Here is a 54,399-nt window from a genome sequence, read left to right on the forward strand (position 1 = left end):
GCCGGCACGTGGTGGATCAGGTTGCCTTCGAACCACCACAGCGGCTTGTGCACGGCCAGGTCGTTGACCTGGGTCGGGCTTTCGCGGGTGTCGATCGGGCCGCCCATCATCACCAGCGAACGCGGCGTGGCTTCGCCGCGCGCGGCCATCAGCGACACCGCCGCCAGCACCGGCACGGTCGGCTGGCAGACGCTGATGACGTGCAGGTTTTCGGCGCCGATCAGGCGGATGAATTCCTGGATGTAGGCGACGTAGTCGTCGAGCGTGAAAGCGCCTTCGCTCACCGGCACCATGCGCGCATCGATCCAGTCGGTGATGTAGACCTTGTGGTCGCGCAGCAGGGTTTTGACGGTATCGCGCAGCAGGGTGCTGTGGTGGCCCGACAGCGGCGCGACCACCAGCACCGGCGGATCGTCCTTGAGCTCGGCGATGTTGTCGGCGTCGTCGGCGTAGCGCTTGAAGCGCAGCAGGCGGCAGAACGGCTTGCGCTTCATCTCGCGCTCGATCACCGGGTAGGTGTCGCCGTCGATCTCCAGCGAGTGGATGCCGAACTCGGGTTTCTCGTAGTCCTTGCCGATCCGGTACAGCAGTTCGTAGCCGGCGGCGACGCGCGAGGCGCCGGGCACGGTCGACAGCCAACTGCCGGGAGCGGCGAACATCTTGGAGCCGGCATCGGCCCAGTAGGTCATCGGCGCCAGCCAGGCGCGGCCGAGTTCGTGCATCTGGTAAAGCAGCATCGGGCGGATCCCAAGGAACGACGGTTGGCTAACGACGGTTTGCTGCGGCGCAGCATAGCCGATAGCGCGAGCGCCGGCGTTAAGCCGGCATGGATGTTCAGCCTGGGGTTTCCAGCGCCGCGGTGCCCTCGCTCAGGGCCGGCGCCAGCCACAGGTGCGAGCCGAGCGGGGCGAAGCCGGCGGCGGCGAAGCGCTCGCGGTAGAACCGCGCCGGGCGGCGCTTGAAACCGACGGTGTCGCCGTCGACGCCGTCCTCGCGGGTGAAGGTCTCCAGGAACGCGACCCCGCCGCAGAGCTCGGCCAGTCCGGGCAGGCCGCGTTCGAGCTCGCGGGTGTCGAGGTAGTGCAGCACGTCGCTGCAGATCAGCAGGTCGACCGGCGGGCACGGCCGCAGCGCTTCGAAATCGCCGAAGCGGGCGTAGTGCAGGTTGCGGCGCGCGCCGTGGCGGGCGACGGCATACTCGCTGCTGTCGAAGCCCAGATAGCGCAGCTTGGGCCGCAGTTTCAGCAGCGGCGCACGCCAGGCGGCTTCGCCGGCGCCGACGTCGAGCACGCTGCGAATCGGGCGCTCCAGGTGGTATTCGGCGCTGGCCACGGCCAGCGCGACCTTGCGCTGCAGGCGCGCGCGGCCGCCGATCTCGGGGTCGCGGTACCAGCGCTGGAAGTAGTCGCGGTCGTACTGTTTGCTCATCGTGTCCTGCATGCGGTCGTCGGCATCGGCCGCGGGCGGCGGCGTGGCATCCTAGCGCGGCCGCGCCCCCGGCCCGCAACCGCCACCCACAGGAAGCCTGCGATGAATGCCTATCTCTGGACCAAGACCGCCCATGTCGTATTCGTGATGGCGTGGATGGGAGGGGTGTTCTACCTGCCCCGGATCCTGGTCAATCTGGCGGAGGCGGGCGATGAGCCGGCGGTGCGCGCGCGGCTGGTGCTGATGGGCCGGCGGCTGTACCGCTTCGGCCACATCATGTTCGGCCTGGCGGCCTTGGCGGGCCTGACTTTGTGGCTGCATTTCGGCATCAGCGGGGAGTGGTTGCACGCGAAGCTGACCCTGGTGGTGGTGATGCTGGGCTATTACATCGTGTCTGGGCGGTGGCTCAAGGGTGTGGAGAAGGGGCGGGCGTTGCCCAGCTCCAAGGCCTTGCGCTGGTTCAATGAGCTGCCGGTGTTGCTGTTGGTCGGGGTGGTGTATTTGGTGTTGGCCAAGCCGTTCTGAGTCGGTTTGCGCAGGCTTTCCTGCGCGTCCTGCATGAATTTCTTCGAACGCCGGACGCAGGCCCGGCGCACGTCGCTGCCAGGCAAGCGCCTCGCTCGCCGAAGTCATCCCCCTCCGATCTCGTCATGTTCCCTCTCCCGCTTGCGGGAGAGGGTTAGGGGATGCAGCGCCAAAGGCGCAAATGCTGTTGCTTTGCCTCCAGTCCGTCATCCCCCGAACGCTCGGGCGCTCGGCGTCCTGGCTGAGGCGCAGTGATTTCAGCGCCATCCCGCATGCGGGTTTTTTAAAGGTTTTTGACTTCGGCGCGAAGGTCGAAGGCTTCCGCCCGCTGCGCATGCGGGTCACTTTCTCTTGCCACTCGCCTTGGGGTAGGAGCGGCGTGAGCCGCGACCGCGACCTTCGTCTTCCGACGGACCGCCTTCCGCCTTTTGCTTTCTGTGGGAGCGGCGTAAGCCGCGATTGCGAATTCAGTTTGCTGCGTTGGTTTCGTTCTTAAGCAACAGCTTCCGCCCGCTGCGCATGCGAGTCACGTTCTCTTGCCACCCGCTTTGGGGTAGGAGCGGCGTGAGCCGCGACCGCGAACTTCGTCTTCCGATGGAGGTTTCGCTATGGCTTCCGCCTTTTGCTTTCTGTGGGAGCGGCGTGAGCCGCGATTGCGAATTCCATTTGCTGCGTTGGTTCCACTACTTAAGTCAACGGCTTCCGCCCGCTGCGCATGCGGGTCACTTTCTCTTGCCACTCGCCTTGGGGTAGGAGCGGCGTGAGCCGCGACCGCGACCTTCGTCTTCCGACGGAGGAGCGGCGTGAGCCGCGACCGCGACCTTCGTCTTCCGACGGAGGTTTCGCTATGGCTCCGCCTTCCGCCTTTTGCTTTCTGTGGGAGCGGCGTRAGCCGCGATTGCGAATCCCAGCTACATTCGTCGGTTTCGTTCTTAAGCAAGAGCTTCCGCCTGCTGCGCATGCGTGTCACTTTCTCTTGCCACTCGCCTTGGGGTAGGAGCGGCGTAAGCCGCGATTGCGAACTCCGAGGTTCGGCGAAGGTTTCGATTCTCAAGTCAAAGGCTTCCGCCTGCTGCGCATGCGGGTCACTTTCTCTTGCTGGCCCAAGAGAAAGTAACCAAAGAGAAGGGCCTGCCTTGACAACCCTCCCGTGCGAGTTCGGAGCTGGCGCGGGGATTTTTCGAAGGAACATCCTGTTCCTCGAAAAACGGCGCGCGTCCTGCGCGCCGCCCTTCGGGTCTACGGTTGTTCGTCGCACTCCACGCATCGCAGCGCAGCGCATCGCTGCGCTGCGCAACTGCGATGTGTGGGGTGGCGTTGGGATCGCTCTGGTTTTGGCGGCGCGGCCGGTCGCCATCGCCGCATCGAAGCGGTGGACTCCGATGCGGCGGTGACCTAACTCAGCGGTTCTTGAAATCGTCCGGCTTCGGCAAGGTCACCGGGACCTGCTGGGCGTCGCAATCGCCCTTGGCGCAAAGCGCGCCGCGCAGTTTCGGCATGGCCTGCAGCATGAAATGGAAGATCGTGTTCTGTTCGACGCTGCCGCGGACGGCGTCGCTGCCGGGGCCGCGCGCCCAGATGCCGACGTCGTCGCCGCCGTGGGATTCGTTGCTGGTCGGGACCAGCGACTCCTGCAGGTAGTCGGGTTGCTCGGTGTCCACCTTGGTCAGGTCCGGACGGCCGTGCTCGGCCTGTTGGGTGCTGCTGGCGGTATGCAGGAAACGTTTCGGGCCTTCCGGCTGCTGGGCGCTGGCGCCGACGTAGCCGGGACCGTTGCTGTAATTGAGCGTGGTGTAGGGCATGCCGAGCGAATCGCGTGCGTAGTCGGCGGCGTCGCCGTCTTCGCCGCTGGTGCCGCGGACCTTGCCCAGGATCGGGTTGCCGCGCACCGGGTAGCCGACGAAGCTGAGCGTATGCGAATGGTCGGCGGTGACCAGGATCAAGGTGTCGTCGGCCGAGGTCGCTTCGCTGGCCGCGCGCACCGCGTCGCTGAGGGCGACGGTTTCGGTCAGGGCACGGTAGGCATTGCCGTAGTGGTGGGCGTGGTCGATGCGGCCGCCTTCGACCAGCAGCACCCAGCCGTTGCCGCCCTTGTCGGCGCTGAGGCGGTTCAGGCGCGCGATCGCGGCGCGGGTCATCTCGGCCAGGGTCGGTTCGCCGGCGCCGTCCTGGGGACGGTCGTGGTCGAACTGCATGTGGTCGGGTTCGAACAAGCCCAGCAAGGGCTTGTCCGCCGGTGCGGCCGCGAACTGCTTGGCGTTCCAGACGTAGGCGCCGCCGGGGTGGCGCTGCTTCCAGGTCGCGATCAGGTCGCGGCCGTCGAGGCGCTGGCCGACCTTGTCGTCGTATTCGGGGTCGCGCTGTTCGACCGTCATGAAGCTGCCGCGACCGCCGCCCATCAGCACGTCGGGACCGGTGCCGTAGGGCGATTCGATCATCTGCCGGGCGATGTCCTGGCAGCCGGCGGCCTTGGCGTCCTCGGGCAGGTCGGCGTCGTTCTCCCAGTTGCGGTCGGCCGAATGACTGAAGGTCGCCCCGGGGGTGGCGTGGGTCACGCGGGTGGTGGTGACCACGCCGGTGGCCAGGCCGCTGCCCGCGGCGAGTTCCCACAGGCTCAGGATCGGCGCGGCCAGGGCGCCGGCGCAGCTGCCGCGCGCGGCCTGCTGGCCGATGCTGAGCACGCCGGCGCGGGTCTTCACGCCGGTGGCCATGGCGCTCATGGTGCCGGCCGAGTCCGGCGTCTGCGAATCGGTGTTGTAGGTCTTGCTGAGCGCGGTCGAGGGGAAGCGCTCCCAGCTCAGGCGGTTCTCCTCGCCCGGGCCGCCTTTCTTCTGGCCCTCGAAGATGCGCGCGGCGGCGACCGTGGTCAGGCTCATGCCGTCGCCGACGAACAGGATCACGTTCCTGGCCTTGCCGGCCATCGCGCCGCGCTGCGCGGCCTGGGCGGCGCCGTCGCGGAACCACCACTGCGGGGTTTCGTCCTGCGGGTGGCGGATCGGGGGCACGTCCACCACGAGGGCCGCGGCGCCCACCACGGCGGGCCCGGCGGAGGCGTGCGGGGGCGACGAACTGGCGCAGGCGCTGAGGGACAGGGTGACGGCGAGGGCGAGGCAGGCGGTGCGCGTACGGGACATCTCGGGGACCGGTGGCGGACGAAACCGCGATTATGCCGTGTGGTTGTTGCTGGAATGGGATACCGGTGTTGCACCGGCGGGGGTCGCCGCGGTCGGGCGCCTCGGCTAAGGTGCCCACTCGTAGCCGCGAGGTATCCGCATGAAGCTGGTGTCGGCCTGGTTCAAGATCCCGTTCTGGCAACGGGTGCTGGGCGGCTTCGTGCTCGGCGCGCTCGCCGGTTGGCTGATGGGCCCGGCGGCCGAGACCTGGTTCGGGCCGCTGGGCAAGCTCTACGTGACCCTGATCAAGATGATCGCGGTGCCGCTGGTGCTGTTCGCGGTGATCAACGCGGTCGCGTCCCTGCATGGGCAGAAATCGGTGGCCGCGCTCGGCGGGCGCACCTTCGCCTGGTTCGCGTTCACCGCGGTGCTGGCGGTTGGCGTCGGCCTGACGGTCGCGCACCTGGTCGCGCCGGGCCAGGGCGTGGGCACGCTGCAGATCGCCGGCGACTACCAGCCCAAGGACGTGCCGCCGCCGATCGACGTACTGCTGGGCGTGGTGCCGGCCAATCCCTTCCAGGCGATGGCCGAGGGCAAGGTGCTGCAGGTGATCTTCTTCGCCGGGCTGGTCGGCTTCGCGCTGGTCAAGCTCGGCGACCGCGTCGCCGGCCTGCGCAAGCTCGCCGGCGAAGCCAGCGACACCATGATCCAGATCACCCGCTTCGTGCTGGAGTTCACCCCGCTGGGCACCTTCGGCCTGATCGCGGCGCTGATCGGCGGCTACGGTTTCGAAAAACTGCTGCCGCTGGGCAAGTTCGTGATCGCCCTGTACCTGGCCTGCGGCCTGCACATCGCCGTGGTCTACAGCGCGCTGCTGCTGGCGCATGGGCTGAACCCGCTGAAGTTCTTCCGTGGCGCGTTCCCGGGCATGCAGGTCGCGTTCGTGGCCTCGTCCAGCTTCGCCGCGCTGCCGGCTTCGCTGCGCAGCGTCACCCACAACCTGGGCGTGGACAAGAACTACGCCGGGTTCGCGTTGCCGCTGGGCGCGACCATCAAGATGGACGGCTGCGGCGCGATCTATCCGGCGATGGCGGCGGTGTTCATCGCCCAGTACGCCGACCTCGACCTGTCGCTGGCGCAGTACCTGGTGATCATGCTGGCCTCGGTGCTGGGCAGCTTCGGCACCGCCGGCGTTCCGGGTACGGCGGTGGTGATGGCGACGGTGGTGCTCAGCGCCGCCGGCCTGCCGCTGGAAACCATCGGCTATCTGTACGCGATCGACCGCGTGCTCGACATGATGCGCACCATGACCAACGTCACCGGCCAGATGCTGGTGCCGGTGCTGGTGGCGAAGGAAACCGGCCTGCTCGATCGCGCCGTGTACGAGGCCGCGCCGACCAACGTCGGCCTGGAGTCCGCCGAGGCGATCGCCAAGGATCCGGGCTGAGATGAGCGCGGCTTCCGGGACGGGTGCGGCGGGTGCGGCCGGCGACACGATCGAGCTGCTCGAACGCTTCCCCGGAGTCGACGACTACTGCCGCCTGCGCGCCGTCGCCGGCATGTCGCCGCGCACGCGCGAGGCCGCGCGCCTGGGCCTGCCGAACACGCTGTACGGCGTCAGTCTGCTGCGCGACGGCGCGGTGGTCGGCATGGGCCGGATCATCGGCGACGGCGGCTGCTTCTACAGCGTGGTCGACATCGCGGTCGTGCCGGAATGGCAGGGCCGCGGCCTGGGCAAGCGCATCCTCGACGCGCTCGACGCCTGGCTGCATGCGCACGCGCAGCCGTCGGCGTTCGTGACCCTGGTCGCCGACGGCGACGCCAAACATCTTTACGCCAAGTACGGGTTCGCCGAGAGCGCCCCGCACGCGGTCAACATGGAATACGTCGTGGGCGAAACCCGCGACGCCTGATTCGTCCGTCGTGCGCCGCGCGACGTCACGCCACGTAGAACGTCCACGGAGACCGCACCATGCCCGAAGCCTCGAACCTGATCGCCTTCGCCCTGATCGCGCTGGGCATGGTGCTCACGCCCGGGCCGAACATGGTCTATCTGATTTCGCGCTCGATCTGCCAGGGGCCCAAGGCGGGCTTGATCTCGCTGGGCGGCGTCGCGCTCGGCTTCGTGTTCTACATGCTGTGCGCGGCGCTGGGCATCACTGCGCTGGTGATGGCGGTGCCGTACGCGTACGACGCACTACGCCTGTGCGGCGCGCTCTATCTGGCTTATCTGGCCTGGCAGGCCCTGAAGCCGGGCGGGCGTTCGCCGTTCCAGGTCCGCGAGCTGCCGCAGGACAGCCCGCGCCGGCTGTTCGCGATGGGGCTGATGACCAATCTGCTGAACCCCAAGGCGGCGGTGCTGTACCTGTCGTTGCTGCCGCAATTCATCGACCCGTCCAAGGGTCAGGTACTCGGCCAGTCGCTGGCGCTGGGCAGCACCCAGATCGCGATCAGCCTGATGGTCAATGCGCTGATCGCGATCAGTGCCGGTTCGCTGGCCGCGTTCCTCGGTCGCCGCCCGACCTGGCTGGCGGTGCAGCGCTGGCTGATGGGTACGGTGCTGGCCGCGCTGGCGGTGCGGATGGCGACCGAAGCGCGACGCTGAGACCCCGGCGTGCACGCTTCAAGCGAGCACGCTTCAAGCGCGGGCGTAGCGCCAGGACTGCATGCGACCGTCGCGATAGGGCATCACGCCGTGGAACGGGCGCGGGTCGGCGTCGAACACCAGCGGCAGGAACTCGCGGTCGCCTTCCCACATCGGCAGGTCGTGCAAACGCTCCAGCGGCACCCATTCCAGGGTGCCCTCGGGATTGCTCGCGTACGGCGTGCCGCTGTAGCGGGTGATGGTGAAGATGAAACCCAGCCAGTCCTCGCCGTGCTTGCCGAAGCCGGGCCAGCTGATGGTGCCGCGCAGGTGCAGCTCGTCGCAATCGATGCCGGCCTCCTCGAGGATCTCGCGGCGCATGCCGGCGACCACGTCCTCGTCGCGCTCGAGTTTGCCGCCCAGGCCGTTGTACTTGCCGAGTTGGTGATCGTCCGGGCGCGCGTTGCGATGGACCATCAGCACTTCGCGGCCGTCGGGCGAGAGTACGTAGCCCAAGGTGGCCACGATCGGGGTGTAAGGCATCAGCGCTTTTCCTGCGGCGCCGCTTTGGCGCGTTGCTCGGCGAGGGTCTTGTCGAACGCGGCTTCGGCCTTGTCGGCATAGGCGCGACAGCTCAGCGGGTTCTTGTGCGGGGCGGCGGTGTCGGCCGGGTTCCAGCCGCTGGCGTCGGGGTGCGGCGTCAGCAGCAGGTCGCAGGGCAGGGCGCGCACCGTGGCGAAGCCACGCCGGAAGTCGTCGACGATATGCGGATAGCGCGGGTTGTCGATCAACTGGTAGCCGGGCGCGCTGAGACTGTCGGCGTAGGCGATGTGCGCGGTCTTGCCGTCGACGCGGTCGTCCCAGGTCCAGCTGGTGCTGCCGGGCGTATGCGCGGGAGTGAAATGCGCGGTGAAGCGCATGCCGCCCAGTTCGACGGTCTCGCCGTCCATGACGATGCGTTGGACTTGCACCGGCGGGAACAACATATCGCTGAAATGAATATCGTCGCTGCCGCCGCGCGCCAGCAGCACGGCGGCTTCGGCGTTGCCGACCACCTGCGCGCCGGTCGCGCGCTGGATCTGCGCCAGCGCGCCGATGTGGTCGATATGAGCATGGCTGTGCAGGATCAGCTTGAGCTGCGAGGGCTCGACGCCGAGCGCGCGCATCCGCTGCAGCAGCATGTCGCCGGCCTGCGGCAGACCGGTGTCGATCAGCACCGCGCCGGCGTCGGTCTTGACCAGGATCGCGCTCAGGCCGGCGGTGCCGATGTACCAGCTGCGTTCGCCGATGCGGAACGGCGCCACCGGTTGGCGCCAGGCGTCCTGGCTCGAATAGGCGCGGGCTTCGGGCAGCAGGGGCTCGGCGGCGGTGGCGCTGCTGGCGGCGATCAGGGACAGGGCGAGGGCGAGCAGGGCGGGGCGCAGTGAAGGCATGGGCGGCGATGGAGGGGATTGGGGGCCTGCAAGTGTCGGCGATTCGGGCCAGCGCAGCCAGGGCCGGCGGCGCCGGCAACGAGTCGGATTTGCGAGGCGACGACCGCGGTCCCGCGCATCGGCGCACCGGTTCGCATCAAGCCTTGCGGCGAATGCTGGCTTGCCGTTGTCGGCGACCGCCGCGGCAGCCAGAATGCGCGGGCATTCGCACATAACCGCAACAGGGGGAAGGATGAAATTTTTCGCAAGCATGCTGCTGTGCGCCGCGGCGCTGGTCGCCGCGCCGGTTTCGGCCCAGGAGGCCGCTGTCGCATCGCCTTCGGCGACGGGCACCTTGATCGTCGATATCAAGCCCTTCACCAGCGAGAAGGAACTGCCGAAGAAGGTCGACAAGCAATTGCGCAGCGGCGGTCTGGAGTGGGGCATCCGCGACCGGCAGTTGGTGTTCACGATGGTCGGCAAGCAGTTCGTGGACTTCCCGATCAGCCACATGACCCGCTACGGCCAGAGCGAAACCCTGGTACTGCCCGCGGGCGAATACCGCATCACCGGCATCGGTCTGGAAATGACCGCCGGCTTCAGCGTGCAGAAGATCCTCGACCGCGGCGCTTTCGTGAACGACGACGTGGTCGTGTTCCAGGTCGAGCCGGGCAAGACCTCCACCTTGCACATCAACCCGGTCATCAAGCGCGACGGGGCCTTCGTGGTCGATTTCTGGATGCCGACGATGATGGCCAGCGTCACCACCGAGGCCGGCACCAGCGCGGAGAAGGCGCTGAACGTACGCGGCGACGCCTCGATCGCCTGGCCGAACTACAAGGGTCCCTTGAAGTTCGTCGCCAAGTGATGCCCGGCGCGCGGCCGGCCCTGCGGCCGCGCGCTACGCCCGATCGCGCCCTCACGTGACTTCTGGCCGGTATGCCGGCGCCGGCCCAAGGTTAGGGTGGGTCTCTATCTGGAAAATGGAGACTTCCATGCGCTTGCGCCACATCGCGCTGCTGCTGGCCGGGCTGACGACGACCTCGGCCGCGCTCGCGGCCGACGCCGATCGCTGGACCTTGCCGGTCGCGGTCAAGAAACTCGACAACGGCCTGACCGTGGTCGTGTCCGAAGACCATACCTCGCCGACCGTCGGCGTCAGCGTGGTCTATCACGTGGGCATGCGCCTGGAGCCGAAGAACCGTACCGGTTTCGCGCACCTGTTCGAACACCTGATGTTCGAAGGCACGCCGAACGCGAAGGAAGGCGTGTTCGACCGCGTGATCACCGGCGGCGGCGGCCGCAACAACGGTTCCACCCGCGCCGATTTCACCAACTACATCGAAGTCGCGCCGGCGTCGGCGCTGGAGCCGATCCTCTGGCTCGAAGCCGACCGCATGAAGACCCTGGACTTCAACCCGACCACGCTCAAGAACCAGCAGGATGTGGTCAAGGAAGAGATCCGGGTCAACGTGAAGAACCAGCCCTACGGCGGCTTCATGTGGATCGACATCGGCCAGCAGGCGTTCCAGAAGTGGGAGAACAACCACGACGGCTACGGCAGTTTCCAGGATCTGGAGAACGCCAGCCTGGAGGACGTGGCCGCGTTCCACCGCGACTACTACGGCCCCAACAACGCCGTGCTCGGCCTGGCCGGCGACATCACGCCCGAGCAGGGCTTCGCGCTGGCGCAGAAGTACTTCGGCGGGATCCCGGCGCGCAAGGCCCCGGCCGCGCCCGATTACCGCGAAGGCCTGAACACGAAGGAAAAACGCATCGTCCAGTCCGACGCGCTGGCCCAGGTGCCGGCGATCGCGGTCGGTTGGAAGATGCCCGACCGCGGCAGCCCGGACCAGGCGCCGATGGCGGTGCTGGGCGCCTTGCTCGCCGACGGCGACGCGTCGCGCTTCTACCAGGGCACGGTCAAGGGCCGCGAGCTCGCGCTCAACATGGAGCTGCTGTACGGCCTGACCAGCGAATGGGAATACGACGGCCCGACTCTGTTCGTGGTCAATGCGCTGTACAAGCCCACGTCCAGCGCCGACGAATTGCTCAAGGCCTTCGACGAGGAGATCGCCAAGGTCGCCGAGCAAGGCGTGGACGAGGCCACGCTCAAGCGGGTCAAGACACAGCTGTTGGCCAATTGGTACAACGGCCTGGAGACCTTCATCGACCGCGCCGACGCGCTGGCCAAGCTGCAGACCCTGTGGGGCGATGCCGCCGTGGTCAACAAGATTCCCGGCTGGATCGACGGCGTGACGTCCGCCGATGTCCAGCGTGCGGCCAAGACCTATCTGACCCCCGCCAACCGCACCGTGATCGACCGCAAGCCCGCAGCGATGCTGGCTCCGGCCGCCGCGCCCGCCGCCGCCAAGAACTGAGGAGACGACGATGAAGACGCATCCGAACCTGATCGCCGTCGCGATCTCGTTGACGCTCGCCGTCGCCGGCGCCGCCCACGCCGGTCCCAAGGCCGCGCTGCCCGCGCAATTGCCGCCGTACGCGCCCGACAAGCCGTTGCCGGTACCGAATATCGTCAAGAAGACCCTGTCCAACGGCCTGGAAGTGTGGGTGCTGCCGCGCGACGGCATGCCGCGCGTCGACTACGTGCTGGCGGTGCGCAACGCCGGCTACGCCGCCGATGCCGCCGATGCCTCCGGCTTCGCCGCGCAGTTGGCGAGCTTGCTCAACGAAGGCACTGCGCAGCGCGATTCCAAGGCGATCGCCGAAGCCGCGCAGGGCTATGGCGGCAGCGTCGGCGCCTCGGCCAACAACGACGGCATCAACCTCTACGGCGACGCGCTGGTGTCCAACGCCGCGCCGATGCTGGCCCTGCTGGCCGAGATCGCGCGCACGCCGTCGTTCCCGGACGGCGAGGTCAAGCTGGCCCAGGCCAACGCGCAGCAGGCTTTGAAGGCGGCCGAGGCGCAGCCTTCGTTCAAGGCCTCGCGCGCGCTGCTGGCGGCGAGCTACGGCGATCATCCGTACGCGCGCACCCAGCCGACCGAGGGCATGATCGCGGCGATCACGCCGCAGAAGCTGCGCGCCGAGCACGCGCGCCGCTTCCGCCCCGACCGCGCGCTGCTGGTCATCACCGGCCGGGTTTCGCCCGAGGACGGTTTCAAGCTCGCCGAGCGTTCCTTCGGCGACTGGAAGGCCAGCGGCGAGCCGATCGCCGACACCGCACCCGCGCGTCGCGAGGCCAAGCCGAGCTTCGTGCTGATCCAGCGCGACGGCAGCGTGCAGTCGACCCTGCGCCTGGGGCGTCCGGCAATTCCGATCACCGACCCCGACTACGTGCCGATGCAGTTGGCCAGCACCGTGCTCGGCGGCGGCTTCAGCAGCCGCGTCAACCAGAACTTGCGCGAGGACAAGGGCTACACCTACGGCGCCAGCGCGGGCCTGCAGACCGGACGCGTCGGCGGCCGGGTCCAGGGCGGCGCCGACGTGCGCAACGACGTCACCGGCGCGGCGCTCAAGGAGTTCTTCCACGAGTTCGAGCGGCTGGGCAAGGAACCGGTGCCGGCGCAGGAACTGGAAGACACCAAGCGCTACATCGCCGGCGGCTACATGATAGGCAACCAGCAACAGGGTTCGGTCGCCGCGACGCTGGCAAACCAATGGCTGATGGGCCTGCCCTCGGATTTCCTCGGCCAGTACGTGCCGCGAATCCGTGCGGTCGATGCCGCGCAGGTGCAGGCGATTGCGAAGAAATACTTCGTGCCCGCGGATCAGTCGATTGTGGTGGTCGGCGACGGCAAGGCGGTGGCCGAGCAGTTGAAGGCTTACGGAGAGTTCGTGGCGCCGGCGAAGTAGGGCGGCGCGGTGGTGGTTTGGGTTCGCCGCGCCTGCTTTTTCCTCCCTCCTTTGGAAAGGAGGGGGGGATTGCTTCCGCTTTCTGTGGGAGCGGCGTAAGCCGCGATCGCTTGGCCTGTCCGCCCCGCTCCGCCAGGCGGTGGCCGCGCCTGTTCCGCTCTGGCCTCGGGGTAGGAGCGGCGTGAGCCGCGACCGCGACCTTCGGCTGCTGCGTAAGTTTCGATACGGATCGGCTTCGCTTTCTGCTTTCTGTGGGAGCGGCGTGAGCCGCGATCGCCAGTGCGGCGGCCGCGCCTGTTCCGCTCTCGCCTTGGGGTAGGAGCGGCGTAAGCCGCGACCGCGACCTTCGGCTAGCGCGCTGGCTTCGATTCGGATTGGCTTCGCATTCTGTGGGAGCGGCGTGAGCCGCGATTGCGAATTCCGTTTGCTGCGTTGGCTTCGTTCTTAAGTAACAGCTTCCGCCCGCTGCGCGTGCGGGTCACTTTCTCTTGCCACTCGCTTTGGGGTAGGAGCGGCGTAAGCCGCGACCGCGACCTTCGGCTACCGCGCTGGCTTCGATTCGGATTGGCTTCGCCTTCTGTGGGAGCGGCGTAAGCCGCGATTGCGAATTCCGTTTGCTGCGTTGGCTTCGTTCTTAAGCAACAGCTTCCGCCCGCTGCGCGTGCGGGTCACTTTCTCTTGCTAGCCCAAGAGAAAGTAACCAAAGAGAAGGGCTGTTTCTTGACAACCCTCCCGTGCGGATTCGGTGCTTGCGCGGGGATTTTTCGAAGGAACATCCTGTTCCTCGAAAAACGGCGCGCGTCCTGCGCGCCGCCCTTCGGGTCTGAGTGGGATGAGGCGAGTGCAGCGCATTGGGTTTCAATGCCGCAGCAACAGCAACAGCAACAGCAACAGCAACAGCAACCGCAACCGCAACCGCAACCGCAACACGTGCGTGCTGAGATTCGATCTAGATGACCGATCTCAGCCCACTTCCAGCGCGTACTTCAGCAGAATCTTCGCCGCCACCGCGCCCAGCACCAAGCCGACCCCGCCGTACAGCAGCGCGCTGAGGAAAAACCCCAGCCCGCCATCGACGAAGCCGACACCGGCGCCGGTGAGCAGGGCGAACAGCGCATACGAAGGAATGAACAGCAGGTAGGCGATCCAATCGTGGCGATCGCCGTCCTTGCGAATATCCAGCGGCTTGCCGGTGGTCGCCCAGCGCGCCGCCATCTTCGCGAGCACGAACGGCGCGGCCAGCATCGCCGCCGCCTCCAGCACTTTCAGGCCGACCACCAGGCCGACCGCGAGCAGACCGCCGCTGATCCACCGGGCGGCCTCGTGGCCGGGCGCGGCGTAGCCGGCGAGCCAGGCGCCGATCGCGAACGCCGACGCGAACAAGCCGAGGGTGTAGAGGATGGCCTTGCCCGAGTTGTGCGGATCGCCGCGGCTCATGCGGCGCCCTTGCGGGGGCTACCGACCAGACGTGCGGCCAGCCAGGCGGCCGGGATCGGCAGCAGCACGCCGGCCACGGTCATCCACAGCGGGTGCGGGATCATCAGGTTGTTGGCGATCACGCCCAACACCACCAGGACGCCGATGGTCAGCGCGGCGCCGTTTTTGTGCCGGCGCGAAATCAGCGCCGCGACCAGGCCGCCGTCGAAGGCGCCCGCGACCCAGCCCAGCAGCACCAGCAGCATCGCGCTCGGCGGCGCGGCGCCGATGAAGGCGGCCAGCGTCTGCGGATCGGCCAGGTTGGTGCCCGGCGGCGGTGGGTGCAGCGCCACGCCGCCGAATTCGCACAGCGTGATCGTGATCCAGGCGACCACCAGGCCGGCCAGTACGGCGAGTATCGTGCGTCCCATGTCGTCTCTCCGCAGGCAATCGCGGGGAGCATCGCGCGCCGTGCGCATCGCCGCAAGCACAGCGCTGTGCGCATAATCGGCGCCCCGACCCACGGAGCCAGCGCATGCCTGCCAGCCCCTCCGATCCGCGCTCGCCCGAAGCCGATCGCTACATCGCCACCCCGCCGCCTCGGCCGCGCCTGCTCGCCTTCGCCGGCAGCCTGCGCCAGGGTTCCTACAACCGCCGCCTGATCCCGCTGCTGGCCGAAGGCGCGCGCGCGGCCGGCGCGGATGTCGAACTGATCGAATTGCGCGACTATCCGCTGCCGGTCTACGACGGCGACATCGAAGCCGCCGGCATGCCCGACAACGTGCGCCGTCTACAAAGCCTGATGGCCGCTTGCGACGGCCTGCTGATCAGCACGCCCGAGTACAACGGCTCGATGCCGGCGCTGGTCAAGAACACCCTGGACTGGATGTCGCGGGCGACCGCCGACGGCAAGTCCGGCACTTTGCTGTTCCAGGACAAGATGGCCGGCATCGTCTCGGCCTCGCCCGGCCCGCTCGGCGGGATCCGCTCGCTGATCGTGCTGCGCGACGCTCTGTCGAAACTCGGCCTGCTGGTGGTGCCGCAGCAGGTCGCGGTCGGCAACGCTGCCGAGCGCCTGCCCGACACCGGCGTGCTCGTCGACGAACGCCTGCACCGCGCCGTGCTCGGCGTCGGCGCCGCCGTGGTCCGTCATCTGTGCAAGGGAGTCGTGGCATGAAAGGCCAGCAGCGCGAACTGAACCTGCGTTTCCTCGCCCAGCCCACCGACGTCAACTACGGCGGCAAGGTCCACGGCGGCATGGTGATGAAGTGGATCGACCAGGCCGGCTACGCCGCCGCGGTCGGCTGGAGCGGTAAGTACAGCGTCACCGTCGCGGTCGGCGGCATCCGCTTCGTGGCGCCGATCCGGATCAGCGATCTGGTCACCGTGCACACCAAATTGATCCATACCGGCACCACCAGCATGCATTTCGCGGTGGACGTGAAAGCGCGCGACCCGGGCCTGGACGACGGCGAGTCGGAAGAGCGGCTGTGCACGCATTGCGTGATCGTGTTCGTGGCCATGGACCAGGTCGAGGGCAAGCCGACCCCGGTGCCGCCATGGACCCCGACCAGCGAGGACGACAAGCGCCTGGCCGAGTACGCCTTGAAGGTGATGGAGCTGAGCAAGGGCATCGAGGCTACGGTCGAGCGCTACGTGCGCGACAACGACTGAGCTGCCGGCGGTCGATTCCGCTGCGCGCCGCGCGGGCCGCTATGGCCTGCGCGGGATGGCGCGCGCTTCGCATCCTTGAGCGCGGAGGCCGTGCACGGCCCCTGAAACGCAGAAGGCCGCCCGGAGGCGGCCTTCTTTCATTCGACGCGGGCGCGGCGGCTCAGATGCCTTCGACCCGGCGCGCTTCCATGAACTTGCCGCTCCAGTAGCCGGTGTCCAGGCTGGACACGGTCACGTCCTTGCCGGTGCGCGGGGCGTGGACGAAGCGGCCTTCGCCCAGATAGATGCCGACGTGGTCGACCCGGCCTTTGCGGCCGAAGAACACCAGATCGCCTTCGCTGAGGTCGTTGCGGTCGCTGATCAGTTCGCCGGTCTTGGCCATCTCGCGCGAGACGCGCGGCAGTTCGATGCCCAGGGCATTGCGGAACACGTAGCCGACCAGGCCGCTGCAGTCGAAACCCTTGTCCGGGGAGCTGCCGCCCCAGCGATAGGGCGTGCCCAGCAGGGCCAGGGCGCGCTGGAGCATGCCCTTGATGCGGCCTTCGCCGGCCGGTGCGGCGGCGGTGGCGTTCTTGCTGTCGCCGGCGGCGTTGGAATAGGCCAGCAGACGGTTGAGATCGGTCGCCAGCAGCAGGGCGCGATCCGGCAGGGTCATCGCGTCGGGCAGCATGTGGCGGGTGGCGGGCGCCGGGCCATCGGCCGAGTCGCCGCTCATGGACGAACCGCCGGCCAGCGAGGCCACGGCGGAAGGCTGTTCCTGCGCGAACGCCGGCAGCGCCGAAGCGGCCAGGGCGAGGGTCAGGGAAATACGGAGCGCTGCCCGCGCGAGGCGGGGCGAGGTGGTGGCAGCTGGGCGGCCTTGGCGGAAATGCTGGGTCGTCACGCGGTCATCACTGAATCAAGACCGACCGATGATGCCTGCCAAAACGCAGCAGTAGGTTCAAATTTCGTTAGCCACTCGTTAACAAGCCTGTGATTTTGCTCACATTTTAGCTGCCGGCTACTTCAGGACCCGTTTCGCCCCGCTGTAATGGTCGCGCCAATAGGGCCCGTCCAGGTGATCCAGGCGGACCGTGCCGCCGGTGCTAGGGGCGTGCACGAAACGGCCCTCGCCGACGTAGATGCCGACATGGCTGACGTTGCCGGAACTGCCGAAAAACACCAGGTCGGCGGCAGCCAGGCGTTCGGGGGCGATCCTCGGGCCCTGGAAGCCGGCCAGGTCGCGTGAGGTCCGCGGCAGGTTCACCGCCAGCATGTCGCGGTAGACGTAGTTGACCAGCCCGGAGCAGTCGAAGCCGCCTTCCGGGGTGTTGCCGCCGTAGCGGTAAGGGGTGCCGACCAGGCTGATCGCGCGCATCAGCACCGAGTTGGCCGAGGCCGGGTCGGCGGGTGCGACCACCGGCCAGACCCGCGGCATCGGCGACGGGGTGGGGCGGCGTACGGTTTCGCGGCCGCCGCCGCAGGCCGCGAGCAGGGCGCAAACCGCGCCGATCAGCAGCCGGCGCGCGCCGGCGAGCGGCAAGGGGCGGGTACTGCGTGCTGGCGCGAGGGCGGTGTTGCCGGGATAATGCGCGGCCTTCTTCATGCCGCGTAGCTTGGCCGCTGGCGCCGGTGGCGACAAGCCTCCGCCGCGCCGGTCCCGCTGCAGCGGCCGCCGTCTTACCCATCCGCGCCGCTCCGTCGGCCGCCAGTCGAGCCCCAGAATGAAAATCGAGAAAGATCGCGTCGTCCTTTTCCATTACACCGTCTCCGAAGCCGGCCAGGAGCCGCTGGAGAGCTCGGAAGGCCGCGGTCCGCTGGCGATCCTGATCGGCCACGGCAACATCATTCCGGGCCTGGAAAACGCGATGGAAGGCCGCGAGGCCGGTGAGAAGTTCGAAGTCGACGTCGCCGCGGCCGACGCCTACGGCGTGCGCCAGGACGGCCTGACCCAGCGCGTGCCGAAGAAGTACTTCAAGGACGCGCGCCTGGAACCGGGCATGCAGGCCGTGCTGCCGACCAACTTCGGCCCGCGCGCCGTGACCATCCTGAAGGTCGGCATGAGCGTGGTCGACGTCGATCTGAACCATCCGATGGCGGGCAAGGATCTGCACTTCGCGGTCGAGATCGTGGAAGTGCGCGAAGCCAGCGCCGAGGAAGTCGAGCACGGCCACGTGCACGGCGATGGCGGCCACCAGCACTGAGCCGCGCTACGACGCAGCAAGGAAAACGGCCCGCGCGATGCGGGCCGTTTTCGTTTGCGGATGAGGGCCGTCGCCCAAGGTCCGGCGCGTCGGTAGGCGCGTGCGCGGCGGGTAGAGTGTCCGCATGATCCCGAACCACGCTGCGCCCGTCGCCGCCCTGGGCCCCTTGCCGCTGGGCGAGCGCATCGACGCGCTCGATGCCCTGCGCGGTATCGCCCTGCTCGGCATCGCGCTGATGAATGTCGAGTCCTTCACCTCCTCGATGCTCGACGCCGGCACCGGCATCGATCCGCGCCAGGCCGGGCCGGACCGGTTCGCCGACGGCTTCGTCTACATCTTCGTGCAGGGCAAGTTCTGGACCCTGTTCGCGCTGTTGTTCGGCATGGGGTTCGCGACTATGAGCGAACGCGCGCGCGCGGCCGGCGCCGACTTCGCGCCGGTCTACCTGCGCCGCAGCTGCGGGTTGCTGGCGATCGGGCTGGCGCACTCGCTGCTGCTGTGGTCCGGCGACATCCTGTTCTGCTACGCGCTGGCTTCGTTCGCCTTGCTGGGCTTGCGCAACGCGCCGCGGGGCGCGTTGTGGCCGATCGGCGGCCTGCTGCATCTGACCATCGTCGCGACGTTGTTGACGGCGACCGCAGAGATCGCCGTGGCCGGCAATGCCGGCGGCGGCGCCGGCGACACGGCCGCCGAAAACGCGCTGCGCAGCGCCGAGGCCGCCGCCTATGCCCACGGCAGCTACGCCGAAGCGGTGGCGCTGCGCTGGCGCTATTTCCTCGAACAGAACCTGAGCACCCTGTGGGTGTACGTGCCGATGGCGCTGGGCATGTTCGCGATAGGCGCCTGGTTCGTGCGCAGCGGCGCCATCGTCGATCCGGCGCGTCACCACCGGCTCTACGCCGGCTTGCGGTGGGGCGCGGGCCTGCTGGGTCTGGCGATCACCCTGGGCGGCCTGGCGATCGACAGCGAGCCGGTGCTGGTCGGGGGCCGCTTGAGCGCGGCCGACATGCTCTCGGCGACGATGGAGCTCGCGGCCGCGCCGCTGATGTCGCTGGCCTACCTGGCCTGGCTGGTACGCACGCTGCAACGCGGCGCGCGCTGGCCGCTGCTGTTCGCGCCGGCCGGACGCATGGCCCTCACCCTGTACTTGATGCAATCGCTGGCCGGCACCCTGGTGTTCTACGGCTACGGCCTGGGCCTGTGGGGACAGGTTTCACGCGCGCCGCAGGTGCTCGGCGCCTGCGTGCTCTTCGTCCTGCAGCTGGCGTTCGCGCAAGCCTGGTTTGCGCGCTTCCGCTACGGACCGATGGAATGGCTATGGCGCTGGTTCACCTACGCCCGGCGGCCGGCGTTGCGGCGCGCGGCAGTGCCGACCTCGCCCTGAGCGGAAAGAACGGCCCGCCGCGAAAGATGGTTGGTGGAAAACGTCCACATCCGTTACTGTTTCGTTCCACAACTCATGCGATCGATCGCCTTGGGCCTGCGTTCCTTCGCCGAGTTCTTCAACCGTAAGTGCCGCTACGGCGCGTTTTCGAAATGCGGAAACAGCGAATAGCGCCCGCCGTCGGATTGCGATCACACTTCCGGATCTTCGTTCGAGCCGAGCACTGCCTTGTCGAGTGAATCCCTGCAAACCGCGCCCAGCGACGCACCGCGCGATACCGACATCGCGGTGGTCGGCGGCGGCGTGATCGGTCTGGCCACGGCGCTGGCCTTGCTGAACGACGGTCGCCGCGTCTGCGTGCTGGAAGCGAACACGCTCGGCAGCGGCAGTTCGCACGGAAACTGTGGAACGATTACGCCCAGCCACGCGACCCCGCTGGCGGCGCCCGGCGTGATCACCCAGGCGCTGCGCTGGATGCTCACGCCCGACGCGCCGCTGTACGTGCACCCGCGCCTGGACCCGCGCCTGTGGAGCTGGCTGCTGCGCTTCGCCCTGCGCTGCAATGCGCGCGACTGGCGCCAGAGCGCGCTGGCGAAATCCGCGCTGCTCAGCGACTCGCGCGAACGCCTGCAGGATTGGGTGCGCGACTACGGCCTGCAGTGCGAGTTCGAACAGACCGGCGTCGACTACGTGTTCCGCGACGCGCGCGCCTTCGCCGCCGGCCAGATCGAACTGGACCTGCTGCGCGAACTCGGCATCCGCATCGAACTGATCGACGGCCGCGCTTACGAAGCGCGCGATCCCGCGTTCAAGCCCGGCGTCGCCGGCGCGATCTGTTTCGATCACGACGCGGTGCTGCGACCGGACCGCTACGTCGATGCGCTGGCCAACGCGGTGCGCGAACGCGGCGGCGTGATCGTCGAAGGCTGCGCCTTGCGCGGCCTCGACAGCGGCGCCGGCGGCGTTGCGCTCGACACCGCCCAGGGCCCGCTGCGCGCGCGCGAAGTCGTGCTCGCGCTCGGCGCCTGGTCGCCGAAGCTGTCCGATGCGATCGGCCTGCCGTCGCTGCGGCGCACGATCCAGCCGGGCAAGGGCTATTCGATCACCTACGACCGCCCGGCCCTGGTGCCGCGGCGCCCGGTGGTGCTGCGCGAGCGCAAGGTCTGCGTGACCGCCTGGGGCAGCGGCTACCGCCTGGGCAGCACCATGGAATTTTCCGGTTACGACGACAGCCTCAACCCGCGCCGCCTGGCGGCGCTGGAACGCGGCGCCGCCGAATACCTGCACCAGCCGGTCGGTCCGGTCGAGCGCGAGCGCTGGTACGGCTGGCGCCCGATGAGCAGCGACGACGTCCCGCTGATCGGCCGCGTGCCCGGCCGCGACCGCCTGTGGCTGGCCACCGGCCACGGCATGATGGGCGTGAGCATGAGCGCCGGTACCGGCCAGCTCGTCGCCGACCTGATCGCCGGCCGCGCGCCCGCGATCGATCCCACGCCTTATCGCCCGGAGCGTTTCGCATGAGCGACGACAAGCGTGCCCCTGAAAAGCCTGCCCTTGAAAAGCCTGCCCTCGAAAAGCGCGACCCCGAAAAGCGCGACTTCGACCTGATCGTGATCGGCGGCGGCTCCGGCGGCCTGGCCGGCGCCTTCCGCGCCGCCGAACACGGCGCCCGCGTCGCTCTGCTGGAACCGGATCTGCTCGGCGGCACCTGCGTCAACGTCGGCTGCGTGCCGAAGAAGGCGATGTGGCTGGCGGCCGACGTCGCCGGCCGGCTGCGCATGGCCCGCGACCTGGGCTTCGACGTGGCCGAGTCGTCGAGCCTGGACTGGCCGACCTTCGTCGCCCACCGTCAGCGCTACATCGCCAACATCCACGACAGCTACCGCCGCCGGCTCGACGCCGCCGGCATCGTGGTCGCGCCGATGCGCGCGCGCTTCATCGACGCGCGCACCATTGAATGCATGGACGGCGTGCGCTTGAGCGCGGGCAATATCCTGATCGCCACCGGCGGCCATCCGCTGCGGCCGCAGTTGCCGGGCGCCGAACTCGGCGGCGTCTCCGACGATTTTTTCCAATGGACTGCCGCACCCGAGCGCGTGGCCATCGTCGGCGGCGGCTACATCGCGGTCGAGCTGGCTGGCCTGCTGCAGGCCTTGGGCAGCCGCGTCGATCTGCTGGTGCGCGGCAAGCTGTTGGACGGCTTCGACGTCGAGCTGGTCGAGCAGTTGATCGAGGACTACCGCCACGCTGGCGTGCGCCTGCAGTTCGGGCATCGCCTGGCCGCGGTCGAGCGCGACGGCGAAGGCGTGCGCCTGCGCGACGCCGACGGCAGCCTCAGCGATCGCTACGACCGCCTGCTGTTCGCGACCGGCCGCCGCGCCAATACCGCCTCGCTGGATCTGGCCGCGGCCGGCGTCGCCGTCGATGCGCGAGGCTACGTGCAGGTCGATGCGCGCCACGCCACCAACGTGGCCGGTATCCACGCGGTCGGCGACGTCACCGCCGATCCCGCCCTGACCCCGGTCGCGATCGCCGCCGCGCGCCGGCTGATGGACCGTCTCTATGGCGGTGCCGACGCGGTGCTGGACCAGCGCGACATTCCATCGGTGGTGTTCTCGCATCCGCCGATCGGCAGGGTCGGCCTGACCGAGGCGCAGGCGAGAGAGCGCCTCGGCGACCAGGTGTACGTCTATCGGGCCGGGTTCCGGCCGATGTTGCATGCTTTGGCGAATTCTCCGCAGCGCAGTCTGTTCAAACTGGTCTGCATCGGCGAGGAGCGTCGGGTGGTCGGTATCCACCTGATGGGCGAGGCCGCCGACGAGATCCTGCAGGGCTTCGCGGTCGCGCTCAAATGCGGAATCACCCTCGACCATTTGCGCGACACGGTCGCGATCCATCCCACCAGCGCCGAGGAAGTGGTGCTGATGCGTTGAGTCGCCGCCGCCGGAGTGTGGGACCGAATACGCAGATCCATCCATCAGGGAGCGAAACGCATGAAGCAGCGGTGGCAGGTTTGGATGCTGGTGGGCGCGCTGATCGCCGCGCCAGCCGCGCAAGGCATGGAGATCGCCGACCTGCTCTCCGCACCGCAGCCGGAAGCGCCGGTGGCCGCGGCCAAGGCGCCGGTCATCGCCTGGGCGGCGAACGAGCGCGGCGTGCGCAACCTCTGGGTCGCGCGCGCGCCGGAATTCGTGCCGCGCCAGCTCACCGCCTACGACCGAGACGACGGCCAGCTGCTGAGCTCGCTCGCGCTCAGCGCCGACGGCCGCACTCTGGCCTATGTACGCGGCGGCGGGCCCGATGCGGCCGGCAATGCCAGCAATCCCACCGGCGATCCCGACGGCGCCGAACAGGCGGTGTGGGCCGTGCCCACCGACGGTTCCAGCGCGCCCCAGCGCGTGGCCGCGGGCCGTAGCGTGACCTTCGTACCCGGTGGCGACGCCCTGATCGTGCAGGGCAAGGGCGTGGGCTGCTATCCGCATGCCTACGCCAAGGCGCCGGCCTGGTGCGTGGAAGGGCTGCTGAAGACGCGCGGCGCCAACAGCGTGGCCGCGTTCTCGCCCGATGGCGGGCGTCTGCTGTTCGTGAGCAATCGCGGCGATCACAGCTTCGTCGGCGTGCTCGATCTGGCCGCGCGCTCGGTGCGCTGGATCGCCCCGGACTACAACAACGACAGCGCGCCGGTGTGGTCGCCGGACGGCAAGCGCATCGCCTTCCTGCGCACCGCTGGCACGCGCCCGGGCCAGGCATTCGACCTGACCGCGGCCAACCCGTTCGAGATCTGGGTCGCGGACGCCGACAACGGCCTGGCGCGGCGCCTGTACCGCTCCGGCGCCAACGCTGGCGGTTATGCGCAGTTCGCGGTGCCCGAGCCGTTGCGCTGGAGCCGCGACGGGCGCCTCTCGTTCAGTTCGGAAGAGAGCGGCTGGCTGCACTGGTACGCACTGGCGCCCGACGGCGGCGCGCCGGTCGCGATCAGCCGCGGCGAATGCGAAGTCGAGACCGCGAGCCTGAGCGACACCGGCATCCTGGTCTACAGCGCCAACTGCGACGACATCGAACGCCGCCAACTGTACGCGGCCTCCGCCGGTGCCGCGCCGAAGCGGCTGAGCGGCGACGGCCAGATCGCCACCGACCCGCTGCCGCTGTCCGACGCGCAGTGGATCGCGTTCCGCCACGCCGACGCGCACCGTCCGACCGCGATCGCGGTGATGCCGGCCGGCGGCGGCGAGCCGCGCCGGATCTTCCCGGCGCAGCTGCCGGCCGCGTTCCCGGCCGCTGCCCTGGTCGAGCCCAAGCCCGTGACCCTGCGCGCCGCCGACGGCGTGATTTCGCACGCGACGGTGTTCATGCCGCCGGCCAGCTACAAGGGCAAACGCCCGGCCCTGGTCTACGTGCACGGCGGTCCGATCCGGCAGATGCTGCCCGGCTGGCACTACAGCAGCTACTACTACAACGACTACGCCGGCAACCAATGGCTGGCCAGCCGCGGTTTCGTGGTGCTGGCGCTGAATTACCGCGCCGGCACCGGCTACGGCCAGGCCTTCCGGCGCGCGGCCAAGCAGGGCCCGCGCGGCGCCAGCGAGTACCAGGACGTGCTGGCCGCGCGCGCCCATCTGGCCGGGCTGGCCGACGTCGACGCGAGCCGCATCGGCATCTACGGCGGCTCCTACGGCGGTTATCTGACCGCGCAGGCCTTGTCGCGCAATTCCGACCTGTTCGCGGCCGGCGTCGACCGCCACGGTGTGCACGACTGGCGCGAGAGCGCCAAGGGCGGCGACAACAGCGGCCTGTGGGGGCTCAAGCCCGACGAGCTCGAAGTCGCCGGCGCGTCCTCGCCGGTCGCGCGCATCGACGGCTGGCGCTCGCCGGCGCTGTTCGTGCACGGCGACGACGACCGCGCGGTCAAGTTCAGCCAGAGCGTCGACCTGGTCGAGCGCTTGCGTGCGCGCGGCGCGCCGGTGGAAACCCTGGTCATCCCGGACGAGGACCACTTCTTCCTGCGCTACGCGACCTGGATGCAGGTGCACCGCAGTACCATGGACTTCTTCGAGCGCCAGCTGAAACCCTGAGCCGACATGAGCACCGTCCCCGCGCCGACCGAACCGGTCTTCGAACTCCATCGCGGCAGCGCGCCGCTGCTGATCAGCCTGCCGCACGACGGCAGCGCGATCCCGGCGGCGCTGGCCGAGCGCATGCAGCCCTCGGCGCGGCGCGCACCCGACACCGACTGGCACGTGTCGCGGCTGTACGCGTTCGCGCGCGAGCTCGGCGCCTCGATCCTGGTGCCGCGCTATTCGCGCTACGTGGTCGATCTCAACCGTCCGCCCGACGACACCTCGCTGTACCCGGGCCAGAACACCACCGGCCTGTGTCCGGCCGTGCAATTCACCGGCGAGCCGGTCTACCTCGACGGCCAGGCGCCGTCGCCGCAAGAAGTCGCCGAGCGCGTCGCGAAGTATTGGCGCCCGTACCACGAGAACCTCGACGCCGAGCTCGCGCGCCTGCGCGGCGAGCACGGCCGCGTGGTGCTGTGGGAAGGCCATTCGATCAAGGGCAGCGAGCTTCCGTTCCTGTTCGAAGGCCGTCTGCCGGATCTCAACCTGGGCACTTCGGGCGGCGCCAGTTGCTCGCCGCAGCTGCAGGCGCGGCTGGAAGCGGTGCTGGCCGGGCAGGGCGGCTACGACTGGATCGTCAACGGCCGCTTCAAGGGCGGTTACATCACCCGCCATTACGCCTCGCCCGACACCGGCGTGCAGGCGGTGCAGCTGGAGCTGAGCCAGCGCAACTACATGGACGAAGCCAGCTTCGCCTACGACGAAGCCAAGGCCGCGAAGTTGCAGCCGTTGCTGGCCGAACTGCTGCGCACCTGCCTGGCCGGATGAACGTTACGGCCGCAGTGCCCGCGCTGAGTGTGTCGCAGGCGCGCGCGCTGCACTTGAGCGCGCAGGGCCTGCTCGCGCGTCCGCGCCGGCGCGCGCGCAAGGCCGATTTGCTGGACACGATCGCGCGCATGCAGCTGCTGCAGATCGACACCATCCACATCGTCGCGCGCAGCCCCTACCTGGTGCTGTACTCGCGGTTGGGCGCCTATCCGCAGAGCTGGCTGGAAGACTTGCTGGCGCAGCGCGAGATCTTCGAGCTGTGGGCCCACGAAGCCTGCTTCGCGCCGATGAGCGACTACCTGCTGCATCGCAGCGCCCATTCGCAGCGCGCCCACCATTGGGCGATCCGCAACGCCGAGCAGCATCACCAGGCCAGCGGCGCCAAGATCGACCGTTTGCTCGCGCACATCCGCGAACTCGGCCCGGTCAAATCGTCGGACTTCGAACGCGAGCAGGCGGGCGGCGGCGGTTGGTGGGGCTGGAAGGACGAGAAGCGCTGGCTGGAGTCCGCGTTCGCGCTGGGCGAGCTGATGGTCGCGCGTCGCGAGAACTTTCACCGGGTCTACGACCTGGCCGAACGCGTGGCCGGCGCGGTCGTGCCCGACTGGAACACGGCCCGGCTCGACGCCGCCGCGGTGCGGCGCGAGACCATCCTCAAATCGGTGCGCGCACTCGGCCTGACCCAGGCGCGTTGGATCGCCGACTACTACCGCACCAAGCCGCGCCTGCGCGACGCTGATCTCGACGCGCTGGTCGCCGAAGGCGCGTTACTGCGCGTGCCGGTCAAGGGCTGGGACGCGCCCGGCTACGTCCATGCCGATCACGCCCAGTCGCTGGCGCTGGCCGGCGCAGGCCGCCTGCGTGCGACCCATGCGACCCTGCTGTCGCCGTTCGACCCGGTGGTCTGGGATCGCGAACGCGCGAGCGAGTTCTTCGGCTTCGACTACACCCTGGAGTGCTACACGCCCGAGCCCAAGCGCCGCTACGGCTACTTCGTGCTGCCGATCCTCGCGCGCGGCCGCCTGGTCGGCCGCCTGGACGCCAAGGCGCACCGCCGCGAAGGCGTGTTCGAGGTCAAGGCCCTATACCTGGAAGAAGATGTCGCCCCCGACGAGGCGCTGATCGCCGACATCGCCCGCGCCATCGACGATTGCGCGCGCTGGCACGCCACGCCCAAGGTCGACCTGGTCCGCTGCCGCCCCGCGGCCCTGCGCACGCCGCTGCGCGCCGCGTTGCGCGCTCTCCGATCCGCCTGATCTGAGGGTTTGAGGCGGGAGCGGCGCAAGCAGCGACCGCGTCACGACGCATGCGGCGCGGGATTCTGGGAGTGTTTCGATCCAGCGAGCCGCGTTGCGCCGTAATTTGCCTTGGCCCGGTCGCGGCTTACGCCGCTCCTACCCCGGAGCGAGGGCTGCTTAGCGCCCCGGCACTCGGCAGCATAAGGTCTTGGCGCGGAACCGCAGTCCCGATTGCGTGGGGTTGTCGGCATCGCAGCCGTAACCGCCCTGGTCGTTGTTGTGGCCGACGATTTGGCCGTACTGGATCAACTGCAGGTCGACGAAGTCCCAGTTGCAGCCGCCGCTGACCATGGCGTAATCGCCGGTCGCGGGGCAGGCGGCCGTCGCCGATGCCTGCGTGCCGGCCGGGACGCTGACCCAGTCGCCGTAGGTGGTGACGCACTGCGGCTTGGTTGCGACCGGCGGCGCGAAGTAACCGGCGATGTCGATCACCAGATGCACGCCGTGCAGGGAATACACCGAGAAGTCGTACTCCGCGGCGGCCGTGGTCCTGACCACCACCTCATTGGCGATGATCTCGCCGGCTCCGTAATTGAGGCTGGAGACATAAGGCCGCGGCGTACCGTAAGCGTGGGCGGTCAGATAGCCGGGCCCGTCGGCCTGCACCGCCACGATGTTGAGCACCACCGCCGGCGCGTCGGCGAGTACGCCGCAGTTGCCGTCGATGCCGCCCTGGTCGACGAAGCTGGCCGCCGCGGCGTTGTAGTTTCGCGTTTCGCCGGCCTGCAGGCGACCGCCGGCCAGGCGCGTATCGACGATCCGGCAAGGCGCCCCGCGGTTGTAGACCAGATCGCTGTCGGGCGTGCTCAGGCTGAGCGCGGCCTGCGCGAGTTGCGCGGCGTCCAGAGGCGCGGCAGTCGGCAGCGCAACCTGTGAGGATGCGATCGAAGCGGGAAGCGTCGTCGTCGCCATCGGCGCGCGCGCGGATGCCGGCGCGCGCTGCGCGCCCATCTGCGTTTCCGCTTTAATCGTGGTGCGCAACAACAGAGCCGCTGGCGCAGCCAGGGCGACGCCGACGATCAGGGCCAGATGGATGCGTCGCATCGTGATCTCCAGCGCGCCGCTCAGCGGCCCGGAACGCGGCAGCAGATGCCTTCGGCAACCGCCTGCGAGGGCTCGGTGCCGGTATCGTTCACGTGCTGCGCATGGCACTGGTAGCTGTCGGTGAACGAGGCCGGCGACTTGCCGAAGCTGAGGAAGTACAGGCCGCGCGCCGCCTGCGGATCCACGGCGCGGCAACCGCCGCCGGTCAGGCTGTAGCCGACCGGGCAATTCGGCGTCGAGAATTCGATATAGGGCACGATGTTGCGGGGAATCGAGACAGGATCCGAGCGCACCTGTACGCAATCCAGCGCGGTCGTGCGCGGCGCCATGAAGTAGCCGACCACGTCGATCACCAGGTCCGCGGCGGCGTAGGTGTAGACCGAGAAGTCCTGCGGCTGGCCCAGGCTCTGCCCGGCGATGATCTCGTTGGCCGCGACGCGCCCGGCGTGGTAGTTGAGGCTGGCGGCGTTCGGACGGTTGAAGCCGTACGGGTACACGGTCATGTAGCCGTCGGTATCGGGCGTCACGGCAACGGCGTTCAACACCACCGCCGAAGCGTCGGCCGGCATTGCGCAATCAGAATCCGCGCCGCCTTGCGCTACGAAGCTCGCGCCGGACGAACTGAAGGATCGGGTTTCGCCCGCGGCCATGCGGCCGCCGGCATTGCGGGTGTCGACGATCCGGCACGGCGTCACCATGGTGTAGACCAGATCGCGTGCCGGGTTGCCCACCGCCATCACTTCGGCGCGCGTGCCCTGGGAGCGGGCCAGGCCGTCGATGGCCAGCGCATCGGACGTACGCTGACCCAGCAGCGTGCCCATCATGCCCTCGTAGGTGCGCATGCCGGCCGCTTTCTTCAGATTGGCCAGGTCGGCCTGGGCGAAGCTCTCGCGCATCGCCCGCGCCCACTGCATCGGCGCGACGCCGTAGACCTTGTGCACATGGCCCGACCACTGCCGCACGATGGCGCTGGCGGCTTGTCCACGTGCGGTGTGCGGCACATAACGATCCTGCGCGACGGCAGGCAGCAACGAGGCGGCCAACAAGGCCCCCAGCCAGATCGACTTAGTGCAGATCGACTTCACCCAGATCGACTTCATGTCTTCCCCAAGACAGCCGTATGCGTACGGTGCGGGGCAGGCTACAGGCAAGCCGCCGATGCGGCAATAGGTAGCGGCGTCGGACGACGGCGTCCCGATCCATGCGATCGGAGCGTCGCGGCCGGGCCCGGTTCGGGCACGACACGCGACGCCGCAAGATCGATCAGACTTCCAGCGTCGCCAGGTCGCCCTTGGTTTCCAGCCACTGCTTGCGGTCGCCCGCGCGCTTCTTGGCCAGCAGCATGTCCATCAGCGAATGGGTTTCGGTGCCGTCGTCGACGGTCAGCTGGACCAGGCGGCGGGTGTCGGGGTGGATGGTCGACTCGCGCAGCTGCGAGGCGTTCATTTCGCCCAGGCCTTTGAAGCGGGTGACGTTGATCGCGCCGCGGATCTTCTCGCGTTCGATCTTCTCCAGCAGGATGCGCTTCTCCTCCTCGTCCAGGGCGTAGAACACCTGTTTGCCCACGTCGACGCGGAACAGCGGCGGCATCGCCACGAAGATATGGCCGGACGCGACCAGGGCCGGGAAGTGGCGCAGGAACAGCGCGCTGAGCAGGGTCGCGATATGCAGGCCGTCGGAGTCGGCGTCGGCGAGGATGATGACCTTGCCGTAACGCAGTCCGCTGATGTCGTCCTTGCCCGGATCGCAACCGATCGCCACCGCCAGATCGTGCACTTCCTGCGAGCCCAGCACGCTGCCGGACGCGACTTCCCAGGTGTTGAGGATCTTGCCGCGCAGCGGCAGGATCGCCTGGAAATCCTTGTCGCGCGCCTGGCGCGCGCTGCCGCCGGCCGAATCGCCTTCGACCAGGAACAGCTCGGTGCGCGACAGGTCCTGCGAGGTGCAGTCGGCGAGCTTGCCGGGCAGGGCCGGGCCCTGGGTGATCTTCTTGCGGACGATCTGCTTTTCGGTTTTCAGGCGCGCCGCGGCGCGTTCGATCGCGAGTTGCGCGATTTTCTCGCCCAGTTCGGTATGCTGGTTGAGCCACAGCGAGAACGCGTCGTGCGCGGCGCCTTCGACGAAGCCGGCGGCCTGGCGCGACGACAGCCGCTCCTTGGTCTGGCCGCTGAACTGCGGGTCGGTCATCTTGACGCTGAGCACGAACGCGACCCGGTCCCAGACGTCTTCCGGCGCCAGCTTGACGCCGCGCGGCAGCAGGTTGCGGAAGTCGCAGAACTCGCGCAGCGCGTCGGTGAAACCGGTGCGCAGGCCGTTGACGTGGGTGCCGTGCTGCGCGGTCGGGATCAGGTTGACGTAGCTTTCCTGCACCAGTTCGCCGTCCGGCACCCAGGCCACCGCCCAGTCGGCGACTTCGGTGTCCTTCTTGAGCTGGCCGACGAACAGCTCCGGCGGCAGCAGCTCGCGGCCTTCGAGTTCGCCGCGCAGGTAGTCGCGCAGGCCGTCCTCGTAGTACCACTGCGCGGTTTCGCCGCTGGCGACATCGAGCAGCTTCACCGTCAGGCCGGGGCAGAGCACGGCCTTGGCGCGCAGCAGGTGCTTGAGCGAGCGCAGGTTGAACTTGGGCGTGTCGAAGTACTTGGGGTCGGGCCAGAAACGCACCCGGGTGCCGGTGTTCTTCTTGCCGACCGTGCCGACGACTTCCAGCGGCGTGGCGCGATCGCCGTCCTTGAAGGTCATGCGGTATTCGTTGGCGTCGCGCTTGATATGCACTTCGACCAGGGTCGACAGCGCGTTGACCACGCTGACGCCGACGCCGTGCAGGCCGCCGGAGAAGGTGTAGTTCTTGTTGCTGAATTTACCGCCCGCGTGCAGCCGGGTCAGGATCAGCTCGACGCCGGGGATCTTCTCCTCGGGGTGGATGTCCACCGGCATGCCGCGGCCGTCGTCGGAGACCTCGCAACTGCCATCGGCGTGCAGGGTCACCTCGATGCTGCGTGCGTGCCCGGCCAGGGCTTCGTCGACCGCGTTGTCGATCACCTCCTGCGCCAGATGGTTCGGCCGGGTGGTGTCGGTATACATGCCCGGACGGCGTTTGACCGGGTCCAGGCCGGAAAGGACTTCGATGTCTGCGGCGTTGTAGCGACTGCTCATGAAACCTGCATGGGTAGTGAGACGGTTAACGCCCCCGGGTCGGCGAGCTGCGAGGCCGCGCCGGTGTAGGGGGTGTAGCGGTAGTCGCCGGGGAAGGCCTCGCCGTTGGCGGGGTCCCGCCGCGGCGGCAGGCTGCCCAGGGGCCAGCGGAAGCCGAACTCGCTCCGGTCCAGCCGGCCACGCATCTTGCCATCACCAGGCGGGTCGGCGAAGGCTTTGCCGTTCGCGATGCGGCCCCGGAACACATATTCCGTGGTCGTGACCGTGCCCCGGCGGGCCAGCGTCAGCCACGGGCGTTAACATTCACCCGTTCAGTCGCTGGCAGGGAAGCAACCGCTACGGTCGCGCCGTCGCTGAGGGGAGCGGCTGAGGCGTCCCGCCTTTCCCTGTTGGCCCCACGACACCGGAGGACCGCACCATGACCACCCGCAAGTATTGGATTCCGAGCCTGATCGCCGCCGCGCTGGTGGCACCGCTGGCGATGGCGCAGGACGCCGCCCAGAACCCGACCGCCGAGCAGGCCGCCGCCCAGGCCCAGAAGAAGGCCGAAGAGGCCGAGAAGGCCAAGGCCGATCAGGCCGCCAAGGACAAGAAGAAAGACAAGAAGAAGGACAAGGCAGCCGACCCGACCGTCGAGCCCGAGGAAGAGGACGGCAAGCGCTGAGTTCCACCGATCGGGCGCGTCCGCGAGGGCGCGCCCGTTTTGCTGACGCGGCGGGTCCGATTTCATCCGGCGTCTTTTGTCCGGCGCCTTTCGTCCGATGCCGCAGCGCCATCGCCAGGATGCCTAATGAGCCCGGAGTCCGCCCCGTTCCAGCAAGTGCTGAGTGCTTACCGGTCGGCGGTGCGCGCCAAGGACGTCGAGGCCTTCCTGGCGATCTACGCCGACGACGTGCAGGTGTTCGACATGTGGGGCGCCTGGTCCCTGCGCGGCATCGAGACCTGGCGCTCGATGGCGACGGAGTGGTTCGCGTCGCTGGGCGACGAATACGTAGTGGTCGAGGCCGACGAGGTCGAGGCCACCGTGGCCGGCGACCTGGCCGTCGGCCACGCCTTCCTGCGCTACACCGGTTACTCCGCCCAGGGCCAGCGGCTGCGCTCGCTCGACAACCGCATCACCGTGGCGATGCGCCGGACCGAGGGAGCGTGGAAGATCTTCCACGAGCACACCTCGGCGCCGATCGATCATGCGACGACCAAGGCCGTACTGCAGCGCGATGGCGGCTGATATGGCCGTATCTTATTGAGTCATCGAAAGGAGTCGGGGAATGTTGAGTCTGCTGGAGGTCGTTTCCGATATCGCCGAACTTTTTCTGTCCTGGCGGTTGTACGTAGGCTTTGCCGTCACCGCGGGCTTGTGCTGGCTGCTCATATCGCTCGTGCCCAATGAGACGGCGCAATGGGTGATCTGCGTCCCGCCCGGCCTGATCGGCATCTTCCTCAGCTTTCGCTGGCAGATTCGCGCCGACAGCCTTTAACGAGGCGATAAGCCGGTCGCTTCGCTCGCGCTGGCGTCGACGCGCGGCAGTGCCGCGCTAGGATTGGACGGCATGAAAACAGGCCTCCTGCTCGTGTTGATCGCATTCTCCAGCCTCGCCCAGGCGCGCGAGCCGCGCTTTACCGTCGTGCGCGTAGACACGCGTACGCAGGACTTGCGCTTGTTCCTGGGCGACGAGCAGGGCGTGCCCTTCCATCGTTTCGCGAAACTCGAGGCCTGGTTGAAGCCGCAGGGCATGCGGCTGCGGTTCGCGATGAACGCAGGCATGTACGAGCCGGACTATTCGCCGGTCGGACTGTTCGTGGCCGACGGCAAGGCGATGACGCCGCTGAATCTGGCCGACGGCAAGGGCAATTTCTATCTCAAGCCGAACGGCGTGTTCCTGGTGACGGATGCCGGTCCGCGAGTCGTCGAGTCGACGCAGTATCCGACCGTGGCGCGCGACGTGCGCCTGGCGACCCAGTCCGGCCCGCTGCTGCTGCGCGACGGGGCGATCCATCCCGGTTTCGATCGCGCCTCGACCTCGCGGCACATCCGCAACGCGGTCGGGGTGAACGGCGATACCGCGTACTTCGTCATCAGCGACGAGCCGGTGACGTTCTACGAGTTGGCGCTGTACTTCCGCGACACCCTGCATTGCGCGAACGCGCTCTACCTGGACGGCGCCATTTCCAGTCTGTACGCCCCCGACCTGGGCCGGCGCGATGCGAAGTCGCGGCTCGGGCCTATCATCGGGGTGGTCGAGTAGTCGCCGGGCGAACCGTCGGGCGACACGGAGGAGGGCACATGGCCGTACGCATCGTCAGGCTGGGCAGCCCGCGCGCCAAGGGCGAGGGCACCCGCATCGGCACGGTGCGGCGGCCGCCGCGCGGCGTGCCCAAGGCCGAGTTCGCCAGCCAGGATTGGTACGACGTCTGGTTCCCGACCCTCGCGCCCAGCGCCGAGATCGTCAAACAGGCCCAGGACGCGCAGACCCCGGCGCAATGGAACGCGTTCGTGCGCAAGTACAAGGTCGAGATGGCCGCGCCGGACGCCAGCCACGCCCTGCAACTGCTGGCGACCCTGTCCCGGCACAGCGACTTCTCGGTCGGCTGCTATTGCGAGGACGAGTCGCATTGTCACCGCTCGGTGCTACGCGAGTTACTGGCCGACAAGGGCGCCAAGCTGGCCTGACGGGCCCGGGAGGGCCGTGGGGTAGGAGCGGCGTAAGCCGCGACCCTCGCCGCCGGCCCGAGTTTCGTGGTCGCGGCTTACGCCGCTCCTACCCCAAAGCTGGGCCGGCGGGCCGGGCCCAGGTCGCTGGAAAGGCCGTCAGGACAGGTTTTGCTCCCGGTTGAGACGGTCCGTACCGCTGTCAAGCAGTCGCGGCCCGGCCGCCTTGCCGGTAAACTACGGCTTTCCAGCGGCAGTAAAACCATGACTCCCCTGATTTTCGTCACCGGCGGCGTGGTGTCCTCGCTAGGCAAGGGCATTGCGGCAGCCTCGCTGGCGGCCATCCTCGAAGCACGCGGCCAGCGCGTGACGATGATGAAGCTCGACCCCTACATCAACGTCGATCCGGGCACGATGAGCCCGTTCCAGCACGGCGAGGTCTACGTCACCGACGACGGCGCCGAGACCGACCTGGACCTGGGCCATTACGAGCGCTACCTGCGCACCCGGCTCAGCCGCAAGAACTCGATCACCACCGGCCGGATCTACGAGAACGTGATCCGCAAGGAGCGCCGCGGCGACTACCTCGGCGGCACCGTGCAGGTGATCCCGCACATCACCGACGAGATCAAGCGCTGCATCGTCGAGGCCACCGAAGGCTTCGACGTGGCCCTGGTCGAGGTCGGCGGCACGGTCGGCGACATCGAGTCGCTGCCGTTCCTGGAGGCGATCCGCCAGCTGCGCACCGAGCGCGGCCCCGAGTACGCGCTGTTCATGCACCTGACCCTGGTGCCGTTCATCGCCGCCGCCGGCGAGCTCAAGACCAAACCGACCCAGCATTCGGTCAAGGAACTGCGCTCGATCGGTATCCAGCCCGACGTGCTGCTGTGCCGCAGCGAACAGCCGCTGCCCGCCAGCGATCGCCGCAAGATCGCGCTGTTCACCAACGTGCCGGAAAAGGCCGTGATTTCGGCGGTCGACCTGGACAACATCTACAAGCTGCCGCAGTGGTTCCACGAGCAGGGCCTGGACGCGATCGTGCTCGACCGCCTGCGCATCGACGCCGGTCCGGCCGACCTGCGCGAATGGCACGAGGTGGTCGACGCCAGCGAGCATCCGGTCGACGAGGTCTCGATCGCGGTGGTCGGCAAGTACATCGACCACCAGGACGCCTACAAGTCGCTGGCCGAGGCGCTCAAGCACGGCGGCCTGCGCCAGCGCACCAAGGTCAAGCTGAAGTGGCTGGAATCCAGCGAGATCGAACGCGATGGCGTGGCGTCGCTGGAGGGCGTCGACGGCATCCTGGTGCCCGGCGGCTTCGGCGACCGCGGTTTCGAGGGCAAGGTCGCGACCGCCAGGTACGCGCGCGAGAACGGCGTTCCCTACTTCGGCATCTGCTACGGCATGCAGGCGGCGGTGGTCGATTACGCCCGCCACGTCGCCGGCCTGGACGGCGCCAACAGCACCGAGAACGACAAGGCCAGCGCGCATCCGGTGATCGGCCTGATCACCGAGTGGCGCACCGCCACCGGCGAAGTCGAGCGCCGCAGCGAGGACAGCGACCTGGGCGGCACCATGCGCCTGGGCCTGCAGGATCAGCGCCTCAAGCCCGGCACCCTGGCGCGCGAGCTGTACGGCAAGGACGTGGTCGGCGAGCGGCACCGCCACCGTTACGAGTTCAACAACCGCTACCGCACCCAGCTCGAGGACGCCGGCCTGGTGATCGCGGCCAAGTCGATGGACGATCTGCTGGTCGAAATGGTCGAACTGCCGAAGTCGCAGCACCCGTGGTTCCTGGCCTGCCAGGCGCACCCGGAGTTCCTGTCGACGCCGCGCGACGGCCACCCGCTGTTCATCGGTTTCGTGCGCGCGGCGCGCGAGGCCAAGGCCGGCGGCCGCCTGCTCAAGGAAGCCAGCGCATGACTCTGACGTTCGTAGGCACGACCCTCAACGGAGCAGCCCGATGAATTTGTGCGGATTCGAAGTCGGCCTGGACCGGCCGTTCTTCCTGATCGCCGGCCCCTGCGTGATCGAATCGATGCAGTTGCAGCTCGACGTCGCCGGCCAGCTCAAGGAGATCACCGGCGAACTCGGCATCCCCTTCATCTTCAAGTCCAGCTTCGACAAGGCCAACCGCACCTCGGCGACGAGCTTCCGCGGCCCGGGCATGGAAGAAGGCTTGAAGGTGCTGTCCGAGGTCAAGCGCCAGCTCAACGTGCCGGTGCTGACCGACGTGCACGAATACACCCCGATGGCCGAGGTCGCCTCGGTGGTCGATGTGCTGCAGACGCCGGCCTTCCTGTGCCGCCAAACCGACTTCATCCAGAACGTGGCGCGCGCCGGCAAGCCGGTCAACATCAAGAAGGGCCAGTTCCTCTCGCCCTGGGAGATGAAGCACGTCACCGCCAAGGCCAAGGCCGTCGGCAACGAGCAGATCATGGCCTGCGAACGCGGCGCCAGCTTCGGCTACAACAACCTGGTCAGCGACATGCGCTCGCTGTCGGTCATGCGCGACACCGGTTGCCCGGTGGTGTTCGACGCGACCCACTCGGTGCAGCTGCCCGGCGGCATGGACGGCAAGTCCGGCGGCCAGCGCGAGTTCGTGCCGGTGCTGGCGCGCGCGGCGATGGCGGTGGGTATTTCCGGCATCTTCATGGAGACCCATCCGCGACCCGAGGAGGCCTTGTCCGACGGCCCCAACGCGGTGCCGCTGCCCAAGATGCGCGCGCTGCTGGAGACGCTGGTCGAGCTGGACCGCATCACCAAGAAGAACGGTTTCCTCGAGAGTTCGTTCTGATGGGACCCGGCGGCGGCAGGCGTCGCAGTGTCCGGATCCCGGCGATCGCGGCCGCCACGCTGGCGCTCGCGTTCGCGGCGTCCGCTCCGGCCGCTCCGCCGCCGCCTCCTGCGCCGCCCGCCGAGGCCGCCAAGGCGCCGACCGCCGACGAAAGCCTGTACCAGTCGCTGGCCGACCTCGCCGGCAAGCTGTACGAGTGCGTAGGCCCCTACATGCAGGAAGTCGGCGGCCCGAAGGTGGCGGCGAAGATCCACGCCGCCGGCCGCTATCCGGCCCTGGTGGTGAGCGCGTCCAGCGTGCTCGGCACCGGCCATCTGAGCGTGCTGTCGGCACGCGACAACCCCGCCGGCAGCGCCGGCCAGACCCAGTCGCTGATCGTCGCCCTGGGCGTGTTCGGCAGCGGCGACGGCGGCTCGATCCGACAGAACATACTGCGTGCCAAGGCCGTGGCGATTGTCGCCAGCGAGATCGCCGGCGTCAGCGAAGGCCGCTGCGCGGTCCCGCCCGAGCTGAGCACCGCGATGGCGCGCGTCCCGCCCGAGCTTTGACCCCGAACTTGCGCCGCCCCCGCGAATTTCATTCCATACCCCTCAATCTCCGGTCCCTCTACCGCCCATGACCACGATCACCAAGATCCACGCCCGCGAAATCCTCGACAGCCGCGGCAACCCCACGCTCGAGGCCGAGGTCACCCTGGCCGACGGCAGCTTCGGCCGCGCGATGGTGCCCTCGGGCGCCTCCACCGGCAGCAAAGAGGCGGTGGAACTGCGCGACGGCGACAAGACCCGCTATCTGGGCAAGGGCGTGCGCAAGGCGGTCGAGAACGTCAACATCGCCGTCGCCCAGGCCCTGACCGGCTTCGACGCCGCCGACCAGGCCGGCCTGGACCAGCGCCTGATCGACCTGGACGGCACCGAGAACAAGGGCCGCCTGGGCGCGAACGCGCTGCTCGGCGTGTCGATGGCCAACGCCCACGCGGTCGCCGCCTCGCGCAAGCTGCCGCTGTGGCAGTACCTGGCTGACGGCCGTGCCCCGGTGCTGCCGGTGCCGATGATGAACATCATCAACGGCGGCGCCCACGCCGATAACAACGTCGACCTGCAGGAATTCATGATCCTGCCGGTGGGCGTGCCCAACTTCGCCGAGGCGCTGCGCGCCGGCGCCGAGGTGTTCCATGCGCTCAAGTCCGTGCTCAAGGGCCGCGGCCTGAGCACCGCGGTCGGCGACGAGGGCGGATTCGCGCCCGACCTGCGCAGCAACGAAGAAGCCCTGGAGACCATCCTCGAGGCGATCGGCAAGGCCGGCTACAAGGCCGGCGAGGACATCCTGCTGGGCCTGGACGTGGCGTCCACCGAGTTCTACGACAACGGCAAGTACCACCTGGTGGGCGAGGGCAAGCGCCTGACCAGCGAGCAGTTCGTCGATTTCCTCGCCAACTGGGCCGCGCAGTACCCGATCGTGACCATCGAAGACGGCATGGCCGAGGACGATTGGGCCGGCTGGAAACTGCTCACCGAGAAGATCGGCAGCAAGATCCAGCTGGTCGGCGACGATCTGTTCGTGACCAATCCCAAGATCTTCAAGGAAGGCATCGACCAGCACGTCGCCAACGCCATCCTGATCAAGGTCAACCAGATCGGCACCCTGACCGAGACCCTGGAAGCGATCGCCATGGCCGACGCCGCGCGTTACGCCGCGGTGGTCTCGCACCGCTCCGGCGAGACCGAGGACACCACCATCGCCGACATCGCCGTGGCCACCAGCGCGACCCAGATCAAGACCGGCTCGCTGTGCCGCAGCGACCGCGTCGCCAAGTACAACCAGCTGCTGCGCATCGAAGAACAGCTCGGTGCCGCCGCCCGCTACGCCGGCCGCGACGCGTTCGTGTCCTTGAAGCGCTGAGCGGACCGGGGAGGGCGGGCATGCGCTGGCTGAGAGTGCTGGTGGTGGTCCTGGCGGGCCTGCTCGCCTTCCTGCAGTACCGTCTGTGGGTGGGGCAGGGCGGCACGCGTTCGGTGGCCGCGCTGCAACAGCAGGTGCAGCAGCAGACCCGCGACAACGGCGGGCTGCGGCAACGCAACGCCGCGCTCGCGGCCGAAGTCGAGGACCTCAAGTCCGGCGAGGCCGCGGTCGAGGAACGCGCACGCAGCGAGCTGGGCATGATCAAGCCCGGCGAGACCTTCTACCGCGTGGTCGAACCCGAAAGCCCGAGCAGCGCCCAGGCCGCACCGGCCGACGCGGACGCCGTCAAACCGTGACCGCGGGGTCGTGCCTACGCGCCGCTTGCCGCAGTACGGCCGCGGAGCCGCGCCGATGAGCGCGCCAATGAGTGCACCGGTCTGGGCGGTGATGCCCGCCGCGGGGCGCGGCACCCGTTTCGGCGGCGGGACTCCCAAGCAATACCTGCTCGCGGCCGGCAAGCCGCTGATCGCGCATGCGCTGGACGCCTTGCTCGCGCATCCGCGCGTGGCCGGCGCGATGGTCGCGCTGGCCGCGGACGATGCGCTCTGGCCGGGCTGGAGCGAACGCCAGGGCAAGCCGGTGCTGCGCTGCGTCGGCGGCGGCGAACGCGCCGATTCGGTGCTCGCCGCCCTGCGCGCGCTGCCGGACACGGTCGGCGACGAGGCCCTGGTGCTGGTGCACGACGCTGCCCGGCCGAACCTGCGCCGCGAAGACCTCGACGCCCTGATCGCGGCGGCCGAAGCCGAGCCCGACGGCGCCATCCTCGGCGCGCCGCTGCGCGACACCCTCAAACGCGCCGACGACCGCCGCATCCTGGTCACCGAACCGCGCGACGGCCTGTGGCGCGCGTTCACCCCGCAGGCGTTCCGGCGCGGCGCCCTGACCGCCGCGCTGCGCGACGCCGCGGCCGCCGGCCTGGTCGCGACCGACGAGGCCGCGGCGATGGAACACGCCGGCCGGCACCCGCGATTGGTGGAAGGCCGCGAGGACAACCTCAAGGTGACGACGCCGGCCGATCTGGCGTTGGCGGAATATCTGCTGGGCAAGGCTTAACGGCAGGGCCGGGCATCGGCCTGTGGCGGTCGCTCCCGCCGCGCGGGTACAAACGCGCGCGACCACAGCAAGCGCGAACGAATTCAATTCAGGAACAGTTATGAGAATCGGCCAAGGCTACGACGTCCACGCATTCGGCGACGGCGACCACATCATGCTCGGCGGCGTGCGCGTGCCGCACGATCGCGGCGTGCTCGCCCACTCCGACGGCGACGTGGTCCTGCATGCGCTGTGCGACGCCATGCTCGGCGCGCTGGCGCTGGGCGACATCGGTCGCCACTTCCCGCCCAGCGACGAGCGTTGGCGCGGCGCCGACAGCCGCCGCTTCCTGCGTCACTGCAACGAACTGATCGGGCAGCGCGGCTACCGGGTCGGCAACGCCGACGTCACTGTGATCTGCGAACGGCCCAAGGTCGGCCCGCATGCGCAGGCCATGCGCGAGGCGATCGCGGCGGACCTGGGCATCGCGGTCGACGCGGTCAGCGTCAAGGCCACCACCACCGAAAAGCTGGGCTTCAGCGGACGCGGCGAAGGCATCGCCGCGACCGCGATCTGCCTGCTGGTGCCGGCATGAGCGCAGAACCTGGCCTGGCGCGCGCCCACGGCGCGCCCGCGCTGCGCGCGCGCATCCGCAGCGTGGCCGAGGATTTCCAGGTCGAGGAACTGCCCGGGTTCGAGCCCAGCGGCAGCGGCGAGCATCTGCTGCTGACGATCGAGAAGCGCGGCATGAACACGGCCTTCGCGGCCAAGCGGATCGCCGCTTGGGCCGGCGTCGGCGAGCTGGCGATCGGCTACGCCGGTCTCAAGGACCGCCATGCGCTCACCCGCCAGCGTTTCAGCGTGCACCTGCCCAAGCGCGTGGCGCCGGATTTGGCGGCCTTGCAGCAAGAGTCCGCATCGGGCGAGGGCCTGCGGGTGCTGGACAGCGCCTGGCACGCCAAGAAGCTGCCGCGCGGTGCGCTGGCCGGCAACCGCTTCGTGCTGACGCTGCGCGAGCTGGAAGGCGATCGCGCGGCGATCGAGGCGCGTCTGCAGGCGCTCGCCGCGCGCGGCGTGCCCAATTATTTCGGCGAACAACGCTTCGGCCGCGACGGCGACAACGTCGCCAACGCCCTGGCGATGTTCGGCGGGCGCCGGGTGCGGCGCGAACAGCGCAGCCTGTTGCTGTCGGCGGCGCGTTCGGAACTGTTCAACCGGGTCCTGGCCGCGCGCGTGAACGCGGACTGCTGGGACCGACCGCTGGACGGCGAGGTCTGGATGCTCGACGGCAGCCGCAGCGTGTTCGGTCCGGAGCCGTTCGACGACACTCTGGCCGCGCGCCTGGCCGCGTTCGACATCCACCCCAGCGGCCCGCTCTGGGGCCGCGGCGAGTTGCGCAGCCGCGATGCCGCGGCCGCGATCGAGCAGGCCGCGCTGGACGGCGAGGACGCCGCCGCGTTGCGCGCGGGCCTGGAGCAGGCCGGTCTCAACCAGGAACGCCGCGCCCTGCGGCTGCGTCCGGCGGGGCTGAGCTGGCGCTGGATCGAGGCCGCCGAAGGCACCGCACTGGAGCTGGATTTCGTCCTGCTGGCGGGCGCTTATGCCACGGTCGTACTCGCGGAACTGGGCGATATCGCAACGTTCGTTCGGCCCTGATCGACCGTTCGTCGGAAAGCAACGGGCGGCACTGGTTGCCTTCGAGGGCGGGCGTATAAGCCGGAGGTATGTTCGGCAATGGGGCCGGGCATGCATCTGGAGACGGGATCATGAGCGCCTTACGAGTTGCCGTTCTGTCGCTGTCCATACTCGGCCTGTCCGCCTGCGCCGGGCACAGCACCAAAACCGCCTACGTGCCGCCGCAGAAGGCACCGTCGATCATGGACAACGACGAGGTCTACATGGCGCAGGTCGAGCGCATCGCGCGTCGCCGCGGCATCGATGTGACTTGGGTCAATTTGCCGCGCAAGCAGGTCGCCAAGCACAGCGAAGATTGAACCTGCTCAGCGCCGCCTGACCGGCGGCGCGAGCAGCACCAGCACCGCTCCGGTGCCGCCCTGCGAGGGCGGCGCGGAGTGGAAGGCCAGTATGTCGCCGCGCTGCCGTAGCAGCCGGTCGACCAGATTCTTCAGCACCGGCAGCCCCCGGCTGTCGACGTAGTCCGCGCCGCGGCGGCCCTTGCCGTGGATCACCCGTACGCAACCCAGGCCGTGCTCGCGCGCGTCGTGCAGGAAGGCGCGCAGCAGCGCCTCGGCCTCGCGCACGTCGCTGCCGTGCAGGTCCAGTTCTTCCTGGGCCGAAATCTCGCCGCGGCGCAGGCGCTGGAACACCCGCGGCGGCAGTTCGTCGCGACGGTAGGACAGGGCGTCGCCGGATTCGAGCTCGCCGCTGCCGCTCAGGCTGGCGTCCAGGGCATGCCGGAACTCCTCGCGCGCCAGCGCTTCGTCGCGCTCGGCCATGCGCGCACGCGGCTTGGGCCTGGGCGCGGCCGGCGGTAACGCGGCCTCGGGCAGGCGCCGCACCGGCCCGACCGCGGACCGGAACAGTTCGGCTTCGTCTTCGTCGCGGTCGTCGGGCATGGGCGAATTTTAGCAGGGGCGTCGTGGCAGCCAGATATCGCTACGACGCCTTCGATCCGGGTAGGAGCGGCGTAAGCCGCGCCTGCGACGCTTCGGCTGCAGCATGGGTCGCGGCTTACGCCGCTCCTACCCCAAGTCAACCGGCGATTTTTCCGATTCTGGCCGCAGAGGACCGGATCGAGGCCGCTGCGGCGCCCCGCACGCGCGAGCGCGGGAGCCGGTAACGCCCATCGGCTATCATGGTCCCGTGCGCCGTTCGCGCGCGCTCCCGAGGTTGCGAAGGACCTTCGTTCCACGAACCTCGGTGCCAACCCCGTTTCGAAAGCTGTGCGGTAACGCAAGGGAGTCCATGCGAGTTCTCGTGAGTAACGACGATGGCGTCGACGCCCCCGGCATCCGCGTCCTGGCGCAGACCCTGCGCGAGGCCGGCCATGAAGTGCTGGTGGTCGCCCCCGACCGCGACCGTTCCGGCGCGAGCAACTCGCTGACCCTGGACGCGCCGGTGCGCGTGCACCAGCTCGACGCCTCGACCTGGCGCGTGCACGGCACCCCGACCGACTGCGTCCACGTCGCGATCACCGGCATGCTCGAGGTCGAACCCGACCTGGTCGTGTCCGGCATCAACAACACCGCCAACCTCGGCGACGACGTGATCTATTCCGGCACCGTCGCCGCGGCGATGGAAGGCCGCTTCCTGGGCCTGCCGGCGCTGGCGATGTCGCTGCAGACGGTGGACCACGACGGCAAGCATTACGAAACCGCCGCGCGCGCCGCGGTCGAGATCATCGCCCGCCTGCGCACCGACCCGCTGCCGGCCGATACCATCCTCAACGTCAACGTGCCCGATCTGCCCTGGGCCGAGATCGCCGGCTTCGAGGTCACCCGCCTGGGCAACCGCCACCGCGCCGAGGCCTGCATCCCCCAGCGCGATCCGCGCGGCCGCCAGTGGTGGTGGATCGGCGCCGCCGGTCCGGAGCAGGACGCCGGCCCCGGCACCGATTTCCACGCCCTGCGCCGCGGCTGCATTTCGATCACCCCGATCCATGTCGACCTGACCCGTTATCAGGCCCTGGATCAGGTCGCCAGCTGGGTCGGCGGGCTCGCCGCCGAGCTGGAGCGGAGCGAATGAGCGTGCGCATGCGTCTGCAACCCGAAGCGATCGGCACCGGCATGACCTCGCAGCGCGTGCGCGACCGCCTGGTCGAGCGCCTGCGCGACAACGGCATCGCCGACGAGCGCGTGCTCAATGCGATCCGCACCGTGCCGCGCCATCTGTTCGTCGACGAGGCCCTGGCCACGCGCGCCTACGAAGACACCGCGCTGCCGATCGGCCACGGCCAGACCATTTCCCAGCCCTGGGTGGTGGCCAAGATGACCGAGGCCCTGCTGGCCGACGGCGTGCCGGGCAAGGTGCTGGAGATCGGCACCGGCTCGGGCTACCAGGCCGCGATCCTGGCCGCGCTGGGCCTGGAAGTGCACACCGTCGAGCGCATCGGCGAATTGCTGCGCACCGCGCGCAAGCGCTTCCGCCAGCTCGGTTTGAACGTGCGCAGCAAGCACGACGACGGCCGCATCGGCTGGCCCGAAAACGGCCCCTTCGACGCCATCATCGTCACCGCCGCGGCCCCGGCGCTGGTCGACGCGCTGACCGCGCAGCTCGCGCCGGGCGGCACGCTGATTGCGCCGGTCGGCGGCTCGTCGTCGCAGTCGCTGCTGCAGCTGCGCAAGGACGTCGAAGGCAACGTCAGCCAAACCACGCTCGCGCCGGTGGTGTTCGTGCCGCTGCTGTCGGGCATGATCGATTGAACGCCGCACGCGACAGGGACTTTCCGTGAAGATTTTCGGGCCGCTCTACGAGCGCACACTGGCCTGGGCCGGCCACCCCCGCGCCCCGGCCTATCTGGCCGGGCTGAGTTTCGTCGAGGCGATCATCTTCCCGGTGATGCCGGAAGTGATGCTGGCGCCGATGTGCGTGGCCCAGCCCAAGCGCGCGTTCTGGTTCGCCGCCTTGAGCCTGCTCTGTTCGATGGCGGGCGCCCTGGTCGGCTATGCGCTGGGCCACTACGCGTTCGAGGCGCTCAAGCCGATGTTCGCGGCCCTGGGCATGCTCGACAATATCGAGGCGGGCATCGCCACGGTGCAGGCCAAGATGGCCGAGTCGCCATGGGCGGTGTTCACCTTCCTGGTGATCGGCGGCTTCATGCCGATTCCGATGAAAGTGTTCACCTGGGCGTCGGGCATCGTCGGCGTTCCCATGCTGCAATACGTGCTGAGCATGCTGATCGGTCGCGGCAAGCGGGTGTTCCTGCTGGCGCTGGTGATCCGGATCGGCGGGCCGCGCGCCGAGGCCGCACTGCGTCGTTACATCGAGCCGTTGGGCTGGATCGCGACCGCGGTGCTGGTGCTCGGCATCGGCTGGCTGTGGTGGCACGCCCAATCTGGAGCATGAACGCGCGCATGATCAACAACGGACTGTCGCCCCTCGGCACCAATTCCGGCACCAATTCCGGCACGATTCCCGGCACGGCCAAGAGCGGCCGTGTCGTGCTCGCGTTCGCCGCAGCACTCGCGCTGGCGGCCTGTTCGAGCACGGTGATCCGCGAACCTTCGCGCGGCGGCCGCGCGCCGGTGCGGGTGTCGACGCCCAAGTACGGCGCCACCGCGGTGGTTCAGCGCGGCGAGACCATGTACGGGATCGCCTTCCGCAACGGCATCGACGCGCGCGACCTGGCGGCGTGGAACGGCATCAGCGCGCCGTACATCATCTATCCGGGTCAGCGCCTGAAGCTGTATCCGTCCGGCGGCAACGCCTCGGCCCCGCGACCGCCGGCTGCGCGGCCGCTGCCGAGCCGGCCGCCGACCAGCGTCCCCGGCACGACCACGCCGCGCCCGCCGGTCGCTACCGCGCCTTCGCGTCCGCCGCCGGCCCCGGTCGCGCCGGTCAGCAGCGGCATCGCCTGGCGCTGGCCCGCCGATGGCCAACTGCTCAGCCGCTACGTCTCCGGCGAGCCGACCAAGCAGGGCATCGACATCGCCGGCAGCAGCGGCGCGCCGGTGCGCGCGGCCAGCGACGGCGTGGTGGTGTACTCGGGCTCGGGCCTGGTCGGCTACGGCGAACTGATCATCATCAAGCACAACGACGCCTGGCTGTCGGCCTACGGCCACAACCGCAATCGCCTGGTCAACGAAGGACAGCTGGTGAAGTCGGGCCAGCAGATCGCCGAGATGGGCCGCAGCGGCGCCGCACGCGACATGCTGCATTTCGAGGTCCGCTACAACGGCAAGCCGGTCGATCCGTTGTTGTATCTGCCGAAGAAATAGTCGGGCCGCTCTTGTCGGTCCGCGGCAAGCTCCTTATGATCCACCCGTTTTCGCGGTTCTCGCGAATACCGTAAGCGTTCACGTCAAGCAACGCTGCTGTTCGTTCCCTTCGGGGGCGAAAGGCGCCTCCGCTTGACCGGATTAGGGAGATCCCCATGAACGCTTCAGACAAATCCACCATTCTCTTCGGCATCCCCAAGCTTCCCGCGCGCTACGGCTCGTTGGTCATGCCTTTGCTGCTGTCCCTTTTCATGACCTGCATCGTGTCGCTGATCAGCACGATCAAGAGTGTGGGCATGTCGGATCAACTCATGTCCAAGTGGTTGGGCGCCTGGGGCATATCCTGGCTCATCGCGTTTCCGGTGCTGCTGCTGGCCTTGCCTGTCGTGCGCAAGGCAACCGCAGCGCTGGTGCGGGCAGCCTGACAATTCATTCGAGCCGAAGCCGTTTCGCGGCTCGGCTCGATTTGGGCGCTCGACGCGTTCGCTCCGGGCGAAACCGCATCGGCTTCGGGGTAGGAGCGGCGTCAGCCGCGATCGCGAAACTACCTTTGCGACGTGGGTCGCGGCTTACGCCGCTCCTACCCCAAGGCCACGGCGGGATTGGCCGAGTAGCGATTGCGCCCGTTCGGCGACGCCGAAATCGCGGCTCACGCCGCTCCCGCAACAGGCCGCGATGGCGAGTCCTGGACGTCGCGGACCTTATCGGTGTGTCGTGCACAACGAACTGCGGCGCGTGTAGTCGTAGCCCCAGGTCCGATGGCCGGCGGTGTCGACGTGGATCGCGCCGGAGTCGTAGAAGCCCAATCCGAAGCGTCGCGCGGCGCCATGCGTTCGCCAGTAGTCGCACAAGCGCCGGCGCAGGCCGTCGTCGGGGGGCAAGTCGAAGTCCAGCGCCGCGTTGCTCAGGTGCTTGCTGCCGTCGGCGCCGCCCTCGCAGCGGTTCAAGCTCCGGTCGCGGTAGCCAGAGCCTACGCCCACCCGGTTCAGCAAACCGGCGGCGCGCAGGTCCCGCACCAGGCGCAGCGTCGGCACCATCGCCGGCCATTGCGGTTGCGGCGGGACTGCGTACTCTTCGGCCGCGCAAGGTTTCCAGCGCCGTGCGCTGCGCAGCAATTGCTCCGGCGCCAGCACGTCGGCGACGCCGTGTTTGCTCAGATAGGTCAGATAAGCGTCCGTGGCCGAGGCGTGGGACAGGCGCCAGCGTGCATAGCGTTCGGCTGCGGTTGGGGCGGTCGGCGCCGGCGCGCAGGCGCCGATCGCGACCGCCGCCAACAGGACCAGCGGCGCGGCGCGCGGGCTCACGCGCCCAGCACGAACCCCGCGACCACGCGCCGGCCTTCGCCGGCGAGCACGTTGAAGGTGCGCGCGGCGGCGGCGTTGGTCATCACTTCCAGGCCGATGCCGCGGCCGAGGCAGGCGGCCTGGGTGGCCGCGGGCGGAAACACCTGGCGTTCGCCGCTGCCGAGCACGATCAGCTCCGGCTCCAGGGCGAGCAGGGGGGCGAGGTCGTCCGCGCTGAGCTCGCGCACGTCGGCGACCGCCCAATTCTCGATCAGGCGGTCGGGGGCGAGCACGAAGCTGGTTTCCAGGCGCCGCTCATTGACCAGCGCGGCCTGACCGTCGGCGCCGCGCAGGTAATAGGTGTGGTCCGGGTTTTCCAGGGTGAGCTGCATGGGGCCGGGCTCGGGATGGGCTGAACGGGGCGGTCGGAGGAGCGGCCGGGGCCGGGTCTCAGGACCGCGGCAGCACGATCTGGCGCTTGTCCTTGCTCTGGCGGTAGAACACGGCGGTATGGCCGATGCGCTGGACCAGGGCGGCGCCGGTGCGCTCGGCGAGCTCGCCGATCATGGCGTCGCGGACCTCGCGGTCGTCGGCGGCCACCTTGACCTTGATCAGCTCGTGGTGTTCCAGGGCCAGGTCGATCTCGGCCACCAGGGCCTCGGTGATGCCCTTGCCGCCGACTTGCAGCATCGCCTTCAGGTCGTGCGCCTGGCCCCGCAGGAATCGAGTCTGGGCGGAGGTCAGGAGGGTCGGCATTCGGGCACGCAACAGGGGACGGAGGGGGCGTCAGGGTATCATGGCCTTCCCCCCGCCCTCCGGCCGCCATGGCAACCCGCAGCAAGAGCAGCCAACGTTGGCTCAAGGAACACTTCTCCGACCCCTTCGTCAAGAAGGCCAAGGCGGAGGGGCTGCGTTCGCGTGCGGCCTACAAGCTGGAGGAACTGGTCGAGCGCGACCGCCTGCTCAAGCCGGGCATGGTCGTGGTCGACCTGGGCGCCGCCCCGGGCGGCTGGTCGCAGTGGGTCCGCCAGGCCCTGGGCGCCAAGGGCCGGGTCATCGCCCTGGACATTCTCGAGATGCCCAGCCTGGCCGGGGTCGAGTTCCTTCATGGCGATTTCAGGGAGGATGCGGTCCTATCGCAGCTGGAGGCCAGCCTGGGCGGACAGGCGGTGGACCTTGTGCTGTCGGACATGGCCCCCAATATGAGCGGTGTGGATGCGGTGGACCTGCCGCGAGCGATGCACCTGTCGGAGCTGGCGATGGATTTCGCCGACCGCCATCTGCGCGTGGACGGTGCGTTCCTGATCAAGCTGTTCCAGGGCGTGGGTTTCGACGATTACGTGCGCGAGCTGCGCCGTCGCTACGCCAAGGTCTCGATCCGCAAACCCGCGGCCTCGCGCAAGCGTTCGACGGAAGTCTATGCGCTGGCACAGGGCAAGCGGGCGCAAATTAAGTAAGGTGCGAGACCCGGGCCCGGCCCGGCGTCACGCTCTCTCGGCGCAAAGACGCGCCAGCGGCAACCATGCCCCCCACGGGCAGCAGGCAGGAACTGAATGAACGATTTGGCCAAGAATCTGTTGCTCTGGGTGATCGTCGCCGTCGTACTGATGGTGGTGTTCCGGGCGTTCGGGCCGCCTGCGGTCGGTGCCGATGGCCTCGCGTACGACCAGTTCGTGCAGCAGGTCCAGAGCGACCGGATCAAGCAGGTCAACATCTCCGAGGATCGCACCACGATCAACGGCGAGCGCAAGGACGGCACCAAGTTCACCACCTACGCGCCGGCCGACAAGGATCTGGTCAACGACCTGATCAACCACAAGGTCGCGATCGAGCAGGCGCCGCCGCAGAGCGGCCCGTCCCTGTTCATGATCCTCATCAACGTACTGCCCTGGCTGCTGTTCATCGGCATCTGGGTCTATTTCATGCGCCAGATGCAGCAGGGCGGCAGCAAGGGGGCGATGAGCTTCGGCCGTTCGCGCGCCAAGCTGCAGGGCGAGGACCAGGTCAAGGTGACCCTGGCCGACGTCGCCGGCTGCGACGAAGCCAAGGAAGAAGTCGGCGAGCTGGTCGAGTTCCTGCGCGATCCGACCAAGTTCCAGAAGCTCGGCGGCAAGATTCCGCGCGGCGTGCTGATGGTCGGCCCGCCCGGCACCGGCAAGACCCTGCTGGCCCGCGCCATCGCCGGCGAGGCCAAGGTGCCGTTCTTCTCGATTTCCGGTTCCGACTTCGTCGAGATGTTCGTCGGCGTCGGCGCCAGCCGCGTGCGCGACATGTTCGAGCAGGCCAAGAAGCACGCGCCCTGCATCATCTTCATCGACGAAATCGACGCGGTCGGCCGCCATCGCGGCGCCGGCCTGGGTGGCGGTCACGACGAGCGCGAGCAGACCCTCAACCAGCTGCTGGTCGAGATGGACGGTTTCGAAGGCGGCGAAGGCGTGATCGTGATCGCCGCGACCAACCGCCCCGACGTGCTCGATCCGGCGCTGCTGCGTCCGGGCCGTTTCGACCGCCAGGTCGTGGTCGGCCTGCCCGACGTCAAGGGCCGCGAGCAGATCCTGCGCGTGCACATGCGCAAGCTGCCGCTGGCCGACGACGTCGTGCCGATGACCATCGCGCGCGGCACCCCGGGTTTCAGCGGCGCCGATCTGGCCAATCTGTGCAACGAGGCGGCGCTGTTCGCCGCGCGCGAGAACGGCAAGGAAGTGCGCATGGAGCACTTCGACAAGGCCCGCGACAAGATCATGATGGGCACCGAAAACCGTTCCATGGCGATGAGCGAAGAGGAAAAGCGCAACACCGCTTACCACGAAGCCGGCCATGCCATCGTCGGCCGCCTGGTTCCCGATCACGATCCGGTCTACAAGGTCACCATCATCCCGCGCGGCCGCGCGCTGGGCGTGACCATGTACCTGCCGGAAGGCGACCGCTACAGCTACAACAAGATCAACATCGAAAGCCGGCTGTGCTCGCTGTACGGCGGACGCGTGGCCGAGGAGCTGGTGTTCGGCGCCGACATGGTCACCACCGGTGCGTCCAACGACATCGAGCGTGCGACCAAGATGGCGCGCAACATGGTCACCAAGTGGGGCTTGTCCGAACTGGGTCCGATCACCTACGGCGAGGAAGAGGACGAAGTGTTCCTCGGCCGCTCGGTCACCCAGCACAAAAACGTGTCGGACGAGACCGCGCGCAAGATCGACGAGGTCGTGCGCGACATTCTCGACAACGCCTACGCGCGCACCACGCAGATCCTGAAGGCCAACATGGACAAGCTGGAGATGATGGCCGAGGCCTTGCTGCAGTACGAGACCATCGACGCCACCCAGATCGACGAGATCATGGAAGGCCGCGTGCCGGGTCCGCCGGCCGACTGGATCAAGTCGGGCAAGACCAGCAAGGACGACAAGGGTCGTCCGGGCGCTATCGGCGGGCCTGCGGCGCAGACCTGATCGGTTGCTGGTTCGCGAATATAAAAAACGCCGGGCTCGTCCCGGCGTTTTTCGTTTGAGGGCTAGCTGCGTCGTGCGGGAGGGTTCATCGCGGCTTACGCCGCTCCCACAGACACAGACAGGCCGAGCGAGCCGCCGCCACTGTGGGAGCGGCGTAAGCCGCGATCGCGAGATTCCGCCGGTGCTGGAAGTAGGCTTCAGGCCGAGCCAGCGACCCTCATCCGAAGCCCGCAGCGCATCCACGAGGCCCTGCGCGGTAGCATGCCCGTTCGCACCCGGCACCCGCACGAGACCGCCCATGTTCGACCTCGCCCAGACCCTGGACTGCAACGGCCGCGCCCTCAGGCTTGATCGGCCGCGCGTGATGGGCATCGTCAACGTCACCCCGGATTCGTTCTCCGACGGCGGCGCCCACGACAGCCTGGGCGCCGCAGTCGCGCATGGCCTGAAGCTGGCGGAGGAGGGCGCCGACGCGCTCGACATCGGCGGCGAATCCACCCGGCCGGGCGCGGACGAGGTGCCCGTCGAAGAAGAATTGCGCCGGGTGATTCCGGTGATCGAACGCCTGGCGCGCGAGACCGCGCTGCCGATCAGCGTCGACACCTCCAAGCCCGAGGTCATGCGCGCCGCGGTGGCGGCGGGCGCGGGACTGATCAACGACGTCTATGCCCTGCGCCGCGACGGCGCGCTCGATGCCGCGTCCGCGCTGGGCGTGCCGGTGGTGCTGATGCACATGCAGGGCGAGCCGCGCAGCATGCAGGCCGCGCCGCAGTACGACGACGTGGTGGCGGAAGTGCACCGCTTCCTGGCCGAGCGCATCTTCGCCGCCGAGATGGCCGGCATCGCCAAGAAGCGGATCGTGGTCGATCCCGGCTTCGGCTTCGGCAAGACCCTGGAACACAACCTGATCCTGCTGGCGCAGCTGGAGCGCTACGCCGAACTCGGCGTGCCGGTGCTGGCCGGCCTGTCGCGCAAGAAGAGCATCGGCGAGCTCACCGGCCGCACGGATGCGCGCGAGCGCGTGCACGGCTCGGTCGCCGCGCACCTGATCGCGGCCCAGCGCGGCGCGCGCCTGCTGCGGGTGCACGACGTCGCCGCGACCGTGGATGCGCTCAAAGTCTGGGCAGCGGTCGCGGCGCAGGCCATGCCGCGTCGCGCCTCGGCGCCGTCGATGCCGAAGTGGCCGGACGACGAATAAGGCCGCTGCGTCCGCGCGCGCTTCATCGCTTCAGCACAGGCGAACGCACTCGCTGCCCTTGGGCAACGACGTTCCTACGAACGCCGCATTCGCACACATCCGAGCTCGCTGGCAGGGCCTCGATCCGATGTCCGCGACCGCGGCGCAAGATCGCCTATCCGCGCACAGCCCATCGCCCGCTCGAAAGGCCGCATCCGCGCCGATACGAGGGCGATCTGCGCGAGCGCCATCCGGCGACGGCGATTGCGCAGCGCGTTGGACAAAATATCGCCAAACTTGTTGCGCCCCTTATTCCGTCTGGCCTGCGCTGCATCCATCGCGGATCTGTCCGCAGGCTTGTCCACAGGCGATGTGGATAGACGCGATACTCGCAGCGCAAACCCACATCGCGATGCCTAGTCAAGCTTGACGCAGGCGGGAATTTGGTCGTTCGCGCATCGCGAAACTCGCCACGACGCGCATGCCGAAACGCGTCGCGCTGTCAAACATTTTCGCTGGTCATTTTTTCGCCAATATCCTTGCGGGCCTTGCTGCGCCTGGCTTTGCGCAGGCTTCGCGCGCGACTGTCCGCAGGCTTGTCCACAGGCGATGTGGATAGTCGCGATACGGCGCGCGTATTGCGTCGCAGCATGCTTTTCGCGGCGATTCGGTCTTGACGAAATCGCCGGCATCGGTTCCACGATTCGCGCTCGAACAGCGCATTCGCCGCATGCGTCATCGCCGCGCCAAGTCAAGCGATTTAGTTGGTCATTTTTTCGCCATACCTCTTGCGCCCCTTGCTGCGCCTGGCTCTCAGCATGCCCGTCCCGATTCTGTCCGCAGGTTTGTCCACAGGCTTTGTGGATAGCGCGCGGGCACTGGCGAAATTTTGACCGAATCGCGCGCGGCCCTTGCCGCGCCTGCGCCGCAGCGGCTTATCAACAGGCTTGCCCCAGCGCTTCTCCACAAGCGCTGTGGAAAGCGGCGGCGGGCGTCGCGCTTCCGCCGCGCGCGCGCCTGTGCGAGGCTGCGCGCTCGCCTCCGTACCAGAATCGTATCCTCCGCATGTCCGCCGACCCGCGCCCGCTCGCGATCGCCCTGATGGGCCCGACCGCCTCGGGCAAGACCGCGCTCGCCCTGGATTGGGCGCAGCGCTACGGCGGCGAGATCGTCAGCGTCGACTCGGCCCTGGTCTACCGTGGCCTGGACATCGGCGCGGCCAAGCCCAGCGCCGAGGAGCAGGCGCGGGTGCCGCACCACCTGATCGACCTGCGCGAGCCCTGGCAGCCGTACTCGGCCGCCGAGTTCGCCGCCGACGCGCGCCGCGCCCTGGACCAGATCGCCGCCCGCGGCCGCCTGCCGATCCTGGCCGGCGGCACCGGGCTGTACTTCCACGCCCTGCTGCACGGCCTGGCGCCGATGCCCGAGGCCGACCCGGCGCTGCGCGAGCAACTGCAGGCCGAGGCCGGGCGGCGCGGCTGGGCGGCGATGCATGCCGAACTGACCGAACTGGACCCGGAGGCCGCCGCGCGCATCCACGCCACCGACGCCCAGCGCATCCAGCGCGCGCTCGAGGTCTACCGCCTGTCCGGCCGCCGCATCAGCGACTGGCGGCGCGAGGCCGCCGGCGCGCCGCGCCTGCCGTACCGGGTGCTGAAGCTGGTGCTGGCGCCGGCCGACCGCGCGGTGCTGCACGCGCGCATCGCGCTGCGCTACGACGCCATGCTGGCTGCAGGCTTCCTCGACGAGGTCCGGGCTTTGCGCGCATTGCCGGAATTGCAGGCGCATCCGCGGCCGTTGGAGTTGCCGGCCCTGCGCGCGGTCGGCTATCGCCAGGCCTGGGAGTTCCTGGACCGCTGCGAGCGCGACGGCGGCGCCGACCCGGTCGAGTTCCGCGACCGCGGCATCTACGCCACCCGCCAGCTCGCCAAGCGCCAGCTGACCTGGCTGCGCGGCGAACTCGACGCCCGCTGGCTGGACCCCGGCGCCGACCGGGAGGCGCTGGAGCGGGCGGCGGCGCTGTTCCTCGGCGGATCCCGGCACGTGCTTCGCAAAGCCTGAATCCTGGCCGTATCCGCAATGGCCACTTGCGTTACCATCGGCCGGTCGCCGCTGTGGGGACAGCTACCGGCGACGCGGCCCGCAGGATGCCTTTGGGCCGTCTTTGGCACCCGAACCTTATAACTAGAAAGCTGGGGAACTACCGATGTCCAAGGGGCAATCCTTACAGGATCCTTTCCTGAATGCGCTGCGGCGCGAACGCGTGCCGGTCTCGGTCTACCTGGTCAACGGCATCAAGCTGCAGGGCACGATCGAATCCTTCGACCAGTTCGTGGTCCTGCTGCGCAACACCGTGAGCCAGATGGTCTACAAGCACGCGATCTCGACCGTGGTCCCCGCGCGCAATGTCCGCGTCGGCCCGGGCGGCGGCTATGTGCAATCCGGCGAAGGCGGCGGCGCCGAGGGCGACGACGAGAACGAGTAAGCGCGGGGCCCGGACGCAGGGATGAGATGATGGCGGGACCGTCGCGTCCCGCTGTGCTTGCATTCCCGGTTTTCCTCCCCATTTAGCAAACTCGATGTTCGAGCGCTCCCGCAAAGGCGAACACGCCTTACTGATCCAGCCCCACGCCGGCGGTCCGCCGGAAGAGGGACTGCTGGAAGAATTCGCCGACCTGGCCAAGTCGGCCGGCGCCACCGTGGCCGCCGTGCTGACCGCGCGCATCGACCGCCCCAACGCGGCCATGCTGATCGGCAGCGGCAAGCTGGCCGAGGTCAAGGCCGCGGCCGACGCCACCGGCGCCGACCTGATCCTGGTCAACCATCCGCTCTCGCCGGGCCAGGAACGCAACCTGGAACGCGCGCTGGAGCGCCGCGTGGTCGACCGCACCGGCCTGATCCTGGATATCTTTTCGCAGCGTGCGCATAGCGCCGAAGGCAAGCTGCAGGTCGAACTGGCCCAGCTCAAGCACATGGCCACGCGCCTGGTACGCGGCTGGACTCACTTGGAACGCCAGCGCGGCGGCTCGATCGGCCTGCGCGGCCCCGGCGAAACCCAGCTCGAAACCGACCGCCGCCTGCTGCAGAAGCGCCTGGAGCAATTGCAGAAGCGCCTGGACAAGGTCGAAGTGCAGCGCACCCAGATGCGCCGTGCGCGCGTGCGCAGCGAGCTGCCGCGAGTGGCCCTGGTGGGCTACACCAACGCCGGCAAGTCGACCCTGTTCAACGCCCTGACCG

At 68.8% G+C, this 54,399-nt stretch carries 58 protein-coding genes (2 of these 58 only partly in view); 41 read left to right on the forward strand and 17 right to left on the reverse strand.

Features of this window, described 5'->3' with window-relative positions; genetic code table 11:
- Positions 1–734, reverse strand: partial view of a polyhydroxyalkanoate depolymerase gene (gene phaZ, locus ASD78_RS15870; RefSeq protein WP_055901554.1) — the 5' portion only. Its footprint begins 511 nt before the window's first position; the window shows 734 of its 1,245 coding nt (coding positions 1–734); the start codon lies at positions 732–734; the stop codon falls past the left edge of the window.
- A 100-nt stretch (positions 735–834) separates the two neighbouring features.
- Positions 835–1,428: a class I SAM-dependent methyltransferase gene (locus ASD78_RS15875; RefSeq protein WP_056103834.1), complete on the reverse strand. Its 594-nt coding sequence runs from the start codon at positions 1,426–1,428 to the stop codon at positions 835–837.
- A gap of 102 nt (positions 1,429–1,530) precedes the next feature.
- On the opposite strand from ASD78_RS15875, the gene ASD78_RS15880 reads away from it, so the two are divergent.
- Positions 1,531–1,953 (forward strand): CopD family protein, encoded by a 423-nt coding sequence (locus ASD78_RS15880; RefSeq protein ID WP_056103188.1) that lies wholly within the window; start codon positions 1,531–1,533, stop codon positions 1,951–1,953.
- A 1,400-nt stretch (positions 1,954–3,353) separates the two neighbouring features.
- Here ASD78_RS15880 and ASD78_RS15885 read toward each other — a convergent pair.
- The gene (locus ASD78_RS15885) at positions 3,354–5,087 is read right to left on the reverse strand and encodes an alkaline phosphatase (protein ID WP_056103191.1); all 1,734 of its coding nucleotides are present in this window, start codon (positions 5,085–5,087) and stop codon (positions 3,354–3,356) included.
- 139 nt (positions 5,088–5,226) lie between these two features.
- On the opposite strand from ASD78_RS15885, the gene ASD78_RS15890 reads away from it, so the two are divergent.
- Genes ASD78_RS15890 through ASD78_RS15900 form a run of 3 tightly spaced genes read left to right on the forward strand, consistent with a single transcriptional unit; the run spans position 5,227 to position 7,671 of the window.
- Positions 5,227–6,513: a dicarboxylate/amino acid:cation symporter gene (locus ASD78_RS15890; RefSeq protein WP_056103194.1), complete on the forward strand. Its 1,287-nt coding sequence runs from the start codon at positions 5,227–5,229 to the stop codon at positions 6,511–6,513.
- A 1-nt stretch (position 6,514) separates the two neighbouring features.
- Entirely contained in the window at positions 6,515–6,979 is a 465-nt protein-coding gene (locus ASD78_RS15895) for a GNAT family N-acetyltransferase (protein WP_056103197.1), read from the forward strand.
- Between the two features lie 59 nt (positions 6,980–7,038).
- Positions 7,039–7,671 (forward strand): LysE family translocator, encoded by a 633-nt coding sequence (locus tag ASD78_RS15900; RefSeq protein WP_055901230.1) that lies wholly within the window; start codon positions 7,039–7,041, stop codon positions 7,669–7,671.
- A 33-nt stretch (positions 7,672–7,704) separates the two neighbouring features.
- Here ASD78_RS15900 and ASD78_RS15905 read toward each other — a convergent pair whose 3' ends face one another.
- Entirely contained in the window at positions 7,705–8,193 is a 489-nt protein-coding gene (locus ASD78_RS15905) for an 8-oxo-dGTP diphosphatase (RefSeq protein ID WP_056103200.1), read from the reverse strand.
- Positions 8,193–9,074, reverse strand: a complete 882-nt coding sequence (gene bla / locus ASD78_RS15910) for a subclass B3 metallo-beta-lactamase (protein WP_056103838.1) — start codon at positions 9,072–9,074, stop codon at positions 8,193–8,195. Before bla ends, ASD78_RS15905 begins: the two co-directional genes overlap by 1 nt.
- Before the next feature lie 241 nt (positions 9,075–9,315).
- Between bla and ASD78_RS15915 the strand changes: the two genes are divergently transcribed.
- From ASD78_RS15915 to ASD78_RS15925, 3 genes are all read left to right on the forward strand, one after another.
- Positions 9,316–9,930 (forward strand): hypothetical protein, encoded by a 615-nt coding sequence (locus ASD78_RS15915; RefSeq protein ID WP_055901224.1) that lies wholly within the window; start codon positions 9,316–9,318, stop codon positions 9,928–9,930.
- A 127-nt stretch (positions 9,931–10,057) separates the two neighbouring features.
- Positions 10,058–11,443, forward strand: a complete 1,386-nt coding sequence (locus ASD78_RS15920) for a pitrilysin family protein (RefSeq protein WP_056103203.1) — start codon at positions 10,058–10,060, stop codon at positions 11,441–11,443.
- 10 nt (positions 11,444–11,453) lie between these two features.
- Entirely contained in the window at positions 11,454–12,878 is a 1,425-nt protein-coding gene (locus ASD78_RS15925; protein WP_056103205.1) for a pitrilysin family protein, read from the forward strand.
- 963 nt (positions 12,879–13,841) lie between these two features.
- On the opposite strand, the gene ASD78_RS15930 is transcribed toward ASD78_RS15925, so the two are convergent.
- Both ASD78_RS15930 and ASD78_RS15935 read right to left on the reverse strand, forming a co-directional pair.
- Positions 13,842–14,315, reverse strand: coding sequence for a hypothetical protein (locus tag ASD78_RS15930; protein WP_056103208.1), 474 nt, complete (start codon positions 14,313–14,315; stop codon positions 13,842–13,844).
- Positions 14,312–14,725 (reverse strand): hypothetical protein, encoded by a 414-nt coding sequence (locus tag ASD78_RS15935; protein ID WP_056103214.1) that lies wholly within the window; start codon positions 14,723–14,725, stop codon positions 14,312–14,314. Before ASD78_RS15935 ends, ASD78_RS15930 begins: the two co-directional genes overlap by 4 nt.
- Before the next feature lie 104 nt (positions 14,726–14,829).
- On the opposite strand from ASD78_RS15935, the gene ASD78_RS15940 reads away from it, so the two are divergent.
- Both ASD78_RS15940 and ASD78_RS15945 read left to right on the forward strand, forming a co-directional pair.
- Positions 14,830–15,471 (forward strand): NAD(P)H-dependent oxidoreductase, encoded by a 642-nt coding sequence (locus ASD78_RS15940; RefSeq protein ID WP_082575671.1) that lies wholly within the window; start codon positions 14,830–14,832, stop codon positions 15,469–15,471.
- Complete coding sequence (locus ASD78_RS15945; RefSeq protein WP_055901210.1) at positions 15,468–15,968, forward strand: hotdog domain-containing protein; 501 nt, start codon at positions 15,468–15,470, stop codon at positions 15,966–15,968. Before ASD78_RS15940 ends, ASD78_RS15945 begins: the two co-directional genes overlap by 4 nt.
- A gap of 160 nt (positions 15,969–16,128) precedes the next feature.
- On the opposite strand, the gene ASD78_RS15950 is transcribed toward ASD78_RS15945, so the two are convergent.
- Together ASD78_RS15950 and ASD78_RS15955 are read right to left on the reverse strand one after the other, a co-directional pair.
- Positions 16,129–16,851, reverse strand: a complete 723-nt coding sequence (locus tag ASD78_RS15950) for a C40 family peptidase (RefSeq protein WP_056103215.1) — start codon at positions 16,849–16,851, stop codon at positions 16,129–16,131.
- 117 nt (positions 16,852–16,968) lie between these two features.
- Positions 16,969–17,553 carry a C40 family peptidase gene (locus tag ASD78_RS15955; RefSeq protein WP_055901204.1) on the reverse strand — a complete coding sequence of 195 codons (585 nt, stop codon included), beginning with the start codon at positions 17,551–17,553 and terminating at the stop codon, positions 16,969–16,971.
- A gap of 118 nt (positions 17,554–17,671) precedes the next feature.
- Here ASD78_RS15955 and ASD78_RS15960 point away from each other — a divergent pair, with 118 nt between their 5' ends.
- The 7 genes from ASD78_RS15960 to ASD78_RS15990 all read left to right on the forward strand — a co-directional run bounded on the left by ASD78_RS15960 (position 17,672) and on the right by ASD78_RS15990 (position 26,676).
- Positions 17,672–18,151 carry a peptidylprolyl isomerase gene (locus ASD78_RS15960; protein ID WP_055901201.1) on the forward strand — a complete coding sequence of 160 codons (480 nt, stop codon included), beginning with the start codon at positions 17,672–17,674 and terminating at the stop codon, positions 18,149–18,151.
- Between the two features lie 124 nt (positions 18,152–18,275).
- Positions 18,276–19,535, forward strand: a complete 1,260-nt coding sequence (locus ASD78_RS15965) for a DUF418 domain-containing protein (protein ID WP_056103218.1) — start codon at positions 18,276–18,278, stop codon at positions 19,533–19,535.
- A 228-nt stretch (positions 19,536–19,763) separates the two neighbouring features.
- Complete coding sequence (locus ASD78_RS15970; protein ID WP_200944241.1) at positions 19,764–21,056, forward strand: FAD-dependent oxidoreductase; 1,293 nt, start codon at positions 19,764–19,766, stop codon at positions 21,054–21,056.
- Positions 21,053–22,468 carry a glutathione-disulfide reductase gene (gene gorA / locus ASD78_RS15975; RefSeq protein ID WP_082575672.1) on the forward strand — a complete coding sequence of 472 codons (1,416 nt, stop codon included), beginning with the start codon at positions 21,053–21,055 and terminating at the stop codon, positions 22,466–22,468. Before ASD78_RS15970 ends, gorA begins: the two co-directional genes overlap by 4 nt.
- A 60-nt stretch (positions 22,469–22,528) precedes the next feature.
- The gene (locus ASD78_RS15980) at positions 22,529–24,607 is read left to right on the forward strand and encodes a prolyl oligopeptidase family serine peptidase (RefSeq protein ID WP_056103221.1); all 2,079 of its coding nucleotides are present in this window, start codon (positions 22,529–22,531) and stop codon (positions 24,605–24,607) included.
- A gap of 6 nt (positions 24,608–24,613) precedes the next feature.
- Complete coding sequence (gene hutG, locus ASD78_RS15985) at positions 24,614–25,420, forward strand: N-formylglutamate deformylase (RefSeq protein WP_056103225.1); 807 nt, start codon at positions 24,614–24,616, stop codon at positions 25,418–25,420.
- Positions 25,417–26,676, forward strand: coding sequence for a crosslink repair DNA glycosylase YcaQ family protein (locus ASD78_RS15990; protein WP_056103229.1), 1,260 nt, complete (start codon positions 25,417–25,419; stop codon positions 26,674–26,676). The genes hutG and ASD78_RS15990 overlap by 4 nt, the downstream gene beginning before the upstream one ends.
- A 159-nt stretch (positions 26,677–26,835) precedes the next feature.
- Here ASD78_RS15990 and ASD78_RS15995 read toward each other — a convergent pair whose 3' ends face one another.
- The 4 genes from ASD78_RS15995 to ASD78_RS16010 form a co-directional block, all read right to left on the reverse strand.
- Entirely contained in the window at positions 26,836–27,762 is a 927-nt protein-coding gene (locus ASD78_RS15995) for a hypothetical protein (protein WP_056103232.1), read from the reverse strand.
- A gap of 20 nt (positions 27,763–27,782) precedes the next feature.
- On the reverse strand, positions 27,783–28,862 hold the full coding sequence (locus ASD78_RS16000; protein WP_056103235.1) for a hypothetical protein: 1,080 nt from the start codon (positions 28,860–28,862) through the stop codon (positions 27,783–27,785).
- Positions 28,863–29,025: 163 nt separating this feature from the next.
- A complete protein-coding gene (gene parE, locus ASD78_RS16005) occupies positions 29,026–30,915 on the reverse strand; it encodes a DNA topoisomerase IV subunit B (RefSeq protein WP_055901182.1) in 1,890 nt (629 codons plus the stop codon).
- Positions 30,912–31,160, reverse strand: a complete 249-nt coding sequence (locus ASD78_RS16010) for a hypothetical protein (RefSeq protein WP_156087827.1) — start codon at positions 31,158–31,160, stop codon at positions 30,912–30,914. The genes parE and ASD78_RS16010 overlap by 4 nt, the downstream gene beginning before the upstream one ends.
- 173 nt (positions 31,161–31,333) lie before the next feature.
- Here ASD78_RS16010 and ASD78_RS16015 point away from each other — a divergent pair, with 173 nt between their 5' ends.
- From ASD78_RS16015 to ASD78_RS16080, 14 genes are all read left to right on the forward strand, one after another.
- A complete protein-coding gene (locus ASD78_RS16015; protein WP_055901175.1) occupies positions 31,334–31,579 on the forward strand; it encodes a hypothetical protein in 246 nt (81 codons plus the stop codon).
- Positions 31,580–31,705: 126 nt separating this feature from the next.
- Positions 31,706–32,143 (forward strand): nuclear transport factor 2 family protein, encoded by a 438-nt coding sequence (locus ASD78_RS16020; protein WP_055901172.1) that lies wholly within the window; start codon positions 31,706–31,708, stop codon positions 32,141–32,143.
- A gap of 40 nt (positions 32,144–32,183) precedes the next feature.
- A complete protein-coding gene (locus ASD78_RS16025; RefSeq protein WP_055901168.1) occupies positions 32,184–32,393 on the forward strand; it encodes a hypothetical protein in 210 nt (69 codons plus the stop codon).
- A gap of 72 nt (positions 32,394–32,465) precedes the next feature.
- The gene (locus ASD78_RS16030; protein ID WP_055901165.1) at positions 32,466–33,161 is read left to right on the forward strand and encodes a phosphodiester glycosidase family protein; all 696 of its coding nucleotides are present in this window, start codon (positions 32,466–32,468) and stop codon (positions 33,159–33,161) included.
- Positions 33,162–33,199: 38 nt separating this feature from the next.
- Positions 33,200–33,586 (forward strand): DUF488 family protein, encoded by a 387-nt coding sequence (locus ASD78_RS16035; RefSeq protein WP_056103241.1) that lies wholly within the window; start codon positions 33,200–33,202, stop codon positions 33,584–33,586.
- A 243-nt stretch (positions 33,587–33,829) separates the two neighbouring features.
- Positions 33,830–35,488 (forward strand): CTP synthase, encoded by a 1,659-nt coding sequence (locus tag ASD78_RS16040; protein ID WP_055901160.1) that lies wholly within the window; start codon positions 33,830–33,832, stop codon positions 35,486–35,488.
- Between the two features lie 40 nt (positions 35,489–35,528).
- Positions 35,529–36,362 (forward strand): 3-deoxy-8-phosphooctulonate synthase, encoded by an 834-nt coding sequence (gene kdsA, locus ASD78_RS16045; RefSeq protein ID WP_055901157.1) that lies wholly within the window; start codon positions 35,529–35,531, stop codon positions 36,360–36,362.
- Positions 36,362–36,910, forward strand: coding sequence for a hypothetical protein (locus ASD78_RS16050; RefSeq protein WP_056103244.1), 549 nt, complete (start codon positions 36,362–36,364; stop codon positions 36,908–36,910). The genes kdsA and ASD78_RS16050 overlap by 1 nt, the downstream gene beginning before the upstream one ends.
- Positions 36,911–36,977: 67 nt before the next feature.
- Entirely contained in the window at positions 36,978–38,264 is a 1,287-nt protein-coding gene (gene eno / locus ASD78_RS16055; protein WP_056103247.1) for a phosphopyruvate hydratase, read from the forward strand.
- Positions 38,265–38,284: 20 nt separating this feature from the next.
- Positions 38,285–38,620 (forward strand): cell division protein FtsB, encoded by a 336-nt coding sequence (ftsB, locus tag ASD78_RS16060; RefSeq protein WP_055901149.1) that lies wholly within the window; start codon positions 38,285–38,287, stop codon positions 38,618–38,620.
- 67 nt (positions 38,621–38,687) lie between these two features.
- Positions 38,688–39,377: a 2-C-methyl-D-erythritol 4-phosphate cytidylyltransferase gene (gene ispD, locus ASD78_RS16065; RefSeq protein WP_056103250.1), complete on the forward strand. Its 690-nt coding sequence runs from the start codon at positions 38,688–38,690 to the stop codon at positions 39,375–39,377.
- A 100-nt stretch (positions 39,378–39,477) separates the two neighbouring features.
- Positions 39,478–39,951: a 2-C-methyl-D-erythritol 2,4-cyclodiphosphate synthase gene (gene ispF / locus ASD78_RS16070; RefSeq protein WP_056103251.1), complete on the forward strand. Its 474-nt coding sequence runs from the start codon at positions 39,478–39,480 to the stop codon at positions 39,949–39,951.
- The gene (gene truD, locus ASD78_RS16075) at positions 39,948–41,012 is read left to right on the forward strand and encodes a tRNA pseudouridine(13) synthase TruD (protein WP_056103254.1); all 1,065 of its coding nucleotides are present in this window, start codon (positions 39,948–39,950) and stop codon (positions 41,010–41,012) included. The genes ispF and truD overlap by 4 nt, the downstream gene beginning before the upstream one ends.
- Positions 41,013–41,122: 110 nt before the next feature.
- Positions 41,123–41,350, forward strand: coding sequence for a hypothetical protein (locus tag ASD78_RS16080; protein WP_055901139.1), 228 nt, complete (start codon positions 41,123–41,125; stop codon positions 41,348–41,350).
- 6 nt (positions 41,351–41,356) lie between these two features.
- On the opposite strand, the gene ASD78_RS16085 is transcribed toward ASD78_RS16080, so the two are convergent.
- Positions 41,357–41,932: a Smr/MutS family protein gene (locus ASD78_RS16085; protein WP_056103258.1), complete on the reverse strand. Its 576-nt coding sequence runs from the start codon at positions 41,930–41,932 to the stop codon at positions 41,357–41,359.
- A 349-nt stretch (positions 41,933–42,281) separates the two neighbouring features.
- Between ASD78_RS16085 and surE the strand changes: the two genes are divergently transcribed.
- The 5 genes from surE to ASD78_RS16110 all read left to right on the forward strand — a co-directional run bounded on the left by surE (position 42,282) and on the right by ASD78_RS16110 (position 45,678).
- Positions 42,282–43,061 (forward strand): 5'/3'-nucleotidase SurE, encoded by a 780-nt coding sequence (gene surE / locus ASD78_RS16090; RefSeq protein ID WP_055901134.1) that lies wholly within the window; start codon positions 42,282–42,284, stop codon positions 43,059–43,061.
- On the forward strand, positions 43,058–43,738 hold the full coding sequence (locus ASD78_RS16095) for a protein-L-isoaspartate(D-aspartate) O-methyltransferase (RefSeq protein ID WP_056103260.1): 681 nt from the start codon (positions 43,058–43,060) through the stop codon (positions 43,736–43,738). Before surE ends, ASD78_RS16095 begins: the two co-directional genes overlap by 4 nt.
- Before the next feature lie 25 nt (positions 43,739–43,763).
- On the forward strand, positions 43,764–44,381 hold the full coding sequence (locus tag ASD78_RS16100; RefSeq protein WP_056103263.1) for a YqaA family protein: 618 nt from the start codon (positions 43,764–43,766) through the stop codon (positions 44,379–44,381).
- Positions 44,378–45,253, forward strand: coding sequence for a peptidoglycan DD-metalloendopeptidase family protein (locus tag ASD78_RS16105; RefSeq protein ID WP_235566521.1), 876 nt, complete (start codon positions 44,378–44,380; stop codon positions 45,251–45,253). The genes ASD78_RS16100 and ASD78_RS16105 overlap by 4 nt, the downstream gene beginning before the upstream one ends.
- 155 nt (positions 45,254–45,408) lie before the next feature.
- A complete protein-coding gene (locus tag ASD78_RS16110) occupies positions 45,409–45,678 on the forward strand; it encodes a DUF2798 domain-containing protein (RefSeq protein ID WP_056103266.1) in 270 nt (89 codons plus the stop codon).
- A 276-nt stretch (positions 45,679–45,954) separates the two neighbouring features.
- On the opposite strand, the gene ASD78_RS16115 is transcribed toward ASD78_RS16110, so the two are convergent.
- The 3 genes from ASD78_RS16115 to yhbY are packed head-to-tail and all read right to left on the reverse strand — an operon-like array spanning position 45,955 to position 47,292.
- Positions 45,955–46,557 (reverse strand): D-Ala-D-Ala carboxypeptidase family metallohydrolase, encoded by a 603-nt coding sequence (locus ASD78_RS16115; protein WP_056103268.1) that lies wholly within the window; start codon positions 46,555–46,557, stop codon positions 45,955–45,957.
- Positions 46,554–46,928: an Mth938-like domain-containing protein gene (locus tag ASD78_RS16120; RefSeq protein WP_055901119.1), complete on the reverse strand. Its 375-nt coding sequence runs from the start codon at positions 46,926–46,928 to the stop codon at positions 46,554–46,556. The genes ASD78_RS16115 and ASD78_RS16120 overlap by 4 nt, the downstream gene beginning before the upstream one ends.
- 58 nt (positions 46,929–46,986) lie before the next feature.
- Positions 46,987–47,292, reverse strand: a complete 306-nt coding sequence (gene yhbY, locus ASD78_RS16125) for a ribosome assembly RNA-binding protein YhbY (protein WP_055901116.1) — start codon at positions 47,290–47,292, stop codon at positions 46,987–46,989.
- Between the two features lie 68 nt (positions 47,293–47,360).
- On the opposite strand from yhbY, the gene rlmE reads away from it, so the two are divergent.
- The 6 genes from rlmE to hflX form a co-directional block, all read left to right on the forward strand.
- Complete coding sequence (gene rlmE, locus ASD78_RS16130; protein WP_055901112.1) at positions 47,361–47,993, forward strand: 23S rRNA (uridine(2552)-2'-O)-methyltransferase RlmE; 633 nt, start codon at positions 47,361–47,363, stop codon at positions 47,991–47,993.
- A gap of 96 nt (positions 47,994–48,089) precedes the next feature.
- Positions 48,090–49,985: an ATP-dependent zinc metalloprotease FtsH gene (gene ftsH / locus ASD78_RS16135; protein ID WP_056103271.1), complete on the forward strand. Its 1,896-nt coding sequence runs from the start codon at positions 48,090–48,092 to the stop codon at positions 49,983–49,985.
- A gap of 298 nt (positions 49,986–50,283) precedes the next feature.
- Positions 50,284–51,183: a dihydropteroate synthase gene (gene folP / locus ASD78_RS16140; protein ID WP_056103275.1), complete on the forward strand. Its 900-nt coding sequence runs from the start codon at positions 50,284–50,286 to the stop codon at positions 51,181–51,183.
- Positions 51,184–52,227: 1,044 nt separating this feature from the next.
- On the forward strand, positions 52,228–53,223 hold the full coding sequence (gene miaA, locus ASD78_RS16145; RefSeq protein WP_056103277.1) for a tRNA (adenosine(37)-N6)-dimethylallyltransferase MiaA: 996 nt from the start codon (positions 52,228–52,230) through the stop codon (positions 53,221–53,223).
- Between the two features lie 145 nt (positions 53,224–53,368).
- Complete coding sequence (hfq, locus tag ASD78_RS16150) at positions 53,369–53,647, forward strand: RNA chaperone Hfq (RefSeq protein ID WP_055901099.1); 279 nt, start codon at positions 53,369–53,371, stop codon at positions 53,645–53,647.
- Between the two features lie 94 nt (positions 53,648–53,741).
- Positions 53,742–54,399: the 5' portion of a ribosome rescue GTPase HflX gene (hflX, locus tag ASD78_RS16155; protein WP_055901095.1), read on the forward strand. 650 nt of this gene lie beyond the right edge of the window; the window shows 658 of its 1,308 coding nt (coding positions 1–658); the start codon lies at positions 53,742–53,744; the stop codon falls past the right edge of the window.

Source organism: Lysobacter sp. Root667, assembly GCF_001427715.1.
Lineage (GTDB): Bacteria > Pseudomonadota > Gammaproteobacteria > Xanthomonadales > Xanthomonadaceae > Lysobacter.

Excerpts from the sequence above, each read along its gene's own strand:
- ASD78_RS15875 (WP_056103834.1), bottom strand. The coding sequence starts at position 1,428 with ATGAGCAAACAGTACGACCGCGACTACTTCCAGCGCTGGTACCGCGAC.
- ASD78_RS15880 (WP_056103188.1), top strand. The coding sequence starts at position 1,531 with ATGAATGCCTATCTCTGGACCAAGACCGCCCATGTCGTATTCGTGATG.
- ASD78_RS15885 (WP_056103191.1), bottom strand. The coding sequence starts at position 5,087 with ATGTCCCGTACGCGCACCGCCTGCCTCGCCCTCGCCGTCACCCTGTCC.
- ASD78_RS15890 (WP_056103194.1), top strand. The coding sequence starts at position 5,227 with ATGAAGCTGGTGTCGGCCTGGTTCAAGATCCCGTTCTGGCAACGGGTG.
- ASD78_RS15895 (WP_056103197.1), top strand. The coding sequence starts at position 6,515 with ATGAGCGCGGCTTCCGGGACGGGTGCGGCGGGTGCGGCCGGCGACACG.
- ASD78_RS15900 (WP_055901230.1), top strand. The coding sequence starts at position 7,039 with ATGCCCGAAGCCTCGAACCTGATCGCCTTCGCCCTGATCGCGCTGGGC.
- ASD78_RS15905 (WP_056103200.1), bottom strand. The coding sequence starts at position 8,193 with ATGCCTTACACCCCGATCGTGGCCACCTTGGGCTACGTACTCTCGCCC.
- ASD78_RS15915 (WP_055901224.1), top strand. The coding sequence starts at position 9,316 with ATGAAATTTTTCGCAAGCATGCTGCTGTGCGCCGCGGCGCTGGTCGCC.
- ASD78_RS15920 (WP_056103203.1), top strand. The coding sequence starts at position 10,058 with ATGCGCTTGCGCCACATCGCGCTGCTGCTGGCCGGGCTGACGACGACC.
- ASD78_RS15925 (WP_056103205.1), top strand. The coding sequence starts at position 11,454 with ATGAAGACGCATCCGAACCTGATCGCCGTCGCGATCTCGTTGACGCTC.
- ASD78_RS15930 (WP_056103208.1), bottom strand. The coding sequence starts at position 14,315 with ATGAGCCGCGGCGATCCGCACAACTCGGGCAAGGCCATCCTCTACACC.
- ASD78_RS15935 (WP_056103214.1), bottom strand. The coding sequence starts at position 14,725 with ATGGGACGCACGATACTCGCCGTACTGGCCGGCCTGGTGGTCGCCTGG.
- ASD78_RS15940 (WP_082575671.1), top strand. The coding sequence starts at position 14,830 with ATGCCTGCCAGCCCCTCCGATCCGCGCTCGCCCGAAGCCGATCGCTAC.
- ASD78_RS15945 (WP_055901210.1), top strand. The coding sequence starts at position 15,468 with ATGAAAGGCCAGCAGCGCGAACTGAACCTGCGTTTCCTCGCCCAGCCC.
- ASD78_RS15955 (WP_055901204.1), bottom strand. The coding sequence starts at position 17,553 with ATGAAGAAGGCCGCGCATTATCCCGGCAACACCGCCCTCGCGCCAGCA.
- ASD78_RS15960 (WP_055901201.1), top strand. The coding sequence starts at position 17,672 with ATGAAAATCGAGAAAGATCGCGTCGTCCTTTTCCATTACACCGTCTCC.
- ASD78_RS15965 (WP_056103218.1), top strand. The coding sequence starts at position 18,276 with ATGATCCCGAACCACGCTGCGCCCGTCGCCGCCCTGGGCCCCTTGCCG.
- gorA (WP_082575672.1), top strand. The coding sequence starts at position 21,053 with ATGAGCGACGACAAGCGTGCCCCTGAAAAGCCTGCCCTTGAAAAGCCT.
- ASD78_RS15980 (WP_056103221.1), top strand. The coding sequence starts at position 22,529 with ATGAAGCAGCGGTGGCAGGTTTGGATGCTGGTGGGCGCGCTGATCGCC.
- hutG (WP_056103225.1), top strand. The coding sequence starts at position 24,614 with ATGAGCACCGTCCCCGCGCCGACCGAACCGGTCTTCGAACTCCATCGC.
- ASD78_RS15990 (WP_056103229.1), top strand. The coding sequence starts at position 25,417 with ATGAACGTTACGGCCGCAGTGCCCGCGCTGAGTGTGTCGCAGGCGCGC.
- ASD78_RS15995 (WP_056103232.1), bottom strand. The coding sequence starts at position 27,762 with ATGCGACGCATCCATCTGGCCCTGATCGTCGGCGTCGCCCTGGCTGCG.
- ASD78_RS16000 (WP_056103235.1), bottom strand. The coding sequence starts at position 28,862 with ATGAAGTCGATCTGGGTGAAGTCGATCTGCACTAAGTCGATCTGGCTG.
- parE (WP_055901182.1), bottom strand. The coding sequence starts at position 30,915 with ATGAGCAGTCGCTACAACGCCGCAGACATCGAAGTCCTTTCCGGCCTG.
- ASD78_RS16015 (WP_055901175.1), top strand. The coding sequence starts at position 31,334 with ATGACCACCCGCAAGTATTGGATTCCGAGCCTGATCGCCGCCGCGCTG.
- ASD78_RS16020 (WP_055901172.1), top strand. The coding sequence starts at position 31,706 with ATGAGCCCGGAGTCCGCCCCGTTCCAGCAAGTGCTGAGTGCTTACCGG.
- ASD78_RS16025 (WP_055901168.1), top strand. The coding sequence starts at position 32,184 with ATGTTGAGTCTGCTGGAGGTCGTTTCCGATATCGCCGAACTTTTTCTG.
- ASD78_RS16030 (WP_055901165.1), top strand. The coding sequence starts at position 32,466 with ATGAAAACAGGCCTCCTGCTCGTGTTGATCGCATTCTCCAGCCTCGCC.
- ASD78_RS16035 (WP_056103241.1), top strand. The coding sequence starts at position 33,200 with ATGGCCGTACGCATCGTCAGGCTGGGCAGCCCGCGCGCCAAGGGCGAG.
- ASD78_RS16040 (WP_055901160.1), top strand. The coding sequence starts at position 33,830 with ATGACTCCCCTGATTTTCGTCACCGGCGGCGTGGTGTCCTCGCTAGGC.
- kdsA (WP_055901157.1), top strand. The coding sequence starts at position 35,529 with ATGAATTTGTGCGGATTCGAAGTCGGCCTGGACCGGCCGTTCTTCCTG.
- ASD78_RS16050 (WP_056103244.1), top strand. The coding sequence starts at position 36,362 with ATGGGACCCGGCGGCGGCAGGCGTCGCAGTGTCCGGATCCCGGCGATC.
- eno (WP_056103247.1), top strand. The coding sequence starts at position 36,978 with ATGACCACGATCACCAAGATCCACGCCCGCGAAATCCTCGACAGCCGC.
- ftsB (WP_055901149.1), top strand. The coding sequence starts at position 38,285 with ATGCGCTGGCTGAGAGTGCTGGTGGTGGTCCTGGCGGGCCTGCTCGCC.
- ispD (WP_056103250.1), top strand. The coding sequence starts at position 38,688 with ATGAGTGCACCGGTCTGGGCGGTGATGCCCGCCGCGGGGCGCGGCACC.
- ispF (WP_056103251.1), top strand. The coding sequence starts at position 39,478 with ATGAGAATCGGCCAAGGCTACGACGTCCACGCATTCGGCGACGGCGAC.
- truD (WP_056103254.1), top strand. The coding sequence starts at position 39,948 with ATGAGCGCAGAACCTGGCCTGGCGCGCGCCCACGGCGCGCCCGCGCTG.
- ASD78_RS16080 (WP_055901139.1), top strand. The coding sequence starts at position 41,123 with ATGAGCGCCTTACGAGTTGCCGTTCTGTCGCTGTCCATACTCGGCCTG.
- ASD78_RS16085 (WP_056103258.1), bottom strand. The coding sequence starts at position 41,932 with ATGCCCGACGACCGCGACGAAGACGAAGCCGAACTGTTCCGGTCCGCG.
- surE (WP_055901134.1), top strand. The coding sequence starts at position 42,282 with ATGCGAGTTCTCGTGAGTAACGACGATGGCGTCGACGCCCCCGGCATC.
- ASD78_RS16095 (WP_056103260.1), top strand. The coding sequence starts at position 43,058 with ATGAGCGTGCGCATGCGTCTGCAACCCGAAGCGATCGGCACCGGCATG.
- ASD78_RS16105 (WP_235566521.1), top strand. The coding sequence starts at position 44,378 with ATGAACGCGCGCATGATCAACAACGGACTGTCGCCCCTCGGCACCAAT.
- ASD78_RS16110 (WP_056103266.1), top strand. The coding sequence starts at position 45,409 with ATGAACGCTTCAGACAAATCCACCATTCTCTTCGGCATCCCCAAGCTT.
- ASD78_RS16120 (WP_055901119.1), bottom strand. The coding sequence starts at position 46,928 with ATGCAGCTCACCCTGGAAAACCCGGACCACACCTATTACCTGCGCGGC.
- yhbY (WP_055901116.1), bottom strand. The coding sequence starts at position 47,292 with ATGCCGACCCTCCTGACCTCCGCCCAGACTCGATTCCTGCGGGGCCAG.
- rlmE (WP_055901112.1), top strand. The coding sequence starts at position 47,361 with ATGGCAACCCGCAGCAAGAGCAGCCAACGTTGGCTCAAGGAACACTTC.
- ftsH (WP_056103271.1), top strand. The coding sequence starts at position 48,090 with ATGAACGATTTGGCCAAGAATCTGTTGCTCTGGGTGATCGTCGCCGTC.
- folP (WP_056103275.1), top strand. The coding sequence starts at position 50,284 with ATGTTCGACCTCGCCCAGACCCTGGACTGCAACGGCCGCGCCCTCAGG.
- miaA (WP_056103277.1), top strand. The coding sequence starts at position 52,228 with ATGTCCGCCGACCCGCGCCCGCTCGCGATCGCCCTGATGGGCCCGACC.
- hfq (WP_055901099.1), top strand. The coding sequence starts at position 53,369 with ATGTCCAAGGGGCAATCCTTACAGGATCCTTTCCTGAATGCGCTGCGG.